Source organism: Iodobacter sp. (assembly GCF_025352645.1).
In the GTDB taxonomy this organism is placed as follows: Bacteria; Pseudomonadota; Gammaproteobacteria; order Burkholderiales; family Chitinibacteraceae; genus Iodobacter.
On sequence record NZ_JANXSO010000126.1, the window covers coordinates 57672 to 107535 of the forward strand.

At 47.9% G+C, this 49864-nt stretch carries 38 protein-coding genes and 1 pseudogene (1 of these 39 running past the window's edge); 21 read left to right on the forward strand and 18 right to left on the reverse strand.

Annotated elements, in window-relative coordinates; translation table 11 throughout:
• Positions 1–220 carry the final stretch of a carbohydrate kinase gene (locus Q0R17_RS14165; RefSeq protein WP_293935941.1) on the forward strand. Its footprint begins 701 nt before the window's first position, so only the last 220 of its 921 coding nucleotides appear in the window; its start codon lies off the left edge, out of view; it ends in the stop codon at positions 218–220.
• Here Q0R17_RS14165 and Q0R17_RS14170 read toward each other — a convergent pair.
• Genes Q0R17_RS14170 through Q0R17_RS14180 form a run of 3 tightly spaced genes read right to left on the reverse strand, consistent with a single transcriptional unit; the run spans position 217 to position 1701 of the window.
• Positions 217–816, reverse strand: coding sequence for a hypothetical protein (locus Q0R17_RS14170; RefSeq protein ID WP_293935942.1), 600 nt, complete (start codon positions 814–816; stop codon positions 217–219). The two genes, Q0R17_RS14165 and Q0R17_RS14170, sit on opposite strands and share 4 nt — an antisense overlap.
• A gap of 26 nt (positions 817–842) precedes the next feature.
• Positions 843–1301: an LEA type 2 family protein gene (locus Q0R17_RS14175; RefSeq protein ID WP_293935943.1), complete on the reverse strand. Its 459-nt coding sequence runs from the start codon at positions 1299–1301 to the stop codon at positions 843–845.
• Positions 1294–1701 carry a thioesterase family protein gene (locus Q0R17_RS14180; protein ID WP_293935944.1) on the reverse strand — a complete coding sequence of 136 codons (408 nt, stop codon included), beginning with the start codon at positions 1699–1701 and terminating at the stop codon, positions 1294–1296. The genes Q0R17_RS14175 and Q0R17_RS14180 overlap by 8 nt, the downstream gene beginning before the upstream one ends.
• Positions 1702–1930: 229 nt before the next feature.
• Between Q0R17_RS14180 and Q0R17_RS14185 the strand changes: the two genes are divergently transcribed.
• Together Q0R17_RS14185 and mutY are read left to right on the forward strand one after the other, a co-directional pair.
• Complete coding sequence (locus Q0R17_RS14185; RefSeq protein WP_293935945.1) at positions 1931–4258, forward strand: AsmA family protein; 2328 nt, start codon at positions 1931–1933, stop codon at positions 4256–4258.
• Complete coding sequence (mutY, locus tag Q0R17_RS14190) at positions 4258–5289, forward strand: A/G-specific adenine glycosylase (RefSeq protein WP_293935946.1); 1032 nt, start codon at positions 4258–4260, stop codon at positions 5287–5289. The genes Q0R17_RS14185 and mutY overlap by 1 nt, the downstream gene beginning before the upstream one ends.
• A gap of 281 nt (positions 5290–5570) precedes the next feature.
• Here the strand turns inward: mutY and rarD are convergent, their stop codons facing one another.
• The gene (rarD, locus tag Q0R17_RS14195; protein ID WP_293935947.1) at positions 5571–6479 is read right to left on the reverse strand and encodes an EamA family transporter RarD; all 909 of its coding nucleotides are present in this window, start codon (positions 6477–6479) and stop codon (positions 5571–5573) included.
• A 200-nt stretch (positions 6480–6679) separates the two neighbouring features.
• On the opposite strand from rarD, the gene Q0R17_RS14200 reads away from it, so the two are divergent.
• From Q0R17_RS14200 to Q0R17_RS14215, 4 genes are all read left to right on the forward strand, one after another.
• Positions 6680–7621: a 5'-nucleotidase gene (locus tag Q0R17_RS14200; protein ID WP_293935948.1), complete on the forward strand. Its 942-nt coding sequence runs from the start codon at positions 6680–6682 to the stop codon at positions 7619–7621.
• Between the two features lie 284 nt (positions 7622–7905).
• Entirely contained in the window at positions 7906–9240 is a 1335-nt protein-coding gene (locus tag Q0R17_RS14205) for an MFS transporter (protein WP_293935949.1), read from the forward strand.
• 106 nt (positions 9241–9346) lie between these two features.
• Entirely contained in the window at positions 9347–9685 is a 339-nt protein-coding gene (locus Q0R17_RS14210; RefSeq protein ID WP_293935950.1) for a hypothetical protein, read from the forward strand.
• Positions 9686–9824: 139 nt separating this feature from the next.
• Entirely contained in the window at positions 9825–10208 is a 384-nt protein-coding gene (locus Q0R17_RS14215; RefSeq protein ID WP_293935951.1) for a VOC family protein, read from the forward strand.
• 807 nt (positions 10209–11015) lie between these two features.
• Here the strand turns inward: Q0R17_RS14215 and Q0R17_RS14220 are convergent.
• The 3 genes and pseudogenes from Q0R17_RS14220 to Q0R17_RS14230 all read right to left on the reverse strand — a co-directional run bounded on the left by Q0R17_RS14220 (position 11016) and on the right by Q0R17_RS14230 (position 13056).
• Positions 11016–11720: pseudogene (locus tag Q0R17_RS14220) on the reverse strand (transposase).
• Positions 11721–11855: 135 nt separating this feature from the next.
• A complete protein-coding gene (locus tag Q0R17_RS14225; RefSeq protein ID WP_293935952.1) occupies positions 11856–12590 on the reverse strand; it encodes a GNAT family N-acetyltransferase in 735 nt (244 codons plus the stop codon).
• A gap of 22 nt (positions 12591–12612) precedes the next feature.
• Positions 12613–13056, reverse strand: a complete 444-nt coding sequence (locus Q0R17_RS14230) for a rhodanese-like domain-containing protein (RefSeq protein ID WP_293935953.1) — start codon at positions 13054–13056, stop codon at positions 12613–12615.
• Positions 13057–13225: 169 nt separating this feature from the next.
• Between Q0R17_RS14230 and Q0R17_RS14235 the strand changes: the two genes are divergently transcribed.
• On the forward strand, positions 13226–14677 hold the full coding sequence (locus tag Q0R17_RS14235) for a PLP-dependent aminotransferase family protein (RefSeq protein WP_293935954.1): 1452 nt from the start codon (positions 13226–13228) through the stop codon (positions 14675–14677).
• Positions 14678–14680: 3 nt separating this feature from the next.
• On the opposite strand, the gene Q0R17_RS14240 is transcribed toward Q0R17_RS14235, so the two are convergent.
• The 6 genes from Q0R17_RS14240 to Q0R17_RS14265 all read right to left on the reverse strand — a co-directional run bounded on the left by Q0R17_RS14240 (position 14681) and on the right by Q0R17_RS14265 (position 23563).
• Entirely contained in the window at positions 14681–16858 is a 2178-nt protein-coding gene (locus Q0R17_RS14240) for a bifunctional diguanylate cyclase/phosphodiesterase (RefSeq protein WP_293935955.1), read from the reverse strand.
• A gap of 62 nt (positions 16859–16920) precedes the next feature.
• Positions 16921–18729: a M61 family metallopeptidase gene (locus Q0R17_RS14245; RefSeq protein ID WP_293935956.1), complete on the reverse strand. Its 1809-nt coding sequence runs from the start codon at positions 18727–18729 to the stop codon at positions 16921–16923.
• Positions 18730–18896: 167 nt separating this feature from the next.
• Positions 18897–20159 (reverse strand): diguanylate cyclase, encoded by a 1263-nt coding sequence (locus tag Q0R17_RS14250; RefSeq protein WP_293935957.1) that lies wholly within the window; start codon positions 20157–20159, stop codon positions 18897–18899.
• 128 nt (positions 20160–20287) lie between these two features.
• Positions 20288–20692 carry an RNA-binding S4 domain-containing protein gene (locus Q0R17_RS14255; RefSeq protein ID WP_293935958.1) on the reverse strand — a complete coding sequence of 135 codons (405 nt, stop codon included), beginning with the start codon at positions 20690–20692 and terminating at the stop codon, positions 20288–20290.
• Positions 20693–20758: 66 nt separating this feature from the next.
• Positions 20759–22579, reverse strand: coding sequence for a translational GTPase TypA (typA, locus tag Q0R17_RS14260; RefSeq protein WP_293935959.1), 1821 nt, complete (start codon positions 22577–22579; stop codon positions 20759–20761).
• Between the two features lie 150 nt (positions 22580–22729).
• Entirely contained in the window at positions 22730–23563 is an 834-nt protein-coding gene (locus Q0R17_RS14265; RefSeq protein WP_293935960.1) for a phytanoyl-CoA dioxygenase family protein, read from the reverse strand.
• Between the two features lie 347 nt (positions 23564–23910).
• Here Q0R17_RS14265 and Q0R17_RS14270 point away from each other — a divergent pair, with 347 nt between their 5' ends.
• From Q0R17_RS14270 to Q0R17_RS14280, 3 genes are all read left to right on the forward strand, one after another.
• Complete coding sequence (locus Q0R17_RS14270; RefSeq protein WP_293935961.1) at positions 23911–25062, forward strand: benzoate/H(+) symporter BenE family transporter; 1152 nt, start codon at positions 23911–23913, stop codon at positions 25060–25062.
• Between the two features lie 251 nt (positions 25063–25313).
• On the forward strand, positions 25314–26228 hold the full coding sequence (locus Q0R17_RS14275; protein ID WP_293935962.1) for a triacylglycerol lipase: 915 nt from the start codon (positions 25314–25316) through the stop codon (positions 26226–26228).
• Positions 26228–27148, forward strand: a complete 921-nt coding sequence (locus Q0R17_RS14280; RefSeq protein ID WP_293935963.1) for a lipase secretion chaperone — start codon at positions 26228–26230, stop codon at positions 27146–27148. Before Q0R17_RS14275 ends, Q0R17_RS14280 begins: the two co-directional genes overlap by 1 nt.
• Positions 27149–27194: 46 nt before the next feature.
• On the opposite strand, the gene zapE is transcribed toward Q0R17_RS14280, so the two are convergent.
• Positions 27195–28346 (reverse strand): cell division protein ZapE, encoded by a 1152-nt coding sequence (gene zapE / locus Q0R17_RS14285; protein ID WP_293935964.1) that lies wholly within the window; start codon positions 28344–28346, stop codon positions 27195–27197.
• Between the two features lie 318 nt (positions 28347–28664).
• Here zapE and Q0R17_RS14290 point away from each other — a divergent pair, with 318 nt between their 5' ends.
• Entirely contained in the window at positions 28665–30287 is a 1623-nt protein-coding gene (locus Q0R17_RS14290; RefSeq protein ID WP_293935965.1) for a methyl-accepting chemotaxis protein, read from the forward strand.
• Positions 30288–30359: 72 nt separating this feature from the next.
• Here the strand turns inward: Q0R17_RS14290 and Q0R17_RS14295 are convergent, their stop codons facing one another.
• Complete coding sequence (locus Q0R17_RS14295; protein WP_293935966.1) at positions 30360–30893, reverse strand: gamma carbonic anhydrase family protein; 534 nt, start codon at positions 30891–30893, stop codon at positions 30360–30362.
• A 133-nt stretch (positions 30894–31026) separates the two neighbouring features.
• Here Q0R17_RS14295 and Q0R17_RS14300 point away from each other — a divergent pair, with 133 nt between their 5' ends.
• From Q0R17_RS14300 to Q0R17_RS14325, 6 genes are all read left to right on the forward strand, one after another.
• Entirely contained in the window at positions 31027–32190 is a 1164-nt protein-coding gene (locus tag Q0R17_RS14300; protein ID WP_293935967.1) for an imelysin family protein, read from the forward strand.
• 307 nt (positions 32191–32497) lie between these two features.
• A complete protein-coding gene (locus Q0R17_RS14305; RefSeq protein ID WP_293935968.1) occupies positions 32498–33898 on the forward strand; it encodes a di-heme oxidoredictase family protein in 1401 nt (466 codons plus the stop codon).
• Between the two features lie 375 nt (positions 33899–34273).
• Complete coding sequence (locus tag Q0R17_RS14310; protein ID WP_293935969.1) at positions 34274–35254, forward strand: imelysin family protein; 981 nt, start codon at positions 34274–34276, stop codon at positions 35252–35254.
• A 177-nt stretch (positions 35255–35431) separates the two neighbouring features.
• Positions 35432–36478 carry a DUF1513 domain-containing protein gene (locus Q0R17_RS14315; RefSeq protein WP_293935970.1) on the forward strand — a complete coding sequence of 349 codons (1047 nt, stop codon included), beginning with the start codon at positions 35432–35434 and terminating at the stop codon, positions 36476–36478.
• A 127-nt stretch (positions 36479–36605) separates the two neighbouring features.
• On the forward strand, positions 36606–38642 hold the full coding sequence (locus Q0R17_RS14320) for a M3 family metallopeptidase (RefSeq protein WP_293935971.1): 2037 nt from the start codon (positions 36606–36608) through the stop codon (positions 38640–38642).
• 179 nt (positions 38643–38821) lie between these two features.
• Complete coding sequence (locus Q0R17_RS14325) at positions 38822–39841, forward strand: S66 peptidase family protein (RefSeq protein ID WP_293935972.1); 1020 nt, start codon at positions 38822–38824, stop codon at positions 39839–39841.
• Between the two features lie 48 nt (positions 39842–39889).
• Here the strand turns inward: Q0R17_RS14325 and Q0R17_RS14330 are convergent, their stop codons facing one another.
• Positions 39890–41818 (reverse strand): prolyl oligopeptidase family serine peptidase, encoded by a 1929-nt coding sequence (locus Q0R17_RS14330; protein WP_293935973.1) that lies wholly within the window; start codon positions 41816–41818, stop codon positions 39890–39892.
• Between the two features lie 80 nt (positions 41819–41898).
• Between Q0R17_RS14330 and Q0R17_RS14335 the strand changes: the two genes are divergently transcribed.
• From Q0R17_RS14335 to Q0R17_RS14345, 3 genes are all read left to right on the forward strand, one after another.
• Positions 41899–42594 carry a bifunctional 2-polyprenyl-6-hydroxyphenol methylase/3-demethylubiquinol 3-O-methyltransferase UbiG gene (locus Q0R17_RS14335; RefSeq protein WP_293935974.1) on the forward strand — a complete coding sequence of 232 codons (696 nt, stop codon included), beginning with the start codon at positions 41899–41901 and terminating at the stop codon, positions 42592–42594.
• 130 nt (positions 42595–42724) lie between these two features.
• Positions 42725–44245 carry a thioredoxin fold domain-containing protein gene (locus tag Q0R17_RS14340; RefSeq protein WP_293935975.1) on the forward strand — a complete coding sequence of 507 codons (1521 nt, stop codon included), beginning with the start codon at positions 42725–42727 and terminating at the stop codon, positions 44243–44245.
• A 203-nt stretch (positions 44246–44448) separates the two neighbouring features.
• The gene (locus Q0R17_RS14345; RefSeq protein WP_293935976.1) at positions 44449–44733 is read left to right on the forward strand and encodes a GyrI-like domain-containing protein; all 285 of its coding nucleotides are present in this window, start codon (positions 44449–44451) and stop codon (positions 44731–44733) included.
• Positions 44734–44784: 51 nt separating this feature from the next.
• Here the strand turns inward: Q0R17_RS14345 and Q0R17_RS14350 are convergent, their stop codons facing one another.
• Entirely contained in the window at positions 44785–47343 is a 2559-nt protein-coding gene (locus tag Q0R17_RS14350; RefSeq protein ID WP_293935977.1) for a TonB-dependent receptor, read from the reverse strand.
• Positions 47344–47675: 332 nt separating this feature from the next.
• Entirely contained in the window at positions 47676–49511 is a 1836-nt protein-coding gene (locus tag Q0R17_RS14355) for a diguanylate cyclase (RefSeq protein ID WP_293935978.1), read from the reverse strand.
• Positions 49512–49864: the final 353 nt, after the last annotated feature.

The following is a 49864-nucleotide window of genomic DNA, read 5'->3' on the forward strand; positions in this document are numbered from 1 at the left end:
CACCATCGTAATCAGCACGGCAATTGAGGTGAGTGTGGCCGATACAGTAGGAGCAGGGGATGCCTCAATCGGCGGGCTAATCTATAGCATGATAACTTGGCCAGAGCGCGAAGCAGGCGAGCATTTACGCTTTGCCATCGCCAGCGGAGCAGCGGCCTGCATGCACCACGGCGCCAGCCCGCCTAGCCTAGAAAGCATACAAGGGCTGTATTTGGATTAATGCCCGCTTGGCTTAGCAGCAGGTTCGGCGGTTGCTTCGGCAGCTTTGCCGGGCGCACTGCGATTTTGCTTAACGCACTCCTTCCACGCTGCACTGCCCTTGCCACCGCCTGCGGGTAGAACACAATCACCACCACCAAACTTCACATAGCCACCACCTGCGGGTTTGATATCCTCGCCTGCAGATTCACCATGTGTGGCAGCAGGTGCGGCGGCGGCGTGGTCTGCGGCGCCCGTGGCTTTTGCTCCGCCACGCCGCTCTAAGTCTTCTACTTTGACTTCTAATTCTTCTACTTCAATTTTCTTTTCTTTAACTTCTTTTTTAAGCTCGGTGATTCTTTCCTCAAGATCTTTACGCGTCTCGATGGTTTCTTCAAAAGAAACCTTCAGACGGGCAATTTGCTCAATATATTGGGCTCTTTCAAAATTACGCTTGGTCATCCCAATCGCAATCCCAATAATCAGCACCAGCAAAAATCCAAAAAAACCGCCACCAATCATCAGTTTTAGGCGGTTTTTTTGCATAAAGGAGGGGCTAGGCTCACCACTTGTTGCGTGCTCATCATGTGAGGCAGCAGGTGCAGCATGATCACTCATCGCTCTCTTTCCAATTTAATCAGGGTTTAGGGTAACGTCACTTCCCCTTGCCGTTCAAAGCTTACGCCATCTGGGCGTAAAGGTAGGAACAGTTTACCTTTAATACGATAGGCGATTGGCTTGCCACTTGCTTGCAGAGCATTAAATTGTTGGATAAAAGTCGTTAAAGAGGTACTCACACGTAGTTTTATCACGGCCGATCCCAAGCGCGGCAACGTGGTTGCCTCATTAGAAACCCCATTCGCAAACGGCTTATCATTCACCTCCAAATTGATATTTAACCCATTTAATGGAATATCAATATTATTAGGATTATTGACCCGTAAATTAAGAATAAATTGCTGCTCAAGCAGGCCTATTTCTGCCACGCTGATTCCAGCCAAACTCACCGTTGGCTTTTCTAAATCTGTAGGCAAGCTACCGCAAGCGGCCAATCCAAGTAATAGTCCCAAACAGGCAATCCGGCTTATGCATTTTTCAAACATGCATCATCCCTTGTAAACGCTCCGCCAATTCGCCATCTAGTGGCAAAGCGCCAGGGGTTTTAGCGCTTATCACCGCAAAAGTAACATCCGCTTCAGCCACTAATTTATCGTTATCTAAGCGCAAGATACGCTGATTAATAATGCCTTCTTTCTCACCAATATACGTTAAGCGGGTTTCAATTTTTAGCACATCGCCCATTGTGGCGGGGCGTTTATAGCGGATATCAACGCGGCTAATGACTAAGGCTAAACGCTCATTGGTAAACCATTCTAAACCACCGCTTTCATCCACCAATGCCCAACGCGCTTCTTCCAAAAACTCTAAATAACGAGCGTTATTCACATGGCCATATAAATCTAAATGATAACCGCGAACCTTAATTTCTGTAGTCTGAGCCATATATTTTTCCCTAGTGTGAAAATTATTATCAATTCAAAGCCTAAATACATAGGCAAGATCACCACAAAGCAAAGCCCCTGATTTAACGTCATAAATGCCGCTTTAAAGCCAATAAGCGACAAGATCTAGAGCAAAAATGCCGCCTTAATCTGCTTTCTGCCGTGCTTTTTAATGTAATAAGATCAATCTTAACTTTGAAATTAATCCAAGTCTTCGGGATAATCCCGCTATGCACCGTCCTCACATAGATTGGCGACACTCTCGCCCTTTCCGAATTTGCCTGCTTTTGCTCGTCATGCTTGTGACGCTGCTTGGCACGCTACCCTATTTTATTTCTTTTGATCTGATCAAAAGTGAGCTTTCCAGCATGCTGGAAAAAGACACTCAACGCCAACTCACCATACGGGGTGATGCGCGTTTTGTCTTGCTGCCGCAACCGGCACTGCTACTAGATGATGTCACCCTTACCGAGCCAAGCCAAAAAGATATTTTCGCTCACGCGGATCGTGTGCGCGTTGAGCTGAGCCTGTGGCCATTACTGTTTGGTAAAGGGAAAATTAAAGCGCTAGATTTTGAAAAGCCTGAGCTGAATGTAACTCGCCGCGAAGACGGCACTTATAACTTTGAAGACCTGCTCACTCCAAAATCGCAAACCAAAGAGCTGAGTTTCTCGCTCGATACCGTGCATTTTAACGAGGCGGCATTTAAGCTTTCTGACGAATTTTTGGGTGAAAGTATTCGCCTCTCCCGCCTTAACCTCGCTATGAAAAATCTATCCGACCCCAAGGCAGGACGTTTGGATATGGATGGCATACTGCTAATTGGCGATGGAGATAGACCGGTGCAATGGCAAGGCGCTTTAAACGCCACGGCAGCCATGCGCTATCACGAGGCCGATCATCGCTTACTGGTGGCTGATTTACTGCTAGAGCTAGAGCAAAAAGGCGGCAGCTCGCCTGAGCTGCGCTTGCAAGATGTAAAAGTAAGTACCGTAGGTAATCTAGTCTACGGCTGGCAACCTTTGCGCTTTAATGGCGGGGAGCTAAAGCTCACCGCCTCTGGCCAACGTGCAGGCCAGCACTGGAAGGGTGAGCTGGATGTGCCAGAGATTCTATTCTCTAAAGAAGCGATTAGCCTAAACCGCCTTAAGCTGAATGTGGATATGCAAAGCCCAAGCGGCCAGCTTAGCGCTAAAGCCACCATCCCCACTTTATCGGGTATGCAGCAAGGCTTACTGCGCACCGATTTAGCCCGCTTTGAAGTCAAACTCAATAGCCCAGAACAAAACCTAGCGCTATCTTTTGCCAGCCCGCTAGAGCTACTGAAAGGCAGCATTGCTAGATTGCCCGCCTATAGCTTAAGCGGTAGCTACACCAACCGTAACCTACCACGTGGTGCAATTGGCCTAGATCTAAAAGGCGTAGGCACGCTTAATTTGCAGGCAGAAACACTTAGCCTCTCCAGCCAAGGCCAGCTAGATAAATCCCCCATTAAAGCCACGGTCGATGTGAGCGACTTTGTTCACCCCCACTACACCGTTGATGTGGATTTACACAAACTCGATTTATCACCCTATTTGCCCGTAGTGGCCGCTGGGGCAAAAACAGTTAACCCAGATAAGCCTTTTGACTTTTGGTGGCTGAATAATTTAGATGCCAGCGGCAAGCTAAAAATTGGCGAGCTGGCGTTACAAAAACTGCATATCAATGATATCTCACTGCAATTTGCGGCCAAAAACCGTAAATTAAATCTAGACCCACTCGCAGCTACGCTTTATGAAGGCCAGCTAAGTGGCAGCTTAGAAGTGGATGCCAATAAGAAAAACACTTCTTTCCGTGTGCAGCAAAAGCTTGCCAATATGAATATCAACGCGCTGCTGGCCGATGTATTTGATACCAGCCGCTTTGAAGGCCGTGGCCACGTTGATCTAGATGTTTCAGCCGTCGGTAATCAGCTCAGTGATTTACGCCGCACCGCAGGGGGCAATGTGCGCTTACTGCTCAACCAAGGCGCCATACGCGGCATTGATCTTGAAGCCTTGCTACGCACCACCAGCCGCCAAATCAGCCTAATGAATGGCGAGCCCAGCCCACCCGCTAACTTAAACGCAAAAACCAGTTTTAGTGAGCTACGCTCCACCCTTACGTTAAAGCACGGCATTGCCAGCAATAGCGACCTAGACCTTACAGCAGGCATTCTAAAACTAAATGGTGGCGGCACTTTAGACATTAACAGTAATGCCATTGATTACAATATGTACGCCAGCGCCAACCCTAAAGTGCCAGAGCTTAAAGGCTTAGCGGGTTTAAAACTGCCGATCCAATTATCCGGAGCACTCAATGCCCCTGAATACCATGTCGACTACGCCAGCCTAAAAGAGCAAATTTTAATCAAACAAAAAGCCGCTGCAGAACAGCAAAAAAGCGCAGCAGAAGCCGCAGCCAAACAAAAGAAACAGCTTGCAGCACAGGCTGTTGCTGATAAAAAAGCAGCCGATATCGCCGCCAAAGCCGCCGCCGCAAAGAAACTAGCCAAACCCACTAAGAAAACCCATTAATGAGCGATTTTTCCCAGCGTTTAATCGCTTGGCAGGCCGTACACGGCCGCCACAATCTACCTTGGCAAGTCAGCGATCCTTACAAGGTATGGCTATCTGAAATCATGCTGCAGCAAACGCAGGTGATCACGGTTATTCCCTATTACCAGCAGTTTTTAGAGCGCTTTCCTGACGTGGCAAGCCTTGCCAGCGCCAGTGGTGATGATGTTTTAGCCAGATGGAGTGGGCTTGGCTACTACAGCCGCGCACGCAATCTACACAAAGCCGCGAAAATGGTGATGGAGCGCTTTGGCGGAGCATTTCCGCGCACGCCCGAGCTTCTAGCCGAGCTACCTGGCGTTGGCCCATCCACCGCCGCCGCCATTGCCGCGTTTAGCTTTGGCGCGCACGCGGCTATTCTGGATGGCAATGTAAAACGCGTGCTGGCCCGCTGGGCAGGTATCAGCGGCTATCCGGGCACTAAAATAGTTGAAAGAGAATTGTGGCAACTGGCGGCAACGCTGCTGCCAGAGCAAGGCATAGAGCGCTATACGCAAAGCCTGATGGATATGGGCGCAACCATCTGCACGCCTAAAAAACCAGCCTGTATCACCTGCCCCGTGTTTGATGATTGCATCGCCCGCCAGCAAGGCCGCCAAGCCGAGCTGCCAACGCCCAAACCAAAAAAAGTTTCGCCAGAGCGGCAAACCGTACTGATGATGATTACAAGGGATGGCAAGCTTTTGCTAGAGCGCCGCCCGCCCACAGGCATCTGGGGCGGCTTATGGAGCCTGCCAGAAACCACCTCCACGCTAGAGGCAAGCACAGCCTGTAGCCAACGCTTTGGGCTAGATGTTGATTTCGACAGCGCCGCAGAAGACTTTGTGCACGTTTTTACTCATTTTCGCCTCACCATCACCCCACTGCCTGGTAGCGTGATCGGCCAAACCGCCCTCACCCACGAAGACCACCTTGGCTGGTTCAGCCAAGCAGAAGCCCTAGAACTTGGTCTGCCTTCGCCAGTAAGAAAGCTAGTAATGAAAGGGAGATAGGCAAGCATCGTAGGGTGGGTACAAGCCCGTGTACGCTAAAAATAATAATATGAATCAGTTGGTTAAATCTTAAACCACAGAGAACAGAGAGACTCACAGAGTTTCATAGAGGAAGTAAAGCTCTGTTTTAAGCCTTTCTCTGTGGTTCAAGGTTTAGCGCTATTTTCTGCACTTAAGGCTCTATGTAACTTTAATTGGCACACATGGGGTGCAACCCACCGTTTATGCATATTTAAGACCTAAATTTGGCAGGCTTCACTCGCCCAAATAATAATACAGCATCACACCGCTTGATCTGCCAAGCGGCTAGCCTTCCAATAGCTCATCAAACCCGCAGCAGAATAAATAAACAGCGCAGCCCAAATCAAAGCAAAACCAATCATGCGATCCGTGCCAAACGGCTCTTGATACAGCCACACCCCCAGCAATAATTGCAAGCTTGGGCCGATATACTGGATGACACCCACCGTCGCCAGCTTCAGCGTTCTGGCCCCAGAAGCAAACATCAACAGCGGCAAAGCCGTCACCACGCCTGCGCCCATCAATAAAGCATCAGTGCTCCAGCTGATATGCCCTAAGGCGCCCTGCCCTTGAAACTGAAACCAAAGCAAGGCTGATAGTGCAAATGGGGCCATTAAGAACGTCTCTAAGGCGAGACCCTCCAAAGAAGGCAGACTGGCTCTTTTACGCAGCAGCCCATACACGCCAAAACTCAAGCCCAAACAGAGCGCAATCCACGGCAAAGTACCTGCAGCAATGGTAATCCACAGCACACCTAAGGCGGCTAGCCCAACAGCAAAGCTTTGCGAGCGGCTAAGCTGCTCGCCCAAAAACAAGCGCCCCAACAGCACATTAATCAGCGGATTAATAAAATATCCTAGGCTGGCATCCACCACGCGGTTTTCATTTACCGCCCAGATATACAGCAGCCAGTTTAGTGATAGCAGCAAGGAAGAAAGTGCAAACACCCCCAGCACCCGAGGATTTTTTACCGCAGGAATCAGCCAAGCCCAGTTTTTTTGCAGTAATAAAATCACCGCCACAAACACACCAGACCAAACAATCCGATGCGAAATAATCTGCAGCGCATCAATCCCATGCAAAGCCTTCCAATAAAGCGGAAACAGGCCCCAAATAATAAAGGCCAGCACAGTAAACAAAACCCCGCGTGAAGTATTCGGTGTAGACATAAAAAAACCAAAGAAAGTAGCCAGAAAAGCAGCAAAGAACCACTTTAAAGGATAGGGTACAGCAGGCTCAAGCAATATCTCGCTACAAACTGTAGGGGGTGGGTGGGATTTGGAATATTGGCGATTCCGATGCAATTTCTTTATATATGATAAGATTTAAGTAAGCGAAAATTGCGGCCTTCCCTAGAGACCATCATAATATGCCTTACAATTTAGAAAACCGCTTGGTTGTCGGCGTTGCATCCAGCGCCGTGTTTGATCTTCATGAATCTGACGAGGTATTTCGTCGTGATGGCGAGGCGCAGTATCGAAAGTACCAAGAAGAACACTTGAATGATCCGCTGGATAAGGGAATTGCCTTTTCGTTTATCCGCCGCCTACTCAGCCTAAATGATCTAGGTGAAGATCCCATCAACGACCCGCTGGTTGAAGTGATTCTACTTTCCAGAAATGACCCCGACACCGGCATGCGGGTGATGAAATCGATCGCCCACCATGGGCTAGGCATCACCAGAGCCATCTTTATGCAAGGGAAGGCTCCGCACGAATACATCCCTGCTTTGAATATCTCGCTATTTTTATCTGCCAATGCCGACGACGTACGCGCGGCCATTGCCGCAGGTTTGCCAGCGGGCAGAGTGCTAGATTCTGCCATCGTAGATGATCCAAATGACTCTGGCCTACGCATTGCATTCGACTTTGACGGCGTACTGGCTGACGACGAATCAGAATCCGTCATGCACAGCACCAATGATCTGAAAATGTTTCATGCCAATGAAGTTAAAAAGAATAATCAACCACTTGGCCCCGGCCCATTGAAAGAGTTTTTCATGCGGGTTGCCAGCATTCAGTCCTGTGAAGAGGCCAAACGTAAAGCTGATCCTTCCTATAAAAACAGGCTCAGAGTTTCGCTTGTCACCGCCAGAAATGCCCCATCACATGAGCGTGCATTGAACACCCTAAAAAGCTGGGGCGTGATGCCCAACGATGCTTTTTTCCTCGGTGGCATCGACAAAATGAAAGTGCTGGCCGTGATGAAGCCACATCTATTTTTCGACGACCAATCGGGGCATCTCGCAGGCGCGGCAACCGTAGCCCCATCGGTGCATATTCCTTTTGGCATCAAAAACTTAACGCCCTAAGGCGGGCTAAATCATACGCCGCTTACTTTATTAAACCTTAGATTTAAGGCTGTAAGGCGTATATTTTGTAGGGTGTCAATAAGCTCCAGCCAAGACGCATTAAACCGATTTGTCTAATACCATGGGCGTAATACGTCTGGAAAACGCCCAGCCTTATTAGCGCCCTACAAATTCATTACGCCATACGGCCTTCAAGCATTCAAGGGCAAGCTCGAGCGCGGCAATAAAAGAATTGAATAAATCAGCGTTTCCTTAATATTGATTACCTCAGCAAAATGAAAAAAATGAGCACGCAACATAATCAGCTAAAAATAGGGCATTTTTTAATCCGTGTGGATGCGGCATTGCGCGGTGTTCTGGTCTTTGATGTGCTAATGACCTTAGCCTTGATGATTTCTTATATCACTATTCCATGGTGGATTATTCAAAAAGGCACTGCGCAAGATTTAGCCATCTATGGTGGCATCACGGCAATGGCTATCTTCTTTTTCCAGCCTTTAATGGCCCCCATTTGCGAGCGCTATGCAAAGCAAAAGCAATTAGTGCAAGGCACTATAGCACTGGCATTCTCTGCGCTATTATTTTGCCTAATTGCAACTTTTGATCGATATAATTTTTGGCTCATTATCACCGCAGGGCTAGTTGCCGTTGTGGCCAATGCTTTTATCGATAGCGCTGCAACAACCATCACACCTGAACTCATACCCACTGCGCAATTAGCCCATGCATTACAGCTGCGTAAACGAGCTTCCTCAACAGGCCGCTTCTTAGGGCCTATTGTGGGCGGTGGCCTACTTGCAACGGCAGGCATCACGGCCACGCTTTGGGCTTATTTAGGCTTGGTGATAATTGCAATATTAAGTGCTTGCAATATACCGTCAACGATAAAGACGAGGGTAGCCACTAATAAAAAAGGAATTGAATTATGGTGGATTGAATTGCAAGGCGGAATAAAAGCCAAATGGGCCGTGCCATTAGAGCGAGGCTGGACACTCGTTAATTTCCTAGTTTGGATATTTATTGGTCCTGCATTTAATTTATTTGTGCCGCTTAAAGTGCATTCCCTTGGATTATCTGCTGCATGGCTTGGTGCATGTGAAGCAAGTATCTCCATCGGTATGCTGCTTGGCAGCTTCAATTTAGCTACCTTCCTAATCAATCGATTTGGCCGCTATCGCGTTCGGATATTCGCAGCTATTTCAGAAGGCCTTATTCTTGCATGTGTTGCTCTGTGCAATCAGCCTTATTTACTTATTATGGCGTTTATGTGCGCAGGGCTTGCTAATACATTAATGGTGCTGGTGGGCTCCACGCATCGCGCATTAGCCATACCCAAAGAATTTAGAATAAGAATCAGCTCAGTCAATAAAATGAGCACACAAATAGCCAGTACAATTGGCCCTGCCCTAGCAGGGATTGCTTTATTACATTGGCCACTCCCAACCGTTTATATGGCATTTAGCCTTATTGCAGCCCTCTGTGCCGCAGGCTTTATATTGATCCCTCGATCAAAAGAATTTTTTAGCCTAGATCACGAGCAAGTCAACGATTGGTATCGAAAAGAATACCCTTCAGGATTTAAAACTCACTATGCAGAAGCTAGTAGCAGAGCAAGATGAAATCACCTAGGGCCGTAAGTTATATTTTGTAAGGAACCAATCAGCTGAGCGTGCAGCCCAGCCTTATATCTACGTACTTTATTAAACCTTGGATTTAGTTCAAACCATGAAAAACATAAGCCTAAGTGAAAGACTCGCCTCAGCATTTATTGGCGCCATATTTGGTGCGGTCATTGGCTTTATTATGGCTTGGTTATTAGGTGTGTACTCACAAACTTTAGGCCCAGGCCAAGTGCATGTTTCTATTGCAAAGTGGATTGGCACAAGTGCCTGCATTTTTGCGCTGATTGGTTTACTCATCGGCCAGCATATCGCAACAATGATTGGCAATGCTTTGACTGCCTTATTAGAGTTTGAAACGATTGGCGACAATGGATTTCCATCATGGTGGAAATTGATTATCCTGCTTGTGGTCATTGGTGGCGGCTGGCTGTGGTTAAAATAATAAACCAGCCCAATCTAGCTTTCAGTGCCGTGCCTAGCTGCGGTTAAAACACCACAAAAGAACGATCGTTCTATATTATTTTCCTAAAGTCATTTACCATGCCCAAGTAAACTCTATCGCAAAAAACTCAGGAGCCATCATGAATACGTATATCACTCTAGGTAGTAACGATTCAGAAAAATCCAATATATTTTACGATGCGGTGCTGGCCACGATTGACTGGAAATCACACCTCGATTTTCCTGGCTGGCGTGCTTATTCCGAGCAGGGAAAAGGCGAAAATTTCACCCTCTGGATTGCTCAGCCTTTTAACCAGCAAGCCGCCACAGCGGGCAATGGAACCATGGTGGGCTTTAGCGCAAGCACCCATGCAGAGGTCGATGCCTTCTATGCTGCGGCGATGGCCAATGGCGGAAGTGATGACGGCGCCCCCTGCCTTCGCCCTCACTATGGGCCACATTGGTACGCCGCTTATATGAGAGATCCAACGGGCAATAAAATAGCCATCGTGTGCAATCAATAATCATTGCCTCCTAAATGGCGGCCAGCCACAAAGGTAAGCCGTCATTCAGTCATGAGCTGCTAACTTTCAAACCAATGGCCTGCTTATTTTACCTGGTGCAGATATTTGGCTTGAACCTCGAGCTAGAAACATTTTACTTTATGCAAAAGATCTCCTGATTATGTCTCTTTCTCAACGAGGGGTATAATTATTTTGATACGCGTGGAAAAAAAGTGAGAAGCACGATTATTTGATGTGATTTTATGCAAAAACTTCATACCCACTTCCGTTTCGTTGAAAGGATTGAACGAGAGGGATAATCAGGTCATAAAATATAAAGATGTTATGAAAACACTAACCAGCATTGATACAGGGTCTTTGTGAAAAAAAACAAAAACAGAAAGCCGGTAAATAAACTAACAATTATAGAAAGACGGCGAAAAAGATTAATCTGCAATGGATTATTTAGTTTATTTATTTTACTAATGTCCGTATGGATTATATATACCTATTTTTACATGGAAATACATGTTAGATGTTTTTTTTGCAGCCCGAATAAACAATTATTAAAAGATTTTGAAATTATTTTCTTCACGTTATTATCGATAGCAATTAATGTATTTCTTGTTTTTTATTTTTTTAAAAAATATATTGATACGTTTAAATGTGATAAATAGCCCGCCCAAGGTTTCTTATGGAAGTGCTGATTAAATCGCTATACCAAAATTTTTTTATCGGTAAATCATTATAGAGACTGGCTTCTCAATAGAGCAGGAATGACGAAACCTGAATAAATCACAAATTTATTATCGGCTTACCTTTTCCTGATTATGTCTCTTGCTCAATTGAGGCTTGAAATACCCCTCTTGGACAAGGTTTAGCCTGCATAAGGGCTTTGAGTAATCGAGGAATCAGAGCGCACAGGTCTGCTCGACGATTGAAACGGTATTGCACCTCAGCCAAATCACGAGCCGCATATTTTGAAAATTTGAATGCATGATGCGTTCCCGAGAGGGTGGTTTTCAGATTGCCAATCAACACATTGAGCCATTTAAACGCATCAATTTCGGTGCCCGCCTTCCCCTTCGGCGCAATCACCACGCGGCGTTGAAAGCCGAGCTGCTGCACGACCCTGCTCGTAACGCTACTTTCCCAAGGCATCAAGGCAGCGAAAGAGAAGCCATCAACAGGATCAAAACGCACTCAGTTGGGCTAGCCGTTACGCATTTTCACGGCAGCGACAAAGGCTGTTTTGTTCTCTGAGCCCCGCCCAGATTTGCCACCTGGATACTCACCACCGAGATAGGCGTCATCAACCCGAATATCGCCGCTTAAAGGTTGGCTGCTTTCACGTTGGCGCATTGTTTGATGCATCATGATTCCCACAGTCAGCGTGGTTTGATGTTTGCAAGCATGTTGGCACACGGGACAGCGAAACCCTTGTGGCCATCGCGCTTGGAACAATGCCGCTTCACATTAGGCTTGAGTGCTGTACTGCTGCAAAAAATCAATTAGCAACAACCCCTTTTGCATCTGAATTGGGTGATTGCCATGACGACCACCCCAAAAAAGAACGTTCGTTCACCTTAGGCCTTTTAGATGGTTTGAGCAAAAGACATAATCAGGAAAACTTAAGTAACACCAATAGACTCGCCGCTTGCCACGTATTTATAACTCCCCCTCATCCAGCCGACTCAACAAAGGCCTCGTTAAGCTAGACAAAGCCCTTCGCTGCTGGCCGCCAGCATCAAAATTATCCTCGGCCAGCCAGCAATAAAGTACATCCCGCAATACGGGCCATTCGCTATCAATCACCGAAAACCAAACCGTATCTCGATTGCGTCCCCTACTTACCGTGGCTTGGCGAAACACGCCTTCAAAGCTAAAGCCCAAGCGCTGGGCGGCGCGGCGGGATGGGGTGTTGAGCGCATTGCATTTCCATTCATAACGGCGATAGCCCAGCGCAAACGCGTTTTCGATCATCAGCAGCATCGCCGCCGTGGCCAGCCGTGTGCCTTGCAAGGCCGGTGAAAAATGTAGCCAACCCACTTCGATAGATCCGGCGGCAGGATCAATGCGCAAATAAGACGCCAGCCCCAAGGCAGCCCCACTGGCCGCGTCAAGAATGGCGTAAAACTGTGGATCATCCTGCCCAGCCACCCGCCGTAGCCACGTATCAAAGGCCTGAAAATCATCAAAAGGGCCCGATGTCAGATACGTCCACATCCGGCCATCGTCTTGGCTAAATGCTTGCCACAGGCTTGCTCCATGCTTCTCAAACTGTAGCGGTTCCACCCGGCATCCCCAGCCACTGAGCACGGTTTTAGGTGGAGAAACAGGGATTTTCCAATCCAGCAATGGCAGACCGATAGGTTGATAAAAATCGTTTAATTCGTAATTCATACTCATTCCTTTACTAACAATACTAACAATCACATTCGATTTGTGGCCCAGCTAGCTTGCCTGCCTCCTTACCCAGCGCAAGTGGCAAGCCATCTCGTTGCCAAAAATCGAGGCCACCGATCAGCTCTTTTACGGTAAAGCCCAGCTTTGCTAGCTTATAGCTTCCCCATGTAGAGCCATTGCAGCCAATACCATCGCAGTAGCAAACATACACCTTGCTGCGATCTAGCCGCACCACACTGGCCTCGTCCATTTCAGCATGAGGAAAAGAAATCGCGCCAGGAATATGCCCCGCCTGATAAGCCGCCGCTTGGCGTGTATCCAGCGCAATAATATCGGGGTGAGCAGCGTATAAATCGCTGGCTAAATCGGCGGCATCAGTGTGGTAGCGGAGTTTTTCCGCAAGGTAGGTGGCGGATTCTGCGGGGCTGGCAAGGCCACTGCTTTTAACGATGGATGGGGTCATGATGCTGCTCCTGTTTTGATAACCATTGATGTGAGAACGCTGCGGGCTAAAGCCTATTTTTTCTTAGGGAGGGTGCAAGCCACCATACAACACCTATCTGAACTAACCCTTGCCACCCCCCTTAATCTAAGCGTAAATTGGCCTGCTGCCTCCTACCAATTTAAGCCTTATGAGCAAACCACTTTCCGCCCCTCTCTGGCCCACGCTATTTGCTGCTTGTGCCAGCACCAACATCGGTATTCAAGCCCAGCTCACGCAAACACTCAGAAAAGCCTTGCTGGCTGGACGTTTACCCCTAGGTAGCCGCTTGCCTGCCAGCCGAGTTTTAGCTAAAGATTTGGCTATATCGCGCAGCAGTGTTGAGGCGGCTTATGCCCAGCTAGAGGCGGAAGGCTATTTACAAAGGCGAATTGGCGCGGGGAGTTTTGTGGCTTTTACACCGCAGTCTTTGCCATCAAAACAACCAAGCCAACGCCCAGCCCAACTCTCTCGCCGTGGGCAGAGCATTGTGGATGCGGGGGGCTGCCAAGATAGCAAACCCACACAGGCTTTTAATGCGGGTCAGCCTGATCTGGCCGCCTTTCCCCACGTCCTATGGCAAAAGCTGATGCAACAGCGCTGGCAGAAATCAGGCGCTGCTCTAGCGGGCTATGGCTCTGCTCAAGGCTTGCTGGAGTTACGCAGCGCGATCAGTGGCTATCTGGCGCAAGCGCGCGGGGTGGATTGCCATCCTGAGCAGATTTTGATTTTAAATAGCTCGCAGCAAGCCTTGCAAATGCTGGCCCAGCTCTTGATTGATCCACAAGATAAAGTTTGGTTAGAAGAGCCTGCGTATTTAGGCGCCAGAAACGCGATGTTGGCGGCAGGTGCAGAGATTGTGCCAGTGCCGGTTGACGCTGAAGGATTGAATCCCTCCGCCGACTTAAGCCCGCCCAAGCTGATCTACACCACGCCATCGCATCAATATCCACTAGGGGTCGCCATGAGTTTAGCCCGCCGCATGGCGCTGCTCGCCCAAGCCGAGCAGCACGGCGCATGGATTATTGAGGATGATTACGACAGCGAGTTTTACTACGATCAGCGCCCACTTCCTGCGTTACACGGACTCGATAAAACAGGCAGAACGCTGTATGTCGGCACTTTTAGTAAAGTACTTTTTCCATCACTTCGTTTGGCTTATCTAGTGCTCCCCAGCGAGTTGATGCCTGCTTTTATCGCCGCCAGAACGGCTTTTGATGGGCATAGCCCACAATTTATGCAGGCGGTAACCGCCGATTTTATCGCTCAAGGCCATTTTGCCGCTCACCTGCGCCAAATGCGCACGCTGTACCGTAGCCGCCGCGATTTATTATTAGAGAGTTTAAAACCGCTATCCGATGTGCTTTCCCCTATCAACACGGGGGCTGGATTGCAGTTTTCTGTATGCCTAAACGCAGGCTTAGAGCAAGCATGGACTAGCGCAGGAAGTGCAGCAGGCTTAGCCCTAAGGCCGCTTTCGGCTTTTTATCTGGCCAAGCCCAAAATTGAAGGCTGGCTGCTGGGCTATGCAGCGCTGAGCAACACCCAAATACGCAGCGCCAGCCAAACCTTGATAAATAGTTTTTATACAATGCAGCGCTAAGCCCTAAAAACTACGTACCGGCCGTCCACCCTCGCCCATATTGCTAGGCGTAATCGGCAAATGGGCACAAGAACCACTGTTACACCACAGCAAAAAATCTTGGGCAGGCATGGGCGCGGCAATTAAATAACCCTGAGCCTCATCGCAGCCCATCACAGCCAAAGCCTGCCATACGGCCTCCGTTTCTACCCCTTCGGCAATCACCGATAAACCCAGAATATGCCCAAGCTCGATAATTGATCGCACAATTGAGACATTCTCAAAGCGCTCATTCATCGACATCACAAAACTCTGGTCTATTTTTAATTCATGCACCGGCATTTTAGCTAAATAGGCAAATGAGGAATAGCCAGTACCAAAATCATCAATCGATAGCTTCACCCCCATACTGCGTAGATGCTCTAAATTGCGCAGCACCTCATGTGGGTTTCTCATTACGCCGGTCTCGGTAATTTCAAGGCACAAACTCTCTGGATCTACCTGGCAAAGCGCTAATTCTTTTTCTAAAAAAGTAACGAAACTGGCATCCTCTACATCGCTCACACCCACATTGACTGAAATGCAAAGAAGCAAACCCTGCTCGCTCCATTGTGCCACCTGCATTAATACATCATGCACCACCCATTCAGTAATTAAGCGCAATTTACCGGTTTGCTCGGCAAAAGGAATAAATACGGCAGGGGAAATGAATCCCCGCACGGGATGTTGCCAGCGCACCAAAGCCTCTGCCTCACACACAGTGCCATCAATCATTTTAACTTTAGGCTGGTAATACACGCGTAAATGTCCTTCTGCCAATGCTTCACGCAAATCCCCCATTAAAGTAAGTTGATTGCGTGAATAGGCCTCTTGCTCTGCATCGTAAAAAGCAAACGAGCGCCGTGCCAACTTGGCATTACATAGTGCAATCTCTGCATTACGTAATAAAACTTCTGCGCTTAAACCATGGGCGGGGTAAATAGCCACCCCAGATGTAGCGCTAATATCTAAGCGCTGCCCATCAATAAACATAGGCTCAGAAAAATAAGTATCAACCTGCGCTAATACCTTATTTAAATCATCATCATTAATTCGCTCAAGCATTAATGAAAAAATATTACCACCCAATCGTGCTACCTTAACCACTGGGCGATTAAAACCTTTTAAACGATCGGCAATACAGCGTAAAGCCATATCGCCTTCTTGATAGCCTAGGTGCTCATTAATATAATGAAAATTATTAATATTTAAGATTAATAAAGCACTCATTCCAGATTCAGGATGTAAATGCTCAGCAATAAAATGTAAAAAACCAACTCTATTAACAAGACCAGTTAATGAATCAACAAACGCAAGCTCACGTAACTCCTTATCCCGCAAAGAAACGATATCGCCCAGCGCATTAAACGCATGGGCTAGGCTACCTAACTCATCGCTTCTGCCTGCTTGAACGCGCACCCCAAAATCACCCGCCGCCATTCTGCGCACGGCCCTAGAGAAAGTTGTTAACGGGGCAGAGAAATGATGCGCCACAAACATACACACCACAGAAGACACCACAAAGAGCAGCATCCCCAACCACAGCGCCCGCCACCTAGCCTGATTGATCAAGTGCTCAATAAGCTGATCGTCAATATCTGCGCCCACTAAGTAGTAAGAGCCGTCAGCTTGTTTAATGGGTTGCAAAAAGGAGTGAAACTTACCATAAGCATCATTCAGCGTACCCTTACGCGCCTTGCCATCCAGCAAAGCCGCCATCACTAAGCCATCATCGTCTTGATACTTGCCTTGATAATGTCCATAGCGATCTGCAGCAAGCTCTACAGCAGGCGCACTATCGAGCACATAGCTGACGAGGCCATCCTTTAAGCGAAAAGCATAGAGATAGTGAATCCCTGCAATCTGGCAATACTGATTTAACCGCGCTGCAAGGCTGAGGTATTCGGCAGAGGAAACCGCTCCCGCCATCGCACGGGGAAGGTAATCAGCCGGTAGTAGCATCGGGAAGGTATGCACCGCAACCGCCAAACGACTGTCAGCATCGCGGCGCACCTCTGCACTCATTACCCACTGAATCAGGAATGTAAACACGAGCATCAGCAGCAAATTTAACGCCAACAGCACAAGTAAAATTTTTACTCGTGCTGTGTTAATCCGTCTAAACCGACGCTGAAAGAAATGAAAGACCCTCTGGAGTGACATTTTTTAATCCTAGTCATCCCAAATTGATAGCAGTCAGACGCATACAAGGCAAACCCATTCTTTTACCCAAGAAGCCATGCATCTCTTGTAATACTTTGCTCGGCAGACACTGCCTTTAGTTTCAAGCCGCAGGTATTCTCCGCAGCATGCTGCAAACGCACATTAAAGCGCATTAATTCATCACGGCGAAAAGCCAAGATATCCAGCTCGCCATTGATCGGCTGACTAACCAACTGCGCCTCTAAATTGCCACTGGTCACACGTAAGCCATTTATTGCAATCAATAAATCACCTGCAGACAACCCTGCAGCTTGCGCCGCGCCGCCATCTAAAACATGGCTCAACTTTACAAAACTACCGTCGCTACTGCTGCGTATGCCTAGACTATTACTTGGTGGTAACGCTTTATCTAGCCACCCCCCCTTATCACTTGTGCCTACAGCCGCGCGCATTTGCCAATCCACACTAAACTCGGCCAATAAAGCTTGCAGTGGCAGCTCTTGCGTGGAGCGCAGCGCCAAATCAAAAAAGCTTTGCAAATCAAGGCCGGTAACCTCGCTGGCTAAACGCTCCCAATCTGCCTCTGCTACGCCCAAACCTGTAGCGGCAAAGTCTTTACCGTAACGCAGCCACAGCGCGCGCATCACGTCGTCTAAGGATTTTTGCCCAGCACTTTGCTGGCGAATCAATAAATCGAGGCAAAGGGCCACCAAAGCCCCCTTGGTGTAATAACTCACCAAGCTATTTGGGCTATTTTCATCTTGGCGATAAAACTTGACCCATGTATCTAAACTAGAATCCTCTAAGCTTTGCTTAGTGCGGCCATTACCCCGCTCTACTCCCGTAATTGTTTGTGCTAATAAATCTAAGTAATCCTGCTGACTAATTAAGCCCGTGCGCAGCAGCGTTAAATCATCGTAATACGAGGTAATCCCTTCAAATGCCCACAATAAACGCGTGTAATTTTCTTGGCTTAAATCATAAGGGGCATAAGCCGCAGGTTTTATTCGTTTAACATTCCAGCTATGAAAATACTCATGGCTGCAAAGGCCTAAGAATTGGCGATAACCTGCTTTGATTTGTGTTTCATGCGCTAAAGGTAAATCATCCCGATTACACATTAATGCCGTGGATGATCGATGCTCCAATCCACCATAACCATCGCCAAGCGCCATCGTCATAAACAGGTAGCGATCAAATGGTGCTGGCTCGCCAAATAAACGAATTTGATATTCGCAAATTTGTTTTAAATCGCTTTTTAGCCGTTTTAAATCGGTATTATGCCGGCCAGCAATCACTATATCGTGAGGGATGCCACATGCTTTAAAGCTGATCTGGCTAAATTCCCCCATTTCAACAGGGTGATCAATAAGCTCATCATAATTAGCCGCTTGATAACGGCCAAATTGACCTGCTTTAGCGTCATCCCTAGTTAAAGTTGTAGCGATTTTCCACTGCTTATATGCCTTACCCTCGGGTGCCGCTATTTCAACATAGCAGGGATTGCTTTCTTGGCCTTGTACGGCCAAAAACACACTGGTGCCATTAAAAAAACCACGGCTTTGATCTAAATAAGCACCACGTACCGATAAATCCCAGGCGTAAACACTGTAATGAATTTCTAATGGGCCTTTAACACTGGCAGCCTGCCACGTGTGTTTATCACACTTATCTAGCATTACCGGCTTGCCAGCTGATTCGGCACGGATCTCAACAATATTGCGAGAAAATTCACGAATTAAATAACTACCCGGAATCCACGTAGGCAGCCACAAGCGCTGGCCATTTTTATCTGGTTTATTAATTGTAATAGAAACGTGAAAAAGATGGGCATGCAAAGACGCTGGGACAATTTTATATAGAATGTTCATTATTATTCTTTAAAAAAAGTATCTAGAAAAGTCTGCTTACTAAGCGTTTAGAAAGAAATGTCATTTACAGGTAGATGTGTTTATCTAAAATACAGTGTAAAAATGGCTAAAAATATAGCCTTATTTAGTAAAAAATAGCTTTACTTTCTAAAATATTAGTAATCAAATTAATTTTTATGCAAGCCAATTTGGTTACGCCCCGCCCCCTTAGCCTGATAAAGCGCCTGATCTGCGGCATCAATCAATTGCTGAGCATCCATATTTGGCTTTAATGCGGCCACACCCGCACTAAATGTAACGTTAAATTGAATATCTCCGGATGATTGAGTTAACTCAGCAAAACGCATACGCCACTCATCTAGCTTTTGAGCTGCTCGAATTAAGCTTGTTTCAACAAAAAAAACGGCAAATTCTTCACCGCCATAGCGCCCCACTGAGCCATCACCATTAATAGATTGACGCAATAAGCGCGCTAAGCTCTTAATCACTTGATCGCCAATTCCATGACCATAAGAATCATTAATTTTTTTGAAATAATCAATATCAATCATAGCAAAAGAGAGTGAAAGCGATTCTCTTTTTGCCCGAATAACTTCACGCTCAAGTAATTCAATAATATTGGTATGATTTAGCAAGGCAGTTAGGCTATCACAAGTCATCCACCGCCGTAATGAGCGATAGCGAGCACAGGTAATCGTAACCGAGGCAACTAGCTCTTCTCTAGGCATGCTTTTAACCCAGAAATCATCCCCTCCCATACTACGAGCCATAAGCTGTTTATTACGATTGGTTTCTGTAGATAAAAAAACAATCGGAATACTATCAAATTGAGTGTATTGGCGAATCACTTTAGCAATTTCATTGCCCGAGCATTGCGGCATATACACATCCATCAACACAATATCGGGAACAAACCGCTCTAATAATAAAAATACTTCTAAAGGGTTTTTTAAAAGCTGGACTTGCATGCCCGCTTGGCCAAGCGCATCTGCATTAAATTTCCCCATTGCCTCTGAATCATCAACAATTAACACTCGATAAGGAGTATTACGTGAGCGCTCTAGCAAGACATCTAGCCTATCAATGAGTTTTTGAATATCTAAAGGAAAATAAATAAAATCTGTAATACCATTATTCATGAGCTCTATTTGTTGAGAGATATTCAAAGTAGAGGTTAGATATAAAATAGGCCCACGCGACAATTTGACCATAAATGGCAAAATTTGCTCCGTCGAGCAATCCTCTAAGCCCGCTTCTCCCAACAAAACAGCAAAGGGCGGCGTGGTATGCATGGCGGCCAAAAATGGACTTTGCTTTAAAAAAACATGGCATTCAAAGCCAAAAAATGTAAGCTGTTTAGCTAATTCAGCACCTCCTTGTGCTTGCCTAGCAGAAACATACACGATAGGCTTTATTGATTTTTCAGTCATTTTCAATCCAGTTTCATACTTAATTAAGCTTAAAATACCGCCATTTTTTATTCAGTACAGCTAAATTTATCTACTCCTTATAAAATAGCTGAAAACACTCAGCCACGTTTATGTATGTTTCATCAACATTAGGTTTCCCCATTATTTTTACGCTCAAACTCATGCAGTTGTCGCCGCCATTTTTTACTTGGCCGGCCCTCCCCGCTAGGATGATCGAACCGAGGAGCTAATTGCCGCGCTTCACGCTCATGCTCTCTTTTTTGCTGGCTTGCCAAGCTTTCTGCGTAAAGTAGGCGTGCAGCAGTTGCAGGGCCTCGCTGCTCAGAAACACCAAGTACTGTTACTTCAAATGCTCCTTGCTCAGTATGAATACGCAGTAGATCCCCTAATTTTACCGTTCGAGCGGGTTTAATTCGCTCTTTATTTAGATGCACATGCCCCGCATCAATCGCGGCACTGGCCAAAGAGCGTGTTTTAAAAAACCGTGCCGCCCACAGCCATTTATCGATCCGCACAGCTTTTACATTGTCCATTTTACGCTCCAGAAACAAAAACACCCCGCATGGCGGGGTGTTTTATTGCAATCATTCAAGCAAAGCTTAGTGTGTTTTTGCTTTGAAATGACGACGACGATCTGTTTCGTTTAAGTAACGCTTACGGATACGGATGCTGGTTGGTGTAATTTCAACCAATTCATCATCATCAATAAACTCAACTGCTGATTCCAACGTCATTTTGATCGCTGTTGTCAAACGAACGGCTTCATCCGTACCGGATGCGCGAACGTTGGTCAGTTGCTTACCCTTAACTGGGTTAACCACCAAGTCGTTATCACGAGTGTGAATACCGATAACCATACCTTCGTACAGTTTGTCGCCTGGGGCTACAAACATACGACCGCGGTCTTCCAGCTTCCACAGTGCGTAGGCAACTGCTTCGCCGTTTTCTTGTGAAACCAATACGCCGTTATGGCGACCTGGCATATCAGCCTTAGCTGGAGCGTAGTCGTCAAATACGTGACCGATCAAGCCAGTACCACGAGTCATAGTCATGAAATCGCCTTGGAACCCAATCAAACCACGTGCTGGAATATGGTATTCCAGACGAGTACGGCCTTGACCGTCAGATTCCATATTGGTCAGCTCACCACGGCGGCGACCAATTTCTTCCATCACGCCACCTTGATGTTCATCTTCAAGATCGATAGATAGGTTTTCGTATGGCTCGCACTTCACACCATTGATTTCTTTGTAAACAACACGTGGTTTAGCCACGGCCATTTCAAAGCCTTCACGGCGCATGTTTTCTAGCAGAATAGTCAGATGTAATTCACCACGACCTGAAACACGGAAAATATCTGCATCTTCAGTGTCTTCTACACGCAGAGCCACATTGATCAGCAGTTCTTTAGTCAGGCGATCACGGATCTGACGGCTAGTAACGAATTTACCTTCAGTGCCCGCTAATGGTGAAGTGTTCACCATAAAGTCCATAGTCAGTGTTGGCTCATCGATGGTTAACATCGGTACGCCTACTGGCAAGTCTTTATCACAGATGGTTACACCGATACCGATCTCATCTAAACCAGAAATAATAACGATGTCGCCAGCTTGTGCTTCTTCAACCGCTACGCGTTCCAAACCTTGGAAACCCAGCACTTGATTGATACGGCCTTGGCCAACTTGATCATCGTGGTTCATGACTACAACGGCTTGACCTGGCTTGATACGGCCATTCAAGACGCGACCTACCCCAAGACGACCGGTGTAAGTAGAGTAATCCAGTGCAGAAATTTGTAACTGCAACGGTGCATCTGGATCGCCAACTGGGGCTTGAACATGAGTCAGCACAGTATCAAGCAATGGACGCATGGTATCGGACTCAGCTTCAAGTTCGAGCTTAGCGTAGCCATTTAGCGCAGATGCGTAGATCACTGGGAAATCGAGCTGTTCATCAGTTGCGCCTAGCTTGTCGAATAAATCGAAAGTTTGGTCTACAACCCAATCCGGACGCGCACCAGGGCGGTCGATTTTGTTAATCACAACAATAGGTTTCAGACCCAAAGCCAATGCTTTTTTGGTCACGAAACGGGTTTGTGGCATTGGGCCATCAACCGCGTCAACCAGCAGCAATACACCATCAACCATGCCCAACACGCGCTCTACTTCACCACCGAAATCGGCGTGACCTGGAGTGTCTACGATGTTGATATGATAGCCTTCGTATTGAAGGGAGGTGTTCTTAGCCAAAATAGTGATACCGCGCTCTTTTTCGATATCATTACTGTCCATCACGCGTTCTGTAACCTGTTGGTTATCGCGGAAAGTGCCGGACTGGCGGAGGAGTTTGTCAACGAGGGTAGTCTTACCGTGGTCAACGTGGGCAATAATTGCAATATTACGAATGGCGCGGGTTGTCATTGTCTGGGCTGCAGATTTGTAAAAAAGTGCGCGATTGTACCACGCGAAGTGCCACGTGCTACTAAGTTCCTTCACCTTAGGAAATAATTATTAAAAATCAGTTGATTACTGGCCATCCCAAACCGGCAATCGACTACCAATTATTCTAAATTAAGCAGTAGCCGTAGTTCTTACTAGCTCAAACATCAATCCCGCTTGACTGGATGAGCGGGTATCCGCGAGGGGTGTATTGCTGCTGGCGTGATAGCTATAAACCAAAGAATATTTGGTCTGTGCAGTGCGATTACGGCTTGCTGCATGAAAGGTGCGAGCATCAAACAGCACCACATCGCCTGCGGCCAAAGAAGGAAATTGTGCCTGAGCCACCCAAGATGCCGCTTTAGGGTGATCGGCCATTAGAAATTCATTTTTATCATAAGCATCGCTTGGAAAATCAACTCGATGTGATCCTGGTACAAAGCCCAAGCCACCGTTTTCTGTGGTTTCATCCCCCAAAGCCAACCACGCAGAAACCAATTCTGGGCGACTAAAGCACCAGTAGCGTACATCGCGGTGCCAGCGCGTATCGCTACTAAAGCTGGGCTGCTTACTCATTAAACTATTGTGATGCGCTTGGGTAAGGGTGATCTGTGGCGTATCCAACAAGCTACTTATAATAGTGAGTAGTGCTAAATCCCCTGCCCACTCGGCAAATATTGGATCTCGCCCTGCCATATTTCTTAAACGCCGGATCGTGCCACCACCTATATCTGCAGTAGAAGTGGGTGCTCCTGGATAACCCAGCTCCGCTTCCAGCTCAAAAGGAGGAATACGCTGAGCGACGGCATCCATCGCCACCTTGCGAATTTGATTGACTCGCTCCAGTGCAACAAAGCCACGCAAAACGACGACGCCATCCGCTTTGAAGCGCGTATATAGCGAGGCTAAATCAATGGGCAGGCAAAATTGGGCAAGCAAGACCGTTACTCCGGCAGATAAAGTCAAATTGTAACAGTCCCTATTTGGCCCCGTCTTGCCTTAGCCGTGCATTTCATACCTTGGAAATCCCTTACAAGCTCAGCCCTTTTGGTCAAGATCTTCTTCTAAAACAGATCTTACACCCTGCAATTTTCTTTATTTATAAGCATCTCAGCCGCCAGCCAGCCGTTATCAATGTGCTGTTTACGCCCAAATTATCCCCTATATTTATCTCCCTCCAAAGCGAGGATAGAAACTTGCCCCCACTTCAGCCACCATCAATCCGTACCCTCTTTTCCCCATTTAAGGTGTAGCTAGCCAAGCTGCCATGTAAGAGGCATGATCAAAAACTCGCCCCTTACCGAGCCTAGCCCATGAATAAATTTGTCTCCCTTTCTTTATTGGCCGCTGGCTTTATCACCGTTTTGGTTGGCTATACCAGTTCGGCAGCGATTGTGTTTCAGGCGGCAAGTAGTGCAGGAGCTACGGCTGGGCAGCTAGCTTCTTGGATGTGGGCCTTAGGGCTGGGCATGGGTTTAAGCTGTATTGGCTTATCGCTACGCTATAAAGATCCCGTCGTCACCGCTTGGTCTACCCCTGGCGCGGCATTACTGGCTGGCAGCTTGGCAGGCGTACCCATGGGGGAAGCCATTGCCGCGTTTATGTTTTGCGCCGTCCTGATTACGCTCTGCGGCATCACTGGCTGGTTTGAACGCATCATGGGGCGGATTCCATTGCCCATTGCAGCAGCCATGCTCGCCGGAGTTTTAGCAAGGTTTGGCATCAATATTTTTACGGAAATGCAAGGCCAGTTTGTGCTCGTCTTCAGCATGTTTACCGCCTATTTAATCTGCAAAAGACTTTGGCCCCGTTATGCCATCATGCTGGTATTAGCGCTTGGAATAGGGATTGCATCCACTCAAGATTTATTGCACCTACAAGGGCTTAAGTTGGCTTTAGCCAAGCCAGAATGGATGATGCCCATTTTTAATTGGCAAACCATGCTTAGCATCGGCATCCCACTGTTTGTGGTGACGATGGCCTCACAAAATATGGCGGGTGTGGCAGTGATTCGCGCCAATGGCTACAACACACCGGTTTCTCCACTACTGACATGGACAGGGCTAACGACTCTACTGCTTGCGCCATTTGGTTGTTTCTCGCTTAATTTGGCGGCCATTACCGCAGCGATTTGCATGGGTAAAGAAGCGCACGAAGACCCAGCCCAGCGCTATAAAGCCAGCATTGCCGCCGGATGTTTTTATTTATTACTCGGGCTATTTGGCGCCACGATTGGGGCGCTATTTACAGCCTTTCCAAAGGCTCTTGTATTGGCGATTGCAGGTCTTGCCCTGCTTGGCACCATTGCCAATAGTTTAAACATGGCAATGAGCCATGAAAAATTTCGTGAACCAGCCATCATTACTTTTTTAGTCACCCTATCTGGTGTTTCCTTAATGGGAATTGGCCCAGCATTTTGGGGGCTGATTGCCGGGGCCATCGCCAGCATGATTTTATCTACCTAAGCCGACAGCAGCCTTGCTAGGCTGTTTTACACCTCAAAAATCAGCTTTATCTAGATCTACTAAGCTCATTTCAAACCCGTAAAACAATACCTAGGGGAATTTCCTTACAAAAATAAACGCTGTTTAAAATGGGATTCATTCCACAAATGAGCTACGACGTATGTAAGCCAAATCAAACACGTGTTTGATTGGCTAAACAAGGAGCGCCACACCGCTCCATACGTTTTATAAAAAGCCATGAGGAATTTGGAATGAAATATTTTCTAAAATGCTTTGTATTATTTATATCCCTAGCCGCACCAGTCATGGCCACAGGCTACACACAGACCCGCTACCCAATTGTTTTAGTCCATGGTCTATTTGGTTTTGATCAAGTGCTAGGCGTTGATTACTTTTATAAAGTGCCACAAGCCCTACAGGCGGATGGCGCAAAAGTCTACGTTGCACAAGTTTCTGCCACCAATTCTAGCGAGCTAAGGGGGGAACAATTATTGGCGCAGGTAAAGCAAATTTTAGCCATTACAGGAGCTAGCAAAGTCAACCTCATCGGTCATAGCCATGGTGGCCCTACAACTCGCTATGTGGCATCGGTGCGGCCCGATCTAATTGCATCGGTAACCAATATTGCGGGGGTCAATAAAGGCTCTACCGTCGCAGATGTGGTTAGAAAAGTAGCTGCACCAGGCTCAGTCAATGAAAGCGTTGCCGTGCTCATTGCCGATGGGCTGGCTAAGCTGATTGGGCTTGCCTCACAGGATGGTAATCTGCCACAAAGCTCAAATGCAGCCCTCGATTCGCTGACCACAGCAGGCGCGGCCAAATTCAATGCTAAATTCCCCGAAGGCCTACCAGCAGGCAGTTGCAATGAAGGTGCCTATCAAGTCAATGGCGTGCGCTATTACTCTTGGAGCGGCGCCAGCCCACTCACCAATATTTTTGATATCAGCGATGCCGCGATGGGGTTAACTTCATTGGCATTTAAAGAAAAAAACGATGGCTTGGTTTCATCCTGCTCTAGCCATTTAGGCCAAGTGCTTCGTGATGATTACCGCATGAATCACTTAGATGAGATCAATCAATTTATTGGGATTGTTAGCTTATTTGAGACCAATCCCGTTAGTGTATTTAGGCAGCACGCCAATCGTTTAAAGAACGCAGGTTTGTAATGCTGCGTTGGATTTTTGCGGCGATGGCGGCCACCGTAATTTTGGTGGCTGCTGCGGCTTGGTCACTCAAGCCAGCACCGGCAGCCGCCCCGGTCGCAGCCATTCAAGCAAAGCCCAACTTTGCTCCCTCATTATTTGGCACTTTACCCGATGGCGATATAGAGCCCGCTAAGGGGGAGCTACAACTTAACCAGGCCTTGCTGCGCCGTTTTGATTATTACTTGGCCACCGTTGGTGAGCGCTCCCTCTCCGACATCATGGCGCAAATCGGCCAAGATTTAGACCGTGAACTCAAACCCGTTGCCGCCAAAGAAGCCAAGCGAATCTTGGCGCAATATATTCAATTTAAACGCGCTTTAAGCGAGCTCGCCAACAACCCAGCCATCGCCGGACAAAGTATTGCCACCATGCGTTTACGGCTTGCTGCCATCCAAAACACCCGCAGCCGATTTTTTAACCGAGCTGAGATTGCTGCTTTATTTGCCGATGAAGATCAACAAGACGAGCTGCTTTTGGATCGCTTAGTGATTAATCAAGATACCCAACTCAATGCCACGCAAAAAGCGCAAAAACAAGCCGCGCTTGATGCAAAATTAAGCCCCGCTGAGCAACAAGCACGTGCGGGCCTGATTGCGCATTTAAGCTTGGCCGCAAATATTCAATCCGCAAAATCACAGGGTGCAACAGCAAACCAACTACATGCACTAAGAAGCGCTAGCGTGGGGGAGCAGGCTGCGGATCGGCTAGCCGCCTTAGACCAAGAAGAAAACCAGTGGCAGGCCAAAATTGATCGCTATCTTATTGCTAAAGCCAATGCCATCCATGCTTTGCCAAATACCGAGCAAAACACCGCCATCCAAAAGCTACGTGATGCCAACTTTAGTCCACTAGAGCAAAAGCGCTTAGGCGCATTTGAATAAAACGACCACATGGCGGCTTAGGCTAAGAAGCGTAAGCCGCCACAAATCACGTCTCTGCAATGCCTGTTAATTGCGCTTCAATGGATTGGTGTGGCAGGGCAAGGTATTCCTCAGATTGCATCTCGGTTAAACGGCTAGCGGTGCGAAAAAACTCGCTCGCTTGCACACCTTCTTGGTACAGCGAGTCCACGGGCACTGCGGCTGAGATAATCAACTTAACGCGGTGGTCATAAAATACATCCACCAGCCAAGTAAACCGCCTTGCCTCAGCAGCCTGATGACCCGCCAACTTTGGGATATCCGACACCATCACCGTATGATAGCTATGTGCAATTTGCAAATAATCTGCTTGCCCGCGTGCATCACCGCAAATTGTAAAAAAATCAAACCACACCACTCCTGCCGCCACCCGTTTGGCCTTAATGGTGCGCCCTTCTATTTTAAGCTGCGGCGCACCGTCTTTACTGGTGGCCATAGCCGAAAACAGACTATCTAGCTCGCCAACGCTCTCTGCCGTATTAGGGGTAAGATAGGTTCTAGCTTGGGTAAGAGTGCGCATGCGGTAATCATTTCCCCCATCCAAATTAAACACATCTAGCGTGTTATTGAGCAGGGCAGTAGTTGGCAAAAAATTACTGCGCTGCAAACCATTGGGGTACAAGCCATCAGGCGGGTAATTAGAAGTGGTGACCAGCACTACGCCGCGCTTAAATAAATGCTCCATCAGCCGCCCCAAAATCATCGCGTCGGCAATATCTGAGACATGAAACTCATCAAAACACAGCACACGCACTGATTTAGCAATTTTTGTCGCTACAGCTGCTAAAGGGTCTGTCTCCCCTTTTAGCTGACGCAATTCATGATGAACTTCTTGCATAAACTGATGAAAGTGCAGCCGTTTCTTACGCTTATAAGGCAGAGCAGCATAAAACGCATCCATCAAAAAACTTTTGCCCCGCCCCACGCCACCCCAAAAATACAAGCCGCGTGGTAAATCTGGCTGCGGCAGCAAAGACTTACCAAACAAGCGGCTACGCTTGGTTTTAAAGAAGATCAATTGATGATAAAGCGCATCTAGGCGATCAATCGCCTCGGCCTGAGCAGGATCTGGAATAAAGCTTGGGCTGGTGCTAAGGCCAGCATACCAAACCTTAGGGCTAGTTCCTTGCGTTGGCGGGGCAATAACGTGTAGAGACATTACTAAAGCCTTTCGAGTAACAAGCCTCAATTATAAAGCCAGCAAGCACTTTTCCCTATTTTTATGAGCCCCAAACTTGCATTTCTTTCCCTCTCTGAATAAGCCCTCCCAGCTCCAAGCAAGACACAAAAACCTACTCCAGCCGCCGAGCAGGAAAAAATGACAATCGCAAGCACGCCTCTACCATTTACACCTTACAACTCACTATAACGGCTGTAGCTACTAGCAAAGCTTTCGTTACTGATGATAAGTGTGCGATTGCGCTTATCGGCCTTATTGATGACGTTAAGCTCAACATATTAGTTAAAGGACTTTCTCATGCATAACATCAGTGTTAGAGGCAAACTATTTATTGGTTTTGCCGTGGTTTTAGTTCTGCTGGCCATCATGGCAATCCTAAGCTTAAAAAGCATGGGGCAAATCGATGATGCTATGCGCGACCTAATAGAAGATCGCTACCCCAAGATTGCGCTATCCAACGATTTAATGAATTTATCTCTCGACAACGGCAGGCAGGTACGCAATATAGCACTCTCCCCTGATAAAGAAGATGACGAAAAAGCCCTCAGTAAGATAAATGAAAACCGTAAAAAAACAGTTGAAAAACTACAAGACTTAGATAAAAGAATTACCACCACTAAGGGGCGCGAGCTATTTGAAAAAATGAGTCAAGCGGAGAAAAATTTAGGTACTAAACTTGATGAGTTTCAAAAAATAGCAAATGACTCCACTCAAGCTTGGGCATTTATAAAAACCCAAGTGGCACCTAATAACAATGCTTATATTAAAGCACTCGATGAAATGGCCGTTTTTCAAGAAGGTTTAATGCAGAAAAATAAAGAATCAGCCTATGCTAGCTATACCTCTGCCAAATCAGTTTTGATTAGCGCTAGTATAATTGCCATCATATTGGGCCTATTTATGGCATTTTATATTGCGAATCTAATTACTAAACCACTGACACAAGTTGCAGCAGTGGCCAAAGAAATTGCCAATGGTGATCTTTCTTACAATTGGCAAAATATTACCATTCACAATGATGAAATTGGCACATTACAAAATGACATCAAAAAAATGCATGGCAGTCTGCGTGCGATTATTCAAATGATGATGGATAACTCGCACGCGGTTTCAGCCGCTGCCAGAGAATTAGCCTCGGCATCACAACAAGTATCAGTAAGCACAGATCAACAAACCGCATCCGCTAGCTCAATGGCCGCAGCAGTTGAGCAAATGAGCACCAGCATGGATCAAGTGGCCTCCAACACCGAAGACGTAAGCAGCCAAGCTTCTGAAGCAGGAGCATTGGCTCAATCGGGCAGTAACGACGTGCAATCAGCAGCCAAAGAGATGGAAGAGATCGCCAAAGATGTTGGCAATGCCTCTGAAAAAATTGAAGGCCTAGGTAAGCAAATTGAAGAAATCGGCAGCATTGTTGTGGTGATTCGTGAAGTAGCCGATCAAACAAATTTATTAGCGCTCAATGCTGCAATTGAAGCGGCCAGAGCCGGTGAGCAAGGCCGTGGCTTTGCCGTAGTCGCCGATGAAGTCAGAAAGCTCGCTGAGCGTACCACCTCATCTGCAGCGCAAATCACCGCGATGGTCAGTGCCATTCAGCAAGGCGCACACGATGCAATTGGCAGCATGCAAAATGGGCATAAGCGCGTAGGGGATGGTTTAACGCTCACCAATCAAGCCAGAGAGAGCATTCTTAAAATCGATAATAGTAGCCATGACGTGATTAGCTCGGTAACGAACATCACCGATCAAATGCAAGAACAGCGCACCGCCGCACGCGATTTAGCCTTAAATGTTGAGAAAATAGCCCAAATGACCGAAGAAAACGCGGTTGCAGTGCGCAGCATGGCCTCATCCATTGTTGGGCTGGACGATATGGCTAAGCAGCTCAGCGCATCAGTTACGCGGTTCCGCCTAAGCTAATCAGCAGCAAGGGGCGCACTGCACCGCCCCTCCCGCCTTTATTCAGTTCGATCTGGCTGGAGTAAACCGCCCTTATTTTGCATCTCGATACTTAGCCATCAAACGCACATAATGCGCCGCAGAGTAATTAAAGTTGGCAAGCTCTGCCTCAGTAAGCAGGCGCTTTTTCTCTGCTGGGCGGCCCATATACAGCCAACCTGATTCTAAAACACGATTTGGCGGCACTAATGAACCGGCCCCAATCATCACACGATCTTGGATCACCACTCTATCTAGCACAATCGTGCCCATACCTATCAAACACTCATTACCAATAGTGCAACCATGCAACATCACACCGTGGCCAATGGTGACGCGCTCGCCGATCACCAAGGGCGCGCCTAGTGGATCATCCGCACGTTTGTGGCTAACGTGCAACACCGCACAGTCTTGCACATTGCTATCTTTGCCAATGCTAATTGCGTTCACATCCCCACGAATTACCGCGCCCGGCCACACCGAAGCACACTCTCCCAAGCTAACTTCACCTATCACCTGTGCCGATTCATGTACCCAAGCACCCTCTGCTACGACTGGTTTAATGCCATCAAATACGCCAATTGCCATGACTTTAAATCCTTTTAAAAAATCTATTGTAAGCGATAGCTACCTTGCTTTTACTTAGCTATCCTCAATAATCTATTGCATATGCCATAAGAATCATTATCATCTGCCTTTTACAAGTGCTTGAGAGTATTCAATGAAACGATTCAATCGCGTTCTGTGCGCCGCCATGACGACCGGTCTACTGCTGACACCCCTAGCATCCCAAGCGGCAGACATTACAACCAGCGCCGCACTCGAACAATACTCAAGCATTGTGCACGCAAGCTATAGCGATAGCATTGCCGCTGCACGTGAAATGAGCGCCGTGATTGATGCGTTTTTAGCCGCCCCTAGCGCAGAAAGCCTTGCAAGCGCCCGCAAAGCTTGGCTATCTGCCCGTGAGTTTTACCTGCCTACCGAAGCTTACCGCTTCTACTCCGGCCCGATTGATGATGCGCAAGGGCCAGAGGGCCGTATCAATGCTTGGCCAATCGATGAAAGCTATATTGATTATGTAAAAGGTAAAGCCAAAGCAGGGATTATCAACAATCCTAAAGTGGCCATTACCAAAGAAAAACTGAAATCACTGAATGAAAAAGGCGGCGAAGAAAACGTCTCCACTGGCTGGCACGCGATTGAATTTTTGCTCTGGGGCCAAGACTTTAACGCTAAGGGCCCAGGTGATCGTAAGTTTACAGATTTTATAGATGGCAAAACCGCCAATGCAGACCGCCGCCGCCTTTACATGAAATTAGCAAACGAGATGCTAATCGAAGATCTGGAATACGTGGCTAAGCAATGGGCACCTGCAGAACAAAACTATCGTCAGCGCTTTGTTGCTGGCGATAAAGAAAGCCTGAAAAAAGCCCTAACCGGCCTTGGCGTACTAACCCGTGGCGAGCTAGCAGGCCAGCGCATGGAAGTCGCAATGGATACGCAAAATCAAGAAGACGAGCACTCCTGCTTCTCTGATAACACCCACCGCGACATCATCGGCGATATCGTCGGCATGCAAAACGTATGGGAAGGCCGCTATACCGGCAAAGACGGCAAAACACTGGAAGGCGCAAGCTTTAAAACGCTAGTTGCGCAAAAAAACCCAGCCATTGCTGACTTAGTAAGCGCCGATATTGCACAAAGCTTAAAGCTGGCCAATGAAATCCAAGCGCCTTTTGACCAAGAAATCATCGGCAAAAAAGACGCTCCAGGGCGCAAACGCGTGCAAGCCGTGATCGATTCCTTAAAAAAACAGGGTAAAGATCTAGTCGCCGCAGCTGAAACACTGGGCGTTAAGCGTTTAACGACCAAGCAGCCTTAGAACTTAGCCAAAAGTACGCCTTATTCAGGTGGGCAAGTTTTATGCTCACGTATGCATCAATGTAGGCCATATGCCAAAAAATTCATCTTGTTGCAAAAGCCGTATTTTTTCATGGCACGGTTTAAATTGATGCGCATAGGGTGGCAAGGTAAACCGCTTTGCCCACCCTATATATGGCGTTTTAAATAAAGACGTTAATGCCGGCTAGATCATTCACTTCTAGGACGGATAAAACGGCACGCATTCGTAATAAACAGCCCTGCTCACGATAATCGTGGCAGGGCCTTTGCCATTCAAGGCCTGCTCCATGATAAAAATATCGCTTCGCCTTGCTCTACTCAGCTCGGCCCTTCTTGCCTCTGCCGCCATTGCTTATGGCACCAGCCCGCTCGCCCTATTTGAGGAAGGCGAAGATCGCCCTGGCGGCGTGGCTGCAACGGCTGACGATCATGGCCGTAATGCCTTTTCGCTAGATGCACCCGCCCTTACAGAGCAACAAAAAACTGACTTTGCTGTCGGTAACTCCTTTTTTAAGAAGCCTTGGGTAGCCGCGCCATCCTCCACCACCGCCCGAGATGGCCTTGGCCCGCACTTTGTAGCCAGATCCTGTGGGGCCTGTCATACCGAAGACGGCCGTGGCTCACCGCCCAATTTTACTAATGGCCTGCAAGATGAGCAGCCGCTCTCCTTGCTACTGAGGCTGTCTATTCCTGGCAACAAGCCAGACCCACGCTATGGTGGCCAGTTTAATAATGATGCGGTTGAAGGGGTAAAGCCTGAAGGCAAAGTCAATATCACTTACCGTGAAATAGCAGGGCAATTTGCTGACGGCGAGCCATACAGCCTGCGCGCGCCCACTTACACACTCGGTGATTTAGCTTATGGAAAAACCCATTCTAAGCTGATGATGTCCCCACGTGTTGCCCCGCAAATGATCGGACTTGGCTTACTGGAAGCCATCAGCGAAAAGGATATTCTAGCCAATGCTGCCCGTCAAAAAGCCGAAGGGTTGGGCATTAAAGGCAAGCCCAACTATGTAAGCGACGTATATTCAGGCAAAACCATGCTGGGCCGCTTTGGCTGGAAAGCCAATGTTGCCACCGTAGCTCATCAATCTGCGGGTGCATTTAACGGCGATATCGGCATCACTTCTAAGCATTTTCCAAAAGAAGAATGCATGCCGGTGCAAAAAGATTGCTTACACGCGCCCAATGGTGGCAAGCCAGAAATCAGCGAAAAGATACTCGATAAAGTAATTTTATACAGCCGCACTCTAGCCGTCCCATCGCGCCGTGATCCGCAAAACCCTGATGTTTTGCGTGGCAAACAGGTATTTAAAGAAAGCAACTGTGTCAGCTGCCATACAGCAAGCTATACCACCGCTCACTTTAAAGCCGTGCCGGTCTTATCTGGACAAAAAATCTGGCCCTATACCGACTTACTGATCCATGACATGGGAGATGGCTTAGCCGATGGCCGCCCAGATGGCTTAGCCAATGGCAAGCAATGGAAAACACCGCCGCTTTGGGGCTTAGGCTTGGTGCCTGCCGTGAACGAGCATAGCCAATATCTGCACGATGGCCGCGCCCGCAATCTGGTGGAAGCCGTACTTTGGCATGGGGGCGAGGCAGAAAACGCCAAGCAAGCCGTATTGAAACTATCTAAAGCAGACCGAGATATGCTGCTGAAGTTTTTGCAATCACTCTAAACATAGGTAGAGGAACGGCATACCGTACCCTATAGGCACACTAATACATTGCCATGCAAATCATGTATGGCGGGTGCAAGCAAAAAATAAGGATATGAATTAGCGGGTTAAACCTCAAACCACAAAGAACACAGAGACCCACAGAGTTTCACAGAGAATAATAAGGCCCTTTTTTGAGTCTTTCTCCGTGTCCTCTGTGCTCTCACTACCTCTGTGCTCAAGGTTTAGCGCTATTTCATACTCAGTTAAGGTTTTAGTTTGCGCAGATGGGATTGCACCCGCCCTAAGAAAACATGCCTCTCCAAAGCGGCATTTAATCATGACAATGAGTGATGCATATAGGGCCACAACATGCCGAACCACTAAAAACACCACATGAAACTCGCCCTTATTCTAAGCACCGCCCTGCTCAGCCCTCTCGTTCACGCCGAGCCAACCATCCCCACGCCAGAATTCAGCGTGCGCTGGCTAGAGGAAGCTTACCTGCCACGGCACAAAATATTGCTTGCCGCCAGCGATGCCTTTGCCACGCAAAGCAAGGCCTTTTGTGCCGCGCCCAATGAAAAAAGCCTGGCCACCACCCGCAATACTTGGAAGCAAGCCGCCCTAGCCTGGCACGCCATGGATGCTGCGCCAGGCGGGCCCATTGTGCTGGAAAGAACGGGCCGCAAGATTGATTTTTGGCCAACGCGTGAAGCCGACATCGAGGACATGATTCCTAAGGGTTTGGATGAGCGTAATGTAGGCGCACGTGGCCTACCCGCCGCCGAATATCTGCTCTGGGGCAATCAAGAGCCCAGGGCCCAGCTAGCCAAACTCAAAGCGCAAGATCGCTGCCTTTATCTAGTGGGCATTAGCGAGCGTATTGTCAGCGATGTGAGCTTACTTAACGCAGGTTGGCAGAACTATCACCAGCAGCTGGGCGCAGAAAACCCGTTTTTCCGCCAAAATTTACTGCCAGAAACACTAAATCTGATGCTAGGCGCGCTGGACAGCCAAGCCAAACGCCTGCCCAAAGAAGCCAAACGCGAAGCCTTTGCCGAGTGGCGCAGTGGCACGGGCAAAGCCAGCTCAGTGGCCGTCCTCAATACCGTCGCTAGCACGCTCTTTAGCCCAAGCGGCGGCATTACCCTGCTACTGGCCGACAAACCCGAAGTGATCGCTAAAGTAAAAACTGCCATCGCTAATGCCAAAACCGCACAGGCTGCCATACCAGAAGCCTTTGACAGCCCTGCCGCCAAAGCAGCACGCAGCAATTATCTGGCTAGCATTAAAGAACTCAAACGCAGCATAGAAACCGATGTGGCCGAAGCGCTCGACCTGACACTGGGTTTATCTGAATCGGATGGGGATTGACTCCGCTAGAATCCGAGCCCGAGCCAAACCCTGAACCACAGAGAACACAAAGAGCACTGAGAATCACAGAGAAATTCGCTATGTTTGACATATTTTCCCTCTGTGAAACGCTGTGGTTCTCTGTGGTTTAAGAATGAGCGCCAAGTACGCTGCACCCTCTATATAAGCGAGCTTACAATGCGCACTGATCCATCCCGACGCCGCTTTCTACAAAGCCTAGCCTTACTGGCTTTGCCTGTTTTTGCCAAAGGTGAAGATACGCTAGGCCCTGTACCGACTTTACTGGCGGCACGCTGGGATAAATCCTTTGGCTCTGTAGCCGGAGCCACGGTAGCCACGCCTAGCCGAGGCCACGGCATTATTCCGGTATCCGCCTCTGAAGCGATTGTGATCGCGCGTCGGCCTGGCTATTGGATGATGCGCGTCAATTGGCAAAGTGGTGAAATCGTCCGGCAGCTTGCCGCCGCCCCCGAACGCCACTTCTTTGGCCACGCCGTACTCAGCCCAGATGGCAAACAACTGCTCGCCAGTGAAAACAATATTCAAACAGGCCAAGGCCTGATCGGCATTTATCATCCGGCCACGCTGCAAAGATTGGGCGAGCTTCCCAGCCACGGCATCGGCCCGCACGAGCTGATATTTATTGATGAACAAACGCTGGCGATTGCCAACGGCGGCATTCTAACCCTGCCACAAAGCGGCCGTAATAAGCTTAATCTGGCCAGCATGGAGCCCAGCATCGTGCTGCTCGACTGGCCTTCCGGCAAAAAACGCAGCCAGCACATCCTGCCGGATCCCTCACTCAGCCTGCGCCATCTGGCATTAGCCGAGGACGGCACGCTGGGCATCGCCATTCAGGCCGAATCCAGCACAGGGAGCAGCGTGGACGACGCTCCGCTGCTGGCTATTTTAAAAGACGGCCAATTCAGCCTTGCCCAAACCCTGCCCGGCCTAGGTGGCTATGCAGCCAGTATCGCGGCGGTGGGCAATCAGTTTATTGTAAGCGCATTGGAGGGCAACGCCCTTGCGCTATGGGATACAAACGGCCGCGCCACCCAACAATACGGCCTGCTCCGCCCTGCAGGCATTGCCGCATGGCAGGGCAAAGCACTGATCAGCACCGAGCTGGGCGTAATCACCCAGCTAGACCCGCACAACGGCAAGCTTACCCCTCTTGCCAGCTACCCCAACATAAAATGGGACAATCATTTGATTTTGGCTTGAAGAAACTTACTGATTTACACTAACGATCACATCTCATCGTCCGAGAGTTTTGCAAGCACCCACCTTGAATTACGCGCCATCGCGCGCATTTAGCCTCTATACCATTCTAAATACGTGAGCCAGCTGCATGAGCAATCCACTTCTCGATCTGACCGGCAAACTGCCTGATTACCCAAGCGTTAAACCGACACACATCAACCCAGCGCTCGATACTCTGCTGGCCAGCAGTGCAACTGCCGTCACGGCGGCCGAACAAGCCCAGAACCCAAGCTGGGAAAGCTTTGTAGAGCCGTTGGATGAAGCGCTCAATAAATTGGGCCTTGCATGGGGCGTGGTGGCTCACTTAGAAAGCGTGGTGACTACCCCTGAGCTGCGCGATGTTTACAACGCTAATATCGCCCGCATCTCTAATTTTTATACCGAGCTGGGCCAAAACGAGCGGCTGTATGCGCAATACAAGCTCATTGCAGCCAGCAGCGAATTCGCAACTTACAACTCAGCTAAAAAAACCATCATTGAAGACACACTACGTGATTTCCGCCTCTCTGGTGCGGAGCTAGCAGACGCGCAAAAACAACGCTTTGCCAAAATATCTGAAGAGCTTTCAGAGCTAACGGTTAAATTTGGCCAAAACGTGATGGATGCCACCGATGAGTGGGCGCTCTATCTTGAAGACATCGCCGAGCTGGATGGCCTGCCGCAAGACTGGCTGTCTGCCGCTAAATCTGCCGCCGAGGCAGATGGCAGAACCGGCTACAAAGTCACACTTAAACAGCCTAGCCAAGGCCCAGTAATGCAGTTTTGTAGCAATCGCTCATTGCGTGAAACGGTTTATCACGCCAACGTAACCCGCGCCGCAGAATTTGGCCCCGCCGAGCGCGATAACGGCCCACTGATTAGCCGCATTCACGCGCTACGCTCTGAAGCCGCTCAGTTGCTAGGTTTCAATAACTACAGCGAAGAATCACTCGCCACCAAAATGGCCGATACCCCTGCCCAAGTCGCCGAATTCTTGCGTAATTTAGGTCACGGTGCTAAGCCGTTTGCAGCCAAAGATCGTACCGAGCTAAAAACCTTTGCCAAAGAACAACTAGGGCTAAACGAGCTGGCCGTTTGGGATTACGGCTATGCGGCAGAAAAACTATCCGAAGCGAAATACGCTTTCTCTGCCCAAGAAGTCAAAGCCTACTTTACCGAAGACGCAGTGCTTGCAGGCCTATTTAAAGTGATCGAAACGCTCTACAGCCTACGCTTTGTTAAAGCCGATGCGCCGGTCTGGCACCCCGATGTAAACTACTACGCCCTGCAAAATATGGACGGTAGTGCTGTAGGTGGCCTATATCTGGATCTTTACGCCCGCACCGGCAAGCAAGGCGGCGCGTGGATGAACGATGTGCTTTCACGTAGCCGTAAAAGTGCGTCGCTGCAAAACCCAGTGGCGCTGGTGGTGTGTAACTTCGCGCGCGGAGTGGACGGCAAGCCTGCACTGCTTACCCACGACGATGTAATCACATTGTTCCACGAGTTTGGCCACGCCCTGCATCACCTCTTAACCGAAGTCGACGAATCCGGCGTATCCGGCATCAATGGCGTGGAGTGGGATGCAGTAGAGCTGCCTAGCCAGTTTATGGAAAACTTCTGCTGGGAATGGCAAGTTCTGCCCGATTTAACCCGCCATGTAGACAGCGGCGAGCCACTGCCGCGCGCACTATTCGATAAAATGCTAGCCGCCAAAAACTTTATGAGCGGCAGCGGCATGGTGCGCCAAGTTTTACTGTCTTTATTTGATATGGGCCTACACGCCAACGCAGATGTAGTCGACGCCGCCGCACACAATGCCGCACTGGTCGCCGAGTTTGAAACCCCCGTCGCTCCCGATTACAACCGCTGGTACAACACCTTTAGCCATATTTTTGCCGGTGGCTATGCAGCAGGTTATTACAGCTATAAATGGGCCGAAGTGCTGTCTGCCGACGCATATTCCGCCTTTGAAGAAGCCGCCGCAGCGGGCCAAGCCATCCTCGACCCAGTAACCGGCGCGCGCTTTCGTGCCGAAATATTGGCAAAAGGCGGCAGCCGCCCAGCCATCGATTCCTTCATCGCCTTCCGTGGCCGCAAACCAGAAGTGGCGGCCTTGCTGAGGCATAATGGATTGAGTGTTTAAAGGGATCCGCAAATAAGCAGCTAAACCTTCAGTCACATACAGAGCACAGCATTTACAGAGCAAGCCTAAAAACACTCTGTAAATACTGTGCTCTTTGTGGTTTAAAATAAGCTAAACGCTAGCCAATAAACGCCCTCTTCTTTATCATTAAAATAATCTCCTATTTAAGTGTTTATTTGATGAAAAAGCAATTAGCCCATTCATTAAAAAAAGGTGAAACTATTGGTTTCTTCTCGCCTTCATCCCCTGCTACTTTTTTTGCACCCTCTCGCTATAAACGCGCGCAGAATTATTTAATTAGCTGCGGCTATTTATTAAAACCGGGCAGCCTAACAGGTAAAGAAGCAAGCTATCGCTCTGGCAGTATTCAAGCCAGAGCCGATGAATTAAACACCCTGATTAGAGACCCAAACGTTCGCTGTATTATGTCTACCATCGGTGGCAGCAATTCTAATTCCATCCTGCCCTATATTGATTACGATGCTTTTATTGCAGACCCTAAAATTATTGTAGGCTATTCAGATGCCACCGCCATCTTGCTGGCCATCTATGCCAAAACTCAAATCCCTACTTTTTATGGCCCAGCCCTTGTTGCATCACTAGGTGAATTCCCCCCCTTAGTTGACCAAACCTTTAGCTACTTCTTGGATATGGTTAGCGATCAAACGCCTTATCCACACAGTTTTCCCCTTCCTCCTCAATGGACAGAAAACTATATCCCATGGGAAGAGCAAAGCTATGCCAAAGCAACACAAGCCAATCAATGGCAGACGTTAAATAGCGGTAAAGCACGTGGCCGTTTAATTGGCGGAAATTTAAATACCATGTTGGCTATTTGGGGCTCGCCCTATATGCCTGAAATTCAGCAGGGTGATATTTTATTAATTGAGGACTCCTTAAAAGATGCGGCAACCATGGAGCGTTTATTTGCATTTTTAAAATTGCAGGGCATCTTTGAGAAAGTAGGCGGTATTTTATTAGGCAAGCACGAGTTATTTAAAGGGCCACGCACACCACAGGATATTTTATTAGAAATAATAGGCACGCCCACCATACCAATCATTGCCGAATTTGATTGCAGCCATACCCACCCCATGTTAACCATGGTTATTGGCTCGCAAATAGAAATCGATGCAAATGCAAAAACGGTAAGGATGCTCAGCGCTTGCGTAAGCAGCGAAATAAAACGGGCTGATTAAATCAGCCCGTTTGCACGTAAACCTATATGCACTTCACCGCAAATCAACTTACTGCTGTGGTTTTAAATACGTCTCCAAAAACCGAATCGTATGCCCAATCGAGTACACGCGGTTTTCGCGTTTGGCGGCGCCGTGGCCTTCGTCGGCGAAGAGCATTAGCTCGGCGGGGACATTGCGTTTTTGCGCGGCTTGGTACATTTGCAGCGCTTCACCCACCGGCACACGCGGGTCGGACACGCCTTGGATGAGCATCAGCGGGGCGATTAGTTTATCGATGTGGTTAATCGGTGAAAGCTGGATCAGTGCCTCATGATCTTTCACCGGATCGCCATACTCGGCAATACGCAGCGCACGGCGATAAGGGGCGGTGTTTTGCAAGAAGCTCATAAAGTTTGAAATGCCCACGGTAGACACGCCCGCATCGTAAGCGCCTGCAAACATGGTCATACCTGCCAAGGTGGAATAGCCGCCGTAGCTGCCGCCGATAATGCCGATCTTAGGCACTTGGCCATTTTTAGCCCACTGGCTGCGCATATAGCGCGAGGCGTCTTCGATATCGCTCACCACTTGTAGCCGTTTGGGCCCGTCGTCCATCGCCAACCATGCTTTGCCATAGCCATCCGAGCCACGCACATTAGGCTCGGCAAAAATAAACCCCGCATCCACATACAGCTGCGCCACCGGCGAGAAGCCTGCCTTAGTTTGCCCTTCCGGCCCGCCATGGAAATGCACGACTACGGGGCAAACCATGGTTGCGCATTGTGCTGGGCGGCGTACAAACATCGGGATTTTAGTGCCGTCTCTGGCGGGATAGCTTTCTAAACTGGCCTTGGCAAAGCGCTGCGTATCAACTTCTGGGCTCATGGCCTGCTGCCACTGCACCAGCTTGCCGGTGCTCCATTCATAGCGATAGCTCAGCCTTGGCGAAGTGGCGGTTTCTACGCTGATCAGGCTATAGCGGCCATCTGGGCTGTGGCCGCTAATCAACACATGATCGCTACCTTTAAACTGCGGCAATTTTATCGGCTGCAGGCTTCTGGCGTCCAAGGCAAAGCTACGGATATAACCCGCCTCATTCACGCTATAGCTAATATGCTGACGTGATTTATCGAGCTCAAAGCTGCTGACATCCCAGTTTATCTCAGGGGAAACCGGCTTAAACTGACCCGCCTTCCATTGGTACAGGCGGCGGAAATTGCCAAACTTAGACGTTTGTACAATCAGCTCATCCGGCCCTGCCCCATAGGCGGCTCTGTATTCTTCTTTTTCATTCTGACCAAACAAAGGTTTGAGTTCGCCATCGGCCAGCTCATAAAATTCCGCCGCTAGATTGGTAATGGTTTTTTCTAGCAAAATCCGTCCATGGTGCTGATCCGCGATATTCCATAAGCCAGGCTGATCAAACACCACTTGTTTGGTGGCGCTGGCGATGTGGTAGCGATAGATGGTGTAGCTGTCTTTTTGCTTATCATTCGCGCTGTAATACACATATTGATTATCATCCGAAACAAAGGCAAAGCGGGTTTGCACGCCTGCAATATGCTGAATTTCTTTGAGCGCCCCGCCGCCCGCTGGCTGCAAATACAGCCCAGGGTTTTCTTCGCCTTTGCGATCACGCTGAATCACTAAAGTCTGTCCATCGGGGCTGATGTCGGCAATTTGGGTGGCATCTTCTCCGCCCGTCATCTGTACCGGAAAACGCTGAGGCCCATCCAAACGCCACACTTGGCTTACACCCGTAACCCGCCAGCTAAAGTAAAGCTTTGCGCCATCGGGGCTAAGCATGCCAGCACTGGGGCTAGAAATATCCAGCATGCTTTGAATCCGCCGCGATAAACTAGGCTCTAGCGGCTTAGGGCGAAATGCTTCTATGTTTTCCTTGCTGATGCTATCAGCACCCAGCCCAGCGTAATCGGCGGCAAAGGCGCTGCTGGTGAAGAAGCCACATACTAATAAACTGCTGATTATTTTTTTCATTGTTTTATCCCTGTCTCTGCATCACGCTTATCGCTTGCCCGCTGAAGCAAAACAACAAGACTCCTTTTAATTACACCAACATGACTAAACATGCTGGAAAAATCCCAGACCACGGTAATGAATTATGCCAGCCTCGGCAACTGCGGCTATTCCCAACAGAGATCAATATGAGCCAAGACCTGATTAGCCAGCAAACACTAGCCCACTACCAAGCCAACGCCGAGGCATTTAAAGCAGGCACGGCCGATCATGATGTAAGCCAGAATATCACCGCACTTTTGCACCATATCAGCGGCACTGCGCCATTTGATATCTTAGATTTTGGCTGTGGCCCAGGCCGTGATTTAAAACGCTTTAGCACACTTGGCCATAAGCCCATTGGCCTAGATGGCACGGCACGCTTTGTTGAAATGGCCAAAGCTGACAGCGGCTGCGAAGTCTGGCTGCAGGATTTTTTAGCACTCGATCTGCCCAACGCCCGCTTTGACGGCATCTTTGCCAATGCCGTGTTGTTTCATATCCCCAGCGCAGCGCTACCGCACATTTTGCTACAGCTGCACGCCACGCTAAAAACCGGCGGCGTGCTATTTTGCTCTAACCCGCGTGGCAATAATGAAGAAGGCTGGAATCAAGGACGCTATGGCGCTTATTACAACTTGCCAACTTGGCAAAGTCATTTAATTGCAGCAGGCTTTACCGAGCTAGAACACTACTACCGCCCTGCTGGCTTACCCCGTGAGCAACAGCCTTGGTTGGCAAGCGTATGGCGCGCTTAAAAGACTTCCGCGCTGAGTAGCAGCCTGTCGCCACAACACAACAAATTATTAAAAATAGCCTGATTCATTTATTCCAAACAAATATATCAGCTAAGATATACTCACACAAACCAATATAAGACAGGATACCGTGAAACTCACCCACGCCCTTGCCCTGATTCTTGTCAGCGGCAGCACTTTTGCCTCCCCATCCACCGTGCCAGCAGGCATCGCCTGGGAGCAAGGAGATGTTAGCGCTGCTTTTGCCAAAGCCAAAGCAGAGAAAAAACCGCTGTTTCTTTACTGGGGAGCCACTTGGTGCCCGCCATGCAATCAAATTAAAGCCACCGTGTTTAATCAGCAGCGCTTTATTGATCGCACCAAACAATTTATTCCAGTCTATGTGGATGGCGATAGCCCAGGTGCGCAAAAGCTGGCCAGCCAGTTTAAGGTGCGTGGTTATCCCAGCATGATTTTATTTAAACCAGACGGCACAGAAATCACCCGCCTACCTGGCGAAGTAGATGCAGAGCGCTATCTCAGCACGCTAGAACTAGGCCTCTCTAACGCCCGCCCCGTTAAAGAAACGCTGAGCAGCGCACTGGCCGGTGGCAAGCTTAGCGCGGATGACTGGCGTTTACTTGCAGATTACTCATGGGAATCAGATCAAGCCCAGCTCATCGAAGAAAGTAAACTAGCCAGCACACTCAAAACCCTAGCCCAAGCCGTACCTGCCACAGAGACTTATGCAGCCACGCATTTACAGCTAAAAGCCATCTCTATTGCCGCTGGGGATGAGCAAGCCAGCAGCTCGCCAGCAGAACTAGCCCTGCTGCATAAAGTGTTGGCAGATAAGCAACTTAGCCGCGATAACTTTGACGTAATCGTCAATAGCGCCAGCGATATTGTCAGCCAACAGAGTAAAGCGGCCTCTGCAGAAAGAAGCCAGCTGACTGCCGCATGGAGCAACGCGCTGCAAAAACTGGCTTTAGACACCACGCTCTCCGCTAACGACCGCTTAAGCGCACTAACCAGCCAAGTGGCACTCGCCAAGCTGGACCTCGCTAAAGATGCCAAGCTGGCCGAGCCGCTACTCAAAGAGGTGCGTGCACGCGTCAGCGATGCCGACAAAAACACCACGAATGGTTACGAGCGCCAATCAGTAATCAGCACAGCCGCTTACACCCTTAGCGAAGCGGGCCTGTTAGATGAATCAGATACCTTACTCAAAGCCGAGCTAAAACGCTCGCATGCGCCTTACTACTTTATGCTTTCCTTGGGGGCCAATGCCAAGAAACGTGGCAATAAAGATGAAGCCCTAGGCTGGTACGAAGAAGCGTATAAAAAATCCGAAGGCCCAGCTACCCGCGTGCAATGGGGCAGCAGCTATGTAAGTGCACTGGTTGATCTGGCTCCACAAAACGAGGAACGTATCGAGCAAACGGCGCAAAGCATTCTGAAAGAGGTTGCCGTCACGCCCAACGCCTTTTACGAACGCAGCCGCCGCTCACTAGAAAAAATTGTCGCAAAGCTGACTACATGGAATAAAGACAAGCAGCACGCAGCAGCAGTTGGCCGTGTATTAACTCAGCTAGATGGCATCTGCAGCAAGCTGCCAGCAAGCGATCCACAGCGCAGTGTTTGCCAGGATTTACTCAAGCCTAAGGCTTAATCAATCGTCTGGCATCATTCGAAAAAAAGCGGCCACATTCAGTGGCCGCTTTTTTACACGCTGCCAACTTAACAACCTATATCAATCGCACCGGTTTAATCTGCAAGGCATGGAAGTGCTATGAGTAAGAGTAGGATGGTAGAGGATTACGGGCGGCGGCTAATGCGGGTGGTCAATACCATGATGATCCGCAAAGCGTGGCGATGGATGATTTACGCTCAGATGCCTGCGTAGAAATCAAAGCCGACGGCGATTTGCCAAGCGAGCTTGCCCGCACGCAAATCCCCGCAGGGCGTTATGGGGTGATTGAACATCGCGGCCCTTATAGCGAGCTACAGCAGGCTTATCATTGGCTATTTGGCGTATGGCTACCCCAAAGCGGTGAGCAACCGGCCAATATTCCGGTGATTGAGCAATACCTTAATCTGCCCCACAACACCCCGCCTAAAGATTTACGCACCGAAATCTGGATTGCGCTTAACAACTAAACCCACGCAAAAAAGCAGGCCACTCTGGCCTGCTTGTTTTAGCGATAAAACTTATAGCTTGTAATCAACACTTAAAAAACCATAACGCCCAGACGTAGTGCCATTATATCCGCCATTATCCACGGAATAAGGCGCTACTCTATCAAAGATATTATTAACCCCAATCGCAAACGAGGTCTTTTTATCTAATTTATATCCAAAGGCCAAATTAAAGGTGGTATATGAAGGTAGATATCCATCGGGATTGCTGCTGTTTTCTGGCTGATCTGCTGCGTCCCTTACCCTAGCAAAGGTTTTAGCCGAAACGGTGGCATCAAATTCTGCATATTGATAAGCCAGCGTAATGCGGTTTTCCCAATCTGGATAATTATAACCGCCCGTGCGATCAACCGGCGGAGTATCTTGCAAATCTGAGCTTTTATAGCTTAGCAAATAGCTAAACTGATCCCGCAGCGTAAATTTACCCCAGCCATCTGTTTTATATCCAAGATTTAAATCCACATCAATCCCCGATGTTTCAATTTGGCCAATATTGGATAAAGGCAAATCAATCACGTCAATTTTTCCTTTAATCAACCCTGGATAATTCTTTGCATCATCCGGATCTAATACTAAGCGTTTAATCAATTTAGCCAAGGCTGGATTACTATCTTCATGATCAATCACGTATTGCGGGTTTAATCTTTCAATGGCATCGTTTTGCTTAATTTGATACCAATCCACACTAACCGAAGCATCTTTAGTGGGCTCAAATACAAAACCTAAAGTCAGGTTATTAGAGGTTTCAGGCTTTAACTGCGGATTACTCTGGCTGTTTAAATCAACGCGCCCCGTGCATTCACCGCCCTCTACCCCCATAGGTTTGCATCTAGCCCAATCGTTATAAAAATAGTAGCTAAGGGTTGGGGACATATTCAATTGCTGCAGGCTTGGCGCTCTAAAAGTGCTGGTTGCCGAACCACGCAATAGTAAGGAATCTAGCGGCCGGTAAGCCAACGCCAACTTAGGCGAAGTTGCACCGCCCACGTCGTCGTAATGGTCGTAGCGTAATGCGGCTTGTAATTCTAGGTTTTTAAGCAGCGGAATACTCAGCTCGCCATAGATAGACTTCACCAAACGGCTGCTCGCTACCGTGGCATCTTCATCGGCTTTTTCTTTTAACAGGTTAATCCCCGTGGCAAAACCCACATCACCTGCTGGCAAGCTAAATAACGCAGAGTGAGAGATCTTGGCATCCGCAATCAGCAGCGAAGCTGTGCCTTCACGATTGCGCCGAGTGAGCAGCGCTTTAGCCTGCGATTCTGGATTCCACGCCAAAAAAGGATCGTAACCGCCGTTTTTTAATGCATTGCTGATTTTTGTAGCATCTGCGCGCTCTCTAGACTGGCTACTTTTATTACTGCTATAGGTCAGTGCCGTTTCTACATCCCAAGCCGAAATCGAGCCCCTAGCCCCAAGTACGGCGCGGAGTGAATCGCTATCCACATCATTTTGCGCCAAACCAGCCTCATAAATCCGCCGAGAAATGGTGACATCTTTGCCATCGGTTTTTACCCCGTTGATCACATCGCGGTAGGCTGCGTCACCTTTTTTAAGCACCGCCTGAGCGGCTGGAATAGCCACAGGCCAAGTTTCAAATTCCTGCTTATCTTTGCTTATACCTAATTCGGCAAAGAGGGAGAAACGATCATTAAATTGATAATTGTAAAGCGCATTGGCGCTCATTCGCTGAATATGCGCAGTGCGATATAAATTATCATTGGCTAAGCATTTTTGATTGCCAAATTTATCCGTAACTATTTCACCATGGCCTTCGCAGCCCAGTAATAAAGTGGTGGTGCCACCTTTGATTTTATAAGCGCCGCCATACAGGCCAGTAAAACGATTATCTGCGCCGCCTTGGCTGCGATTATCCAAACTGCGCGTTGCATCGTGCTCGCTATCTTTGGTGGGCTTCTTCTCCAGTACATCCAGCGTTAGTAATAAATTTTGCCCGTCTTCATTTAAATTACCAAACCCTGCTGCAATACCCAACACCGCATCTTGCCCGTCACCCGCAAAATTTTGGCCTAGCTTGCTGGTCAGCGCCACCCCTTCAAAATTGCGCTTGGTTTTAAAGTTAATCACCCCGGCTACCGCATCCGAGCCATAAATCGCCGCAGCACCATCATAAAGCACTTCAATTTGCTCAATTGCGGAGAGCGGAATATTGTTCAGGCTAACTGGGCTGGTATCCACATTAGCAAAGCCATTAGGTGCTAAGCGGCGGCCATTTAATAGAATCAGCGTATTTTTGGCCCCCATTCCCCGCAAACCCACGGTGCTAGAGCCTGGCGCAAAGCGGCCACCATCCGTAGCAAACTCCAGCGAAGCTTTAGGAATCAACTGATCCAAGGCTTCTACTACTGTAGTTGCGCCGGTTTTTTCAATATCTGCACGCTTAAACACGGTAATCAAAGAAGGGCCTTCCTGATTAATCCGCTTAATATTGGAACCCACCACCTCAATGCGCTCCACCTTATTGATAGCTGGCAGCGCTTCGGCATAGCTCAGCGCTGAAGCGGTTATTTGGGTAATCACAATCGCCAAGAGTTTTGGTTTAAAGCGCATATCATCCCCTTGAGTAGGCACAAAACACTCATTACTTATGCCTTAAAGTTATTTAAAATGTTATTTATATATCAACAACTAAAAATATCATAAACAAGAGAAGTATGACAATAGAATAAGAAAAAACACTTTAACAGCAGCCTAAGCACTTGATTTATATGTAAATATTTATTAATTAATAAATAGGCAAAGATACAACAATTAATTAATGCATATCTATAGAATTTAAAACAATAAACCCCACCTGATTTGCATACACAATGGCGGGGCTTATTACTGATTTGCTATTTTAGTGGCTAAATATAAGTTAATTTTTTGCAAATAGTCGCAGGCTAGACAGGTTTAATCTCCACCAATACCACACAGTTTTTACCCTGATGCTTGGCCTGATAAGTGCCATCATCAGCCCTCTTCACTAGGCTTTTAGCATCGTCCCCTATCACAAACTGGCTCACACCAATACTGACTGTGCAGTTAATAATCCCCCCTGCACTAGGCCGATGAACTTGGTCAGCAAAACGTTGGCGCAAACGCTCCGCTACATTAATGGCATCCGCATTGCGCGTTTCGGGCAAGATAACAATAAACTCCTCTCCACCATAGCGATAGGCGCTGTCCATTTCTCGCAAACAGCCCCTAATCACCATCGCCAATGATTGCAGTACTTTATCCCCCTCTAAATGCCCATATTGATCATTCACTTTTTTAAAATTATCAATATCCATCAATAATAAAGATAAGGGTCGGCCATAGCGCCGAGCACGCTCTAACTCTTTATCAATACTTTCATAAAAATGCCGGCTATTAAATAAACCCGTCATTCCATCAGTAATACTTAAATCCCGATAACGCGCTTCACTCGCTTTTAAAGCCTCTTCGGCTAATCTACGCTCATTCATATCTTGTAAAGTTTCAATGGCACCCACTACCTTGCCATCCATATCTCTTAAAGGTGCCGCAGTAAAAAAAACCCATTTACCTTCTGCACCAAAATGAGCAAAGAAATCCTCTGCCTCAAATACGCCATCAATTAAATGTGAAGGACGAAATTTACCATGGTAAAACTGATCCACATCATCAGCCATCGCCCCATTCATAATTAAATCAGCCATCACTGGCCGCTCACTTGGATAAAAAGCGCGCCACTGCTGCTGCGTACCAATCACCTCTTTTGCCGCCAAACCAGTTAATGCTTCACACGCTCGGTTCCAATGGGTAACGGTATGATTTCGATCAATCACAAACGTAGCCACCGAGCTGCCATCTACAATTTGCGCCAAAAAAGCTTTGCTCGCTTGCAAAGCTTCTTCAACTTCATGGCGCAAACTCACATCCTGCAAGGTTTCCATTGCGCCAACAATTTTGCCGCAAGCATCCCGAATGGGCGTGGCGGTAAAATAAATCCAGCGGCCTTGCTCACCATATTGCGTAAAGAAATCCTCAGCCTCAAATACATTACAGATGCTATTAGTAGACTGCACTTTTCCTTTATATAAAAGATCAACATTTTTCTCTAAGGCATCATCCAACATTAAATCTGCCAATACAGGCCTGGCCTCAGAATAAAAGGCCTGCCATTGATTATTTGTGCCAATCACTTCAAAGGCTTTTTTACCTGTTAATAATTCACACGCTGAATTCCAATGCGTCACCATATGATTACAATCAATCACAAATGAAGCAACAGGGCTACCCTCAACAATTTGACTTAAGCTTAAGCGATGCTCCATCATATCTAGCTCTGCTTGGGTACGCGCAATTTGCTCCCTGCTCCCATTGATGGCACGCAGCAATAACATTGGCAATAAAGATAAAAAACCACCCGCCAAATCTTTAATTAAAAAGTGCTCACACTTTAATTGTATTGCATGCTTTATCCAATGCTCGCATCCCAATGGAGCCAAAACTACAATAGGTAAATGATTGATGATATATGCCAGCTGCTGCATATATTTTAGATGGCTTTCAGATAGATCAATAAGCAAGGCATCAAATGTTTGAGGTGAATTATTAATAAGCTGATCTAATTTATGAAAATCACGACACTCTTGGATGGTGCAAGGCAGCTCTGTACTTTGAATAACCTTAATCAATGATAAACTATCGGCATCTTGCCCTAGTAATAATAGAATTTTTAAATGCGAAGGCGATTCACTGTACAACAACATAACAGCCCCAATACAAGTAAAACACTCATTAAAAGAGTAAGAGTCATACAACCAGCCGAAACCTATAAATATCCAATACACATAGCTAGTAAAGGTGTTTTTAGCAGGATTTTCAAGAAAACCCCATAAAAAAGCACAAAACCATATTAATCTGTAAGTTAATCTTGTAAATAAAATTGTAAGTTTGGCCAATAAAAAAGGCTTTATGGCGTGCGGTGATTGTCAAAGTAGTTGAGATGTTTTTACGATTTAAGCTGCTTGTAATTCCTCGCTTGTTTTAGGTTCAATGACTCGGTCCGGGTTGAGTTGCACTTCGTTTTGCCAGCTCCAGTTCCGGGTCGCATTACGCCACC

Coding starts and splice junctions, on each gene's coding strand:
- Q0R17_RS14355 (WP_293935978.1), bottom strand. CDS start 49,511: ATGTTGTTGTACAGTGAATCGCCTTCGCATTTAAAAATTCTATTATTA.
- Q0R17_RS14325 (WP_293935972.1), top strand. CDS start 38,822: ATGAAAAAGCAATTAGCCCATTCATTAAAAAAAGGTGAAACTATTGGT.
- rarD (WP_293935947.1), bottom strand. CDS start 6,479: ATGTCTACACCGAATACTTCACGCGGGGTTTTGTTTACTGTGCTGGCC.
- Q0R17_RS14200 (WP_293935948.1), top strand. CDS start 6,680: ATGCCTTACAATTTAGAAAACCGCTTGGTTGTCGGCGTTGCATCCAGC.
- Q0R17_RS14300 (WP_293935967.1), top strand. CDS start 31,027: ATGAAACGATTCAATCGCGTTCTGTGCGCCGCCATGACGACCGGTCTA.
- Q0R17_RS14180 (WP_293935944.1), bottom strand. CDS start 1,701: ATGGCTCAGACTACAGAAATTAAGGTTCGCGGTTATCATTTAGATTTA.
- typA (WP_293935959.1), bottom strand. CDS start 22,579: ATGACAACCCGCGCCATTCGTAATATTGCAATTATTGCCCACGTTGAC.
- Q0R17_RS14210 (WP_293935950.1), top strand. CDS start 9,347: ATGAAAAACATAAGCCTAAGTGAAAGACTCGCCTCAGCATTTATTGGC.
- Q0R17_RS14290 (WP_293935965.1), top strand. CDS start 28,665: ATGCATAACATCAGTGTTAGAGGCAAACTATTTATTGGTTTTGCCGTG.
- mutY (WP_293935946.1), top strand. CDS start 4,258: ATGAGCGATTTTTCCCAGCGTTTAATCGCTTGGCAGGCCGTACACGGC.
- Q0R17_RS14225 (WP_293935952.1), bottom strand. CDS start 12,590: ATGAATTACGAATTAAACGATTTTTATCAACCTATCGGTCTGCCATTG.
- Q0R17_RS14235 (WP_293935954.1), top strand. CDS start 13,226: ATGAGCAAACCACTTTCCGCCCCTCTCTGGCCCACGCTATTTGCTGCT.
- Q0R17_RS14280 (WP_293935963.1), top strand. CDS start 26,228: ATGCTGCGTTGGATTTTTGCGGCGATGGCGGCCACCGTAATTTTGGTG.
- Q0R17_RS14255 (WP_293935958.1), bottom strand. CDS start 20,692: ATGGACAATGTAAAAGCTGTGCGGATCGATAAATGGCTGTGGGCGGCA.
- Q0R17_RS14295 (WP_293935966.1), bottom strand. CDS start 30,893: ATGGCAATTGGCGTATTTGATGGCATTAAACCAGTCGTAGCAGAGGGT.
- Q0R17_RS14345 (WP_293935976.1), top strand. CDS start 44,449: ATGGATGATTTACGCTCAGATGCCTGCGTAGAAATCAAAGCCGACGGC.
- Q0R17_RS14240 (WP_293935955.1), bottom strand. CDS start 16,858: ATGTCACTCCAGAGGGTCTTTCATTTCTTTCAGCGTCGGTTTAGACGG.
- Q0R17_RS14175 (WP_293935943.1), bottom strand. CDS start 1,301: ATGTTTGAAAAATGCATAAGCCGGATTGCCTGTTTGGGACTATTACTT.
- Q0R17_RS14245 (WP_293935956.1), bottom strand. CDS start 18,729: ATGAACATTCTATATAAAATTGTCCCAGCGTCTTTGCATGCCCATCTT.
- Q0R17_RS14215 (WP_293935951.1), top strand. CDS start 9,825: ATGAATACGTATATCACTCTAGGTAGTAACGATTCAGAAAAATCCAAT.
- Q0R17_RS14205 (WP_293935949.1), top strand. CDS start 7,906: ATGAGCACGCAACATAATCAGCTAAAAATAGGGCATTTTTTAATCCGT.
- zapE (WP_293935964.1), bottom strand. CDS start 28,346: ATGTCTCTACACGTTATTGCCCCGCCAACGCAAGGAACTAGCCCTAAG.
- Q0R17_RS14330 (WP_293935973.1), bottom strand. CDS start 41,818: ATGAAAAAAATAATCAGCAGTTTATTAGTATGTGGCTTCTTCACCAGC.
- Q0R17_RS14310 (WP_293935969.1), top strand. CDS start 34,274: ATGAAACTCGCCCTTATTCTAAGCACCGCCCTGCTCAGCCCTCTCGTT.
- Q0R17_RS14320 (WP_293935971.1), top strand. CDS start 36,606: ATGAGCAATCCACTTCTCGATCTGACCGGCAAACTGCCTGATTACCCA.
- Q0R17_RS14335 (WP_293935974.1), top strand. CDS start 41,899: ATGACTAAACATGCTGGAAAAATCCCAGACCACGGTAATGAATTATGC.
- Q0R17_RS14270 (WP_293935961.1), top strand. CDS start 23,911: ATGAATAAATTTGTCTCCCTTTCTTTATTGGCCGCTGGCTTTATCACC.
- Q0R17_RS14250 (WP_293935957.1), bottom strand. CDS start 20,159: ATGACTGAAAAATCAATAAAGCCTATCGTGTATGTTTCTGCTAGGCAA.
- Q0R17_RS14350 (WP_293935977.1), bottom strand. CDS start 47,343: ATGCGCTTTAAACCAAAACTCTTGGCGATTGTGATTACCCAAATAACC.
- Q0R17_RS14170 (WP_293935942.1), bottom strand. CDS start 816: ATGAGTGATCATGCTGCACCTGCTGCCTCACATGATGAGCACGCAACA.
- Q0R17_RS14230 (WP_293935953.1), bottom strand. CDS start 13,056: ATGACCCCATCCATCGTTAAAAGCAGTGGCCTTGCCAGCCCCGCAGAA.
- Q0R17_RS14185 (WP_293935945.1), top strand. CDS start 1,931: ATGCACCGTCCTCACATAGATTGGCGACACTCTCGCCCTTTCCGAATT.
- Q0R17_RS14315 (WP_293935970.1), top strand. CDS start 35,432: ATGCGCACTGATCCATCCCGACGCCGCTTTCTACAAAGCCTAGCCTTA.
- Q0R17_RS14305 (WP_293935968.1), top strand. CDS start 32,498: ATGATAAAAATATCGCTTCGCCTTGCTCTACTCAGCTCGGCCCTTCTT.
- Q0R17_RS14275 (WP_293935962.1), top strand. CDS start 25,314: ATGAAATATTTTCTAAAATGCTTTGTATTATTTATATCCCTAGCCGCA.